This window comes from uncultured Tateyamaria sp., assembly GCF_947503045.1.
GTDB lineage: Bacteria > Pseudomonadota > Alphaproteobacteria > Rhodobacterales > Rhodobacteraceae > Tateyamaria.
Map to the genome: position 1 here is coordinate 1,621,287 of NZ_CANNCF010000001.1, position 57,544 is coordinate 1,678,830.

Below are 57,544 nucleotides of genomic sequence, written 5' to 3' on the forward strand. Positions count from 1 at the left end.
AGATAGCCGGGCTCGGGGGCGATGATCCGCTGCAACGGCTCTGTGATGATGGCGGCAATGTCCTTGTGTTCATTCAGCAATGCCTCGACGGCGGCGAGGTCGTTGAAGGGTGCAATCAGCATCTGATCCGCGACGCCCTGCGGGATGCCCGCACTGTCGGGCACAGCTTGGGGGAAATTGACGCGCGCGCTGGGGGCGAGGCTCATTTGCGCCTCGGCGCTCATGCCATGATAGCCACCTTCGAATTTCACGACCTTGTCGCGCCCGGTATAGGCGCGCGCAAGGCGGATGGCATACATATCCGCCTCGCCACCCGAGGCGACAAAGCGCACCTGCTCGCAGCAGGGCACGGCGTCCACAATCGCTTCGGCCAGTTCGATCCCTTTGGTATTATTGGCAAAAAACGTCATGCCTTTGGGCAGTTGTTGCAGCACGGCCTCCATGACTTCCGGGTGGCCATGGCCCAGCAGCATCGGGCCCGACCCGATCAGGTAGTCGACATATTCCTGCCCGTCCTCATCCCAGACACGGCTGCCTACGCCGCGCGCAATCACGATGCCCGGGTCGAAATTGCCAAAGCCGCCCGCTGGCAAAACCGCGCGCGCGCGCTCGATCCATTCAGCTTGGGATGTCAGCTTTTGCATGTGTCACTCCAGTTCAAGGATGGGTGCGCCGAGGCAGTCGAGGTCGGGCGTGACACCCAGCCCCGGGCCCTCTGGTGGGGCAATGCGGCCGTTGGTGCGGGTCGGACAGTCAGGCGCGATCCGCGGGCTCACATAGGACGAAAGATCGCAGGTGTTCAGCAGCGACCCTTGCGGTGTAGACGCGGCGAAATGCAGCGCCGCCGCCGTCACGATATCGGATCCCCAGGTGCATTCGGCACAAATCTCGGCCCCCAGATGCACGCTCAGATCGCGGGCGCGGCGCATCGCGGACAACCCGCCGAATTTAGACAGTTTCAGCGCAACCGCATCCAGAACACCTAACTCGGCAGCGCGCAAAAGCGTCGCGAGATCATGGGCCGCTTCGTCAATCTTCATCGGCAGACCGGTTGCCTTGCGGACGGCGGCGCAATCATCGAGCGTTTTGCAAGGCTGTTCCAGCATGATGTCGAAATCACCAACCGCCCGCCCGGTCCGGGTTGCGTGCAGCTTGGATGCGCCACAATTCCAGTCGCCATAGACCAAAGGCCCCGCACCAACTGCCTCGCGCACTTTGATCAGCCGTTCGACATCGGCCTGCCAGTCCGTATCCACCCCGAGTTTGACCTGAAACTGGCGGATGCCAGTGGCGTGGGCGTCCGTCGCAATCCGCGCCATTTCGTCCGGTGCGATGCAGGTGATGGAGTGATAAAGCGGCATGTCGCGCCATGTGCGCCCGCCGAGCAATTGGTAAAGCGGCAGGTCGGTGACCTTTCCATAAAGATCCCACAGCGCCATATCGATCAGGGCTTTTACATGGTTGTGGCCCGGCAGCGCCCCGTCCAGCTTGCGCATGGGGGCGTCAATGCCGGTCGGGGTGATGCCCAGAATTTCCGGGGCCAATTCGACGATGGCGCTGGGGATTCCGTCTGCAAAGGCAGGCAGGTAGTGCGGGATCGGGCAAACCTCGCCCCAGCCCCGCAACCCGGTGTCGGTTTGCAGACGCAGCACGTGGGTTTTGACGCGGTCGCACGCCTTGCCCTCGGCCATGTAGTAGGTCTGGTGACTGGTCAGTTCGAGCGACCAGAGGGTGATGCCCGTGACCTTCATGCGTAGACTGCCACCGGTGGACCAAGCGCGTCTTCGTCAGGGTGCACACCAAGGCCCGGCGCTTCGGGCAGGTGCAAATGTCCGTGCACATTGCGCGGTCCGCGCCCGTCTGCAATGTCGACGGTGATCATGTCCTGACAGGCCCAGACCGCGTGGCAGTGGGCGTCGGGAATGGTGGCGGCCAGATGCAGCGCCTCGGTGTCGGCCAGAACCGAACCGCCCGTGGCCATCACGAACATGTCGATGCCGTGGGCCAATGCGACGTCGCGCATGCGGGCGGCCTTGGTCAACCCGCCCACACGATTGAGCTTGATGCCGAACACTTCGGCGATGCCGTCGCGCGCGATGCGGGTGGCATCCTGCAAGGTAACGAGGCTTTCGTCCACTGACACAGGGGCCGCGTGCTTGCCACAGATGGCAGCGATGTCGTCGAGCGTTTCGCAGGGCTGTTCGAACATCACGTCCAAATCCTGGGTGGCGGACATCACGCGCAGGGCCTGCTGGCGGCTCCAGCCGCGATTGACGTCGTAAAGGATGATCTCGCCGTCGCGGCGCATGGCCTCGACATCGCGAATGCGGGCGATGTCGCGGGCCACATCGCCGCCGATCTTGACCGAATGGGCGACATAGCCGCGCTGTCGGTAGCGCTCGATTACCGTGCGGGTTTCTTCAACGGTCTTTGCCCCAACCGATGAGGCGATGGGGCGCGGAGTGCGTGATCCACCGCCCATGAGGTCGGCAATGGGCAGGTTGGCGGCCTGACCGGCAATGTCCCAGCAGGCCATGTCGATCGGGCTTTTGGCGTAATGATGGCCGGGCAGGGCCTGATCCATGGCCCGCTCCACCTCCAGCACGCGGCGCGGATCAAGCCCGATGACAAAGGGCGCCATCGTTTGAATCCCGGCGCGAATGCCGGGACCATGGGCTGGCACATAAGTATGCCCCCACGGCGTACCTTCGCCCCACCCGGTGAGGCCCGTATCCGTTTCTACCCTGACCAGCGTTGCATCCAGCACGTCGAATTTGAGCCGCCCGCCAGAGAGCCAATAGGGATGCTCAAGCGGCAGATCGACCTGATAGACCTGAATGCGGGTGATTTTCATGGCACGACTACGATGTTTCCTGTGTGTTTCTTGGCGATGAATTCGGCCTGGGCCTCATGCAACTGTTCCAGGGGGTAGGTGGCGGCCAGTGCCGGCTTGATTTCGTCGTCTTCGATATAGCGGATCAGGTTGGGCATGACCTCAGGTGTGATGACGGTCGAGCCGGTGAAGGTCAGATCGCGCAAATAGAACGTGCGCAAATCCAGCTCGACCATGGGCCCGGCGATGGCACCCGAGCAGGTATAGCGCCCACCCCGTTCAAGGATGTCGATCAGGGTGGGCCAGTAGGGGCCACCGACGATATCGGCCACAACAGTGATCTTGTCCGCCCCCAACGCGGCGCGGAGATCTGTGGGCGCGCGCGGCAGGATCACGTCCGGGCCAAGTCGCGCAACATCCGCGTGTTTGGCTTCTGATGCCATGGCGATCACGCGCGCGCCGCGCCGCTTGGCCAGTTGCACCAGTGCACCACCTACGCCGCCCGACGCGCCGGGGACCAGTACAGTGTCCCGGTCAGTCAGGTTTGCACGGGTCAGCATGCCTTCGGCTGTGGAATAAGAGCAGGAAAACGTTGCCAGTTCCGCGTCGCTGAGGCTGGATCGAATGGCCAGCGCATTGCGGGCAGGGGTTGTGCAATATTCGGCAAAGCCGCCGTCACGCTCTGATCCAAAATAACCTGTCTTGTTCATGTTTTGCAGGTCATCTGCATCGCGTAACCACGCATCGGTGATCACCCGCTCGCCGATCCGGGCGGGGTCAACATCTGCGCCAACCGCAACAATCTCGCCGCAGACATCTGCGCCCTGAATGCGGGGGAACTGGATGGGTGATCCGCCCCAGGCCGGATCATCTTCGCCGACCGTTTCAAAGGCACTGCCGGTTGTCGCCTCGGTCACCGTCTTGGAATACCAACCCGACCGGGTGTTCACATCCGTATTGTTCAGCCCGCAGGCCCCGACACGAATCAAAACCTCTTGGGGCGCAGGGGCAGGGCAGGGCCAGTCCCTGTGCAGCACCATCTGATCAATATCGCCGTGACCCATCGTCACCATCGCCTTCATTGTCTTGGGAATGGTCATGTCGCGTCCGCCTTTGGTTTGTGGTTGTCGGGGTCGTAGGCCGGTTCGCTCAATACACGGGCCGGGCGCGCGGCGCCATGGATCACCACGTCCAGCGCACACCCCGGTGCCGCGGCGCCGGGTTGAACATATGCAAAGGCCAGGACCTTGCCCACGGTCGACCCAAACACGACCGAGGCCGTGGAGCCGACAACGCGCCCGTCGCGCATCACCGCCTCACCACCATGGCCATCCGTGTGCCCGTCCGCCTCGATTTCGAGATAGGCGCAGACCCAACGAAGGTCGGAGTTCAGAGTTTTGTCGCGGCCCAGATAGGCCTTGTCCGAGCGGGCAAAGCGCAACACATCCGCCTCGGCCAATGTGACCTCGTTGGTCAATTCGCCCGCGCCCTTGAACCCTTTTTCCATGCGCATCACGTTCATCGCAAAGGACCCGTAATCCGCAATCCCGTGGGGTTCGCCCGCGGCCCAAAGAGCGGCATAAACATCGCGGCAGGCCGCGTTCGGGATGTGCAATTCCCAACCCAACTCGCCCGCATAGGACATGCGCAGTGCCCAGACCTTGTGGCCCGCCACCGTGATGTGTTGGCCCGAGAGCCAGCGGAAGCCTGCATTGCTGAGATCCGCCTCCGTACAGGCGGCCAGCACTGCGCGCGCCCTTGGGCCGTTTAGCGACAGGGCCGACCAGTCCGTGGACAGCGCGGTGAATGTCACGTCTGCCGCGCCCTGATGCTGGGTCAGATGGTCGAGCAGGCGTAGTTCGAAAAACGCAGCGCAAACCAGATAAAACCGGTCGTCCCCCATCCGCAGGATCGTGGTCTCCAACTCGATCCGGCCCGCGCGGTTCAGCATATGGGTCAGCGTGATCGAGCCGACCTTTTGCGGCATCCGGTTGGCCGTCAGGCGATCCAGAAGCGCATAAGCATCCGGGCCCTCGACCAGCACCTTGGTAAAGGCCGTCACATCCATGAGACCAACACGCTCGCGCACTGCTTTGACCTCTGCTGTGACCACATCATCCACCGGCGTTCGATGAAAGGAATAGTGATCCTGCTGCGGAATGTCCCTGGCGAAAAAGCGTGGGCGTTCAAAGCCATAGACCTCTTCGTGCACCGCCCCCTTGACCTGCAGCAGATCGTGCAGAGGGGACGGTTTCACCGGGCGCCCGGCCAGTCGGTTGAAATGCGGAAACGGGATTTCGTGGCGCAGGCAGTAATCCTCGCGCGCCTTGACCACTTGCCAGTCCCTGGTGGCGTAGCTGCCAAAGCGGCGCGGATCATAGTCGCGCATCGAAATGTCGCCCGCGCCGTGCACCATCCAGCGCGCCAGTTCCCGCGTCAGCCCCGGGCCCCAACCGATGCCGATCTGCGTGCCGCAGCAGCACCAGTAATTGCGCACCCCCGGCGCCGGGCCGATCAGCGGGTTGCCGTCGGGCGGGTGGCTGATGGCGCCGTGCACCTCGCGCTGAATCCCGAGATCGGCAAAGATCGGCATGCGGTTCAGGCTTTCCTCAAGCCAGGGCATGACGCGATCGTAATCGGCATCAAACAACCAGTTTTCGTACTCCCACGGGCAATGGTCGTGCCAGACGGAGTTCGGGTTCTCCTTTTCATAGATCCCGATCAGCCCGCGCTGTTGCTCCATTCGGATATAGCCCGACACTTTGCGATCATCGCGGATGACGGGCAATTCGCGGTCGAGGGTGGCAAATTCGGGCACCGGTTCGGTCACGAAATAATGGTGGGTCATCGAGGTCATCGGCAACTGCAGGCCCGACCATTCGCCCATCTGGCGGGCATAGGTGCCACCCGCGTTGACCACGTGTTCGCAGGTGATCGTGCCCTGTTCGGTTTCGACCTGCCACTCGCCTGTGTGCAATTGGGTTATGTTCGTGGCCCGGCACTGGCGGATGATGCGCACGCCCCTTAGTCGCGCGCCAGCGGCCATCGCCATGGTGACGTTGGTGGGGTCCACATGGCCGTCATCAGGCGTGTGCAGCGCGCCCAGAACCCCATCGAGGTTGTAAAAGGGGTGCAGTTTGGCGACCTCCTTTGGCCCAACCAGTTCGATGTTGAACCCCAGCGCGCGACCCACCGACAGCGTATGGCGCAGCCAGTCCATTTCGTCCTGCGTATAGGCCAGCCGGAACGACCCGCAGCCATGCCATGTGACCGCCTGACCGGTCTCGGCCTCAAGCCCGCCGGAATAGAGTCCGATGTTGTAATCCACGCATTTGCCCAACCCATAGCTTGAGGTCGAATGGGTGATCTGCCCCGCCGCGTGCCATGTGCTGCCCGAGGTCAGTTCCGCCTTTTCCAAAAGCACCGTGTCGCTGCCCCAGCCTTCGTGGCCCAGATGGTAGGCCAGACCCACGCCCATGACACCGCCGCCCACAATGACGACGCGCGCGGTGCTGGGGAAATCAGGGGTCACGGGGGGTGTCCTTGTGCGAGTCGTCTTTTCTCTCGACAGGCTAAGCGGACAGAAGTACCATCGTCAATCATGAATGGGACAAACGTATCAAATGCGATTCTGGAGCGGCTGGCAGACGAGTTGTCCGCGTTGACGCCCGAGGCGCGCAAGGCCGCCACATATGTGCTGGAAAACCCACGTGATGTGGGGGTGTCGACCGTGCGCGAGATCGCGCAAGCCGCCAAGGTCAAACCCAACACCGTCGTGCGCATGGCCCGGCAAGTGGGGTTCGAAGGCTACGAGGATTTCCGCGCCCCGTTCCGTGATGCCATCCGGCGCGGGGCGGCGGACTTTCCGGATCGCGCGCGCTGGCTGCAGGACATCTCCAAATCCGGTGATCTGGGGGGGCTCTATGCGGATATGGTGCGCGATGTGATGGCCAATATCGAAGAGACCTTTGCAGGTATCTCGACCGACGATCTGAAGGCCGCAGCTACGGCGATCTGGGGCGCGCGGCGTGTGTTCACGCTGGGGGTCGGGGTCAACAACTCGGTCGCGCGAAATTTCACTTATCTCGCATCGACCGGAATGACTGAATTTCAGGCCATCCCGCGCCCCGGCTCGACCCCGGTGGACGATCTGGCCTGGGCGGATCTGCGCGACGTGCTGATTGCGATCACCTGCAAACCCTATCGCAGCGAAGTGGTCGAGGCCGTCGCAATCGCGCGCGAACAGGGCATGACCATCATCGCCCTGTCCGACAGCCCGGCCAGCCCGATCATCCGTGCTGCTGACCACCGCTTTGTCGTCTCGGTCGACACGCCACAGTTCTTTCCCTCTTCGGTCAGCATCATCGCGCTGCTGGAAACCATCCTGTCCTTTGTCGTGGCCGTCGCCAGCGATGAAATCGTGGAGCGGGTCGAGACATTTCACAAACGCCGCCACCAGCTCGGCCTGTACTATGCGGAGAACAAATGAGCGGACCGATCCGATCGATGGCGGCGCGCTACTACACCGACCCCGAGGTGTTTCGGATTGAATGCGCGGGCCTCTTGGCGCGCACCTGGCAATTTGGCTGCCATGTCTCTGATGTCGCTGAACCGGGCGACTACGCGACCTTCGAAGTCGCAGGCGAAAGCCTGTTTGCGATCCGCGGGCGGGATGACCAGATCCGCGTGTTCTACAATGTCTGCCAGCACCGTGCCCACCAACTGGTCAGCGGAACGGGCACGACCCGTGTTGTCGTGTGCCCCTATCACGCCTGGACTTACGAGTTGACCGGCCAGTTGCGCGGCGGACCGAACGTCAAGGCGGTCGAAGGGTTTGACCCCAAAACCGTGTGCCTGACGCAGGTGCGCGCCGAAGAGTTCCTTGGCTTTGTCTTTGTGAACCTTGATCCCGACGCTGCCCCGATGGAGGACTGGTTCCCGAACGCGCGCGCCGAACTCGAGGCATGGGTGCCCCATTGGTCGACCCTCAAGCCGTTGGAATGGGTGGAAATTCCGGAAAACTGCAATTGGAAAGTGTCGGTCGAGAATTACTCGGAATGCTATCATTGCGCGCTGAATCATCTGACATTTGCCAATGGCGTGGTCAAGCCCGAGACCTATGACATCCAGCCCCAAGGCATGTGCCTGCGCCACACGACCGAATGTCAGCCGCCCGAACAGATGAGCTATGACATCGAGTCCGGATTCGCGCATGCGGCGGACTATTCGAGCTGGTTTCTGTGGCCGATGTTCTCGTTTCAGGTCTATCCCGGCAATGTGCTGAACACCTATCACTGGCGGGCCACAGATGCCGATCACGTCACGGTCTGGCGCGGCTGGTATTCGGTGGACAGGGCCGAGGATGCCAAGATACGCCAACTCGCCCGGCAAGACCGCGAAACCACGGTCGAAGAAGACATCCATCTGGTGGAATCCGTTCAGCGCGGCCTTGGATCGCGCGGCTACAGGCCCGGTCCGCTGGTGATCGACCCGCAGGGTGGCGTCAATTCCGAACATCCGGTGATGCATTTGCAGCGCTGGATGCGCGATGCCATAGATGGCTGACCCCGCCACTGCGCATCCCGGCGGGCAGTGCCATCACAGCGAAAGGACACATCATGAGCGCATTCGACGAAGACCTGTTTCTGAAAGGGTTGGAACAGCGCAAGGCCACGCTGGGCGCGGAGTATGTGGAAAAGAACCTTGCTGCCGCCGATGATTTCACCCGCCCGTTTCAGGCGGCGATGACCGCATGGTGCTGGGGCTTTGGCTGGGGGGATGACGTGATTGACGCCAAGACGCGATCGATGATGAACCTGTCGATGATCGGGGCGCTCGGCAAGATGAGCGAGTGGGAAATCCACTGCCGCGGCGCAATCAAGAACGGGGTGAGCCAGGACGAATTGCGCGCAATCATCCACGTGATTGGCATCTATTGCGGCGTGCCTCAAGCGCTCGAATGCTTTCGCGTGGCACGCAAGGTGCTTGAAGAAGCCTGAAGAAAACGCGAGGGCGCACGCGCGAAACCTGTCATCGGCAGCACATGCATGACGGGTGCAGGTGTTTGGCATTCAACCCAAAGATTGTTATACCTCCATCATTTAAGATGGAGATTTGAGTGTTGAAACAATCTGTAAGCCCGTGGAAATTTGTACTTGGCACCCTGCTTGCCGTCCCACTGCTTGGCAGCGCCGGCTTTGCCCAAAGCGATCTGGACTCTCTCACCCCGGCGATTGTCGGGGGACGCGAGGATGGCAGTTCGCCGGTCGATAATGCGACCGTTTACATCCACCTTGCCGCCACCCCTGGCACATCCAGAACGACCGGACGGTGCACTGGCACCCTGATCGCGCCGGATGTCGTGCTGACGGCCGGGCACTGCTTTGACAGAACCAATATCATCACGCGCCCGGCCGGGGCGAATGTCTTTCCTTCGCCCGTAGCCACCGATTGGGAGAACCCGCAAAAATGGTACCCCACATATAACCGGCTGCCCGACGGGGTTCCGGTCTATTTCGGTCATGACTCGTCCAATTGGCGCGCGGTCAGGAACGCGCGCTACTATTCCAAACCGGGATATGCGGACATGCTGGTGCTGAAACTGGATTCGCCTGTCCCTCGGGATATCGCGGTCCCGGCCAAGCCGTTGCTGGACACAACGGGGCGCTCGATCGACTGGTCACAGCAGAGCTTTCGCATGGCCGGGTGGGGGTCCATCATTCCGGTGCCGATCTTCAATCCGGCGCAGGGCGGCAACCCGGTGCAGGCGGTGAATCCGCGCTTTCGGCTGACACTGGATGGTTCGAACGGCACGATCCGGGAATCGAGGCCGTGGCCCTCCAATTGCAGCGCGCGGCCAAGGGCCTGCGGGTGCTTCGCCAACAAGATGTGTGTGACCACCAGTTCGGGTCGCCGATCCGTCTCGCAAGGGGACAGCGGTGGGCCGCTGTACTGGACGGACCCGGAAAGCGGCCAGCTTTATGTGATCGGGGATCTGCAGAACTCGGGCGAGACCTATGTGGTCACCTTCGGCAAGGGCGGAACGGACTTTTCGGGCCTGTTTGCGCCGCGGCTGGGCGAGTGGCTGGAATACAAGCTGGATCGGCGCACCGATGCGCAATGGTTTGACCAGACCGGAGCAGGGCGGAACGAGGCTGGCGATCGCATGGGCTCTGCCTTTGCGGTGGGCAATTACTTTGAAACCGGCGGGGATTTTGACAGCCTTGATGTCGCTGTCGGCGCACCGGGCGAGGATTATCTCGGCTCGGGTCCAAATGCCGGTGTCGTCTTTCTCTATTCGCGCGACGCGGGCGATTTGCGTCCCAAAGGCTTCCTTGAGCAGTCCGGTGCCGGTCGAAACGAGGCCGGGGACCGGTTTGGCGCAGCACTCGCAACGGCGAACATACCGGGCGCGGACAAGGATGATCTGCTTGTCGGCGCACCGGGCGAGGATTTCCGCAGCTCGGGGCCCGACGGCGGCGTGGTGTTCGTGTTCCCGGGCACAGGCACCGAATTTGGCACCCCGCAACTGCTGACGCAGGAACCGACCGAGACCACGCAGCGCGGCGACGCATTCGGATCGGCCATTGCCACGGGCGATTTCAACCGCGATGGCCGCACAGATGTGGCTGTGGGCGCACCGGGAGATTCCGCCTCGGGTCGGGTGAGCGAAAGCGGCTCAGTCTATGTGTTCCGGGGCAATGCGGCCGGTGTCGATGTGCCGCGCGTGCTGGGCCATGGCGCCGGATCCGTATCGTCGGGCGATCAATACGGCTATGCGCTGGCCACGGGTGATTTCAACGGTGACGGCTTTGATGATCTGGCGGTCGGTGCGCCCCGGCGCGGCCTGTCGGGCGGTGCGAAATCGGGCGTGGTGGTGATCTATCATGGCGGTGCCTCGGGGCTGATCCCGGTCGCAACGCTGGGCCAGAACCCGGCAGGCAGCAACGAGGTCGGTGACCAGTTCGGCTATGCGCTTGCGGTTGGGGATTTCGATGCCAATGGCGTCGATGATCTGGCCGTGGGCGCACCGGGCGAGGACGTCAACGGATCAGGCCCGAATGCGGGTGTAGTCTTTGTCTTTCCGGGTGTTGCGGGCACAGGGCTGAGCACTCCGGAGCTTGTCACGCAAGCACCCATCGGCAGAAACGAAAGCGGCGATCGCTTTGGTGCGGCCCTGACATCCGGCGACATCAACGGCGACGGCTTTGACGATGTGATCATTGGCACCCCGGGCGAGGATTTCCGCGGCTCGGGGCCGAATGCGGGGGTGTTTTACACCGCCCTTGGCTCGCAATTCGGCATCATCGACGCGCCGCTGCACTATGACCAAAGCCCCGGGCGCAACGAGGCACAGGATGCATTCGGAACTGCGCTGATCTCGGGACATGATGCGGGCGTGCACTCGGCCTTTGTGCTTGTCGGATCACCCGGCGAGAATGTCGAAGGATCAGGTCCGGGGGCTGGCGTGGCCTATTACGTGCCCTGAGGCCGGGCAGGGTGGTCCACGCCCCCTGCGCCGCCAAGTCCAATGCGGCAGATGTTCAATGTACTTATGAAGACCGATATGCAACTTTATCGTGCGGATGGCGGTTTTTGTGTCCGCAAGGATATTTCATTTCAAGGGGGTTTTTATGGTTACAGTGAGCGCAATGATGGTCGCCGCTCTGACGGCGGGCGCGACGGCAATCGGCAAGGAATTCGCCTCGGCAAGCGTGAAAGACGGCTACGCAAAACTCAAGGCATTGCTGGCAAAACGCAGCGCCGCCCTTGGCGTGCTGATCGACACGGTCGAAGAGGATCCCGCCTCGGAACCCGAACAGGCCGTGCTGGCCAAGCAACTGGACCGCGCTGATCTGTCCGAAGACGGCGAAGTGCTGGAAGCTCTGCAATCGCTCGCCAAAGCCGTCGAGGATCTGCGCGACAGCGCGGCAGGCGCAGGCGCGGTGATTGACTTTGATACGGTGTCCATCGCCGGGTCGGTGGACCTCAAGGATATCTCGGCCCAAGGCGGCGTGTTTCGCGCCAAAAGCGCAGAGATCGGCGGAGATTTCCGCGCAGAAGGCATCACGCAAAAGAAGTGAGGCCGACGCTCGGGGTCCGGCTGCCCCTGTCGTCGACATAGGTGCATTCACCGGCCGGGACATCGTGGTCCAGTTTGGGCTGTCCTCGACGCCGTCGCAATATCGCAGGCTTATCCAGCGCTTTGTGAAATCCTATCTCGGGGATGCGGACAAACCCGTCCCCTTTGGCGGACGTCAAACCCAGCTTGCCCAGATGAACGCGTGGTTTGCCGATCCCGCTGCCCCGCCCAACCTGCTGATTACGGCCGATGCCGGGCGTGGCAAGACCGCGCTGCTCGTGCGCTGGCTCGAACAGCTCGACACCGAAGTTCACAAGATATTCCTGCCCATCAGCATCCGGTACGAGACAAACCGCCCGGCGTTTTTCTATCAGGCGCTGGCCGCGCGCCTCGCCGACATTGCGGGCGAGACCCTGACCACCTCGGCCACCGATGCAGGCGCGCATTACCGCGAACGGGTGATCGAATATTGCGACCTCCTCGAAAGCCGGAATGTGAAATGCCTGCTGGTCATTGACGGGCTGGATGAGGCCAATGGCTGGTCCTTCAGCGAAAGCGTGCTGGGTGATATCAGCACCGAAACCATGCGCATCGTTGCCGCCGCCCGGCTGATGGTGGGGGATGCAGATGCACAGGGCTGGTTGCGGCGTCTGGGCTGGTCGCATCGCGGGGCCGGGGCCGCCAGTATCCTGATCCCGCCGCTCGACAGTGACGAGATTGCCGACGTTCTGCGCCGCACGACGCCGCGCTTTGAAACCCTGTCCACCAATCCGGAGGTTCTGTCCACACTCAAGCGGCTGACCGTGGGTGACCCGCTGCTGCTGACCTACTATGTCGAGGATCTGGATGACCTCAACGTCACCGACCCGGCCCGCGTTCTGGAACATCTGCGCGGCAAAAGCGAAGGGTTCGGCGCGTTCTTTGACGACTGGTTGCTCAAGCAGGGCGGACTTGTGTCCGAACACGGCACCGCCATCGAGGATCAGGCGATAAAGAAAATCCTCGCCATTCTGGCCAGCGCCCTAGGCCCACTCTTGATGCGCGATCTCGAGGCGCTGGTGGCGCGCGCCTTTGGCAATGACACGCTGATTTCGCGCGACACGTTGCAGCCGCTGAATCGCTTTATCATCGGTGACGGCCACCAGAACGGGTTTGCGCTGTGCCATCCAAAGCTGCGGGATTTCCTGCGGCAGGACTATTTCGGTGGCTCGAACATCGTCACATCGGCGGATCAGGCCTTTCTTGATTGGGGGCACGATACCATCGCGGCGGTGCGCGATGATGGGCACGACCCGGACGACGCATCGCGCTATCTGCGCCGCCACTTTGCCCAGCACCTGAACGAGGCGGACGTGGGGCTCGAGCGGTATTTCGATCTGATCGACCTTGGCTGGCGCAAGGCATGGGAGGCGGATCAGGAAGGCGACGGGTTGCGCGGGTTCAAGAATGACGCCGAGGCGGCCTTTGACGCGTTTCAGGCGGCCTATCTCGCAGGGGAGGGGCATAAGGATCTGGCGCTGGTCGGCATGATCAGCGCGGCACTTACGGTCAGTGTGGTCAATTCCCTCAGCGACAACATCCCCGACGACCTCATCGCCGAAGCGCTCAAGCACAAATGCATCGCGCTGGGACAGGCGCTGATGTTTGCGCAACGTTCGGACAAGATGCGCACGATGACGTCGATGGGCATGCTGCTCGACACCGTGCCCGAAGAGCGGCGGACCTATATTTTTGACAGCGCGCTCGAGACGCTGCGCGCTGCCACCAAAGAGGGCGAGGTGCAGCACGGCGTTGCCTCGGTCGCGCCTTTTGCCGATGAGGACCAACAGATGGACCTGCTTGATCTCGCCACGGCGCTCAAAAACGAGTGGCGGCTGGCGGGCAGCATTCGCGGACTTGCGCCTTACGCAGTGCCGCAAAGCATACGTATCATGATCGATGAAATCAGCGGTATCCGTGATGCCTGGCCGCGGGCCAGCGCGCTTTTGGCGCTGTCCGCGTCGGTCACGGCCCCTGACGATATCGAGGCCATCGTAGAGGGCTTGCGCAGGATGTCCGATGCAGAAATACGCACAAAAATCGCGACAAACCTGGCCGAGCGATCAACGGGTGATCTGCGGGACGCCCTGATCGATGACGCCGTGCATTGGTCTGCCAGCATCTCCAAAGTCGATGTGTTTGCCGAAGTCTTTGGCAAAATCGTCGAAATGCGCCCCGAGGCGCTGGACGACGCTGTTCTGGCCCGCCTCACATTCCCGGATGGCGGCGACGCGGATGGCTACCGCAACATGTTTCGCTGTCTGGGCAAGTACTTTGATGACGATTTTCTGCACGCATCGCTCGTGCGCCTTCTGGCGCCCTCCCAAGCGTGGATCGAAGAGTTTGACGACACCGACAGCATGACCGACGTCACCTTTTGGATCGTCGGCACAGGTGACCTGCTTGCAAACACCGCAGGATCAGTGCGCGAGGCGGACAATCCGATCTGGCCGCGGGTGGCCGAGATGTTGCCAACCTGCCTCGATGGCATTGTTGCGCAATTCCCACCGGACTTTGACGACGGCCTGACCGACGCAGTGCAGGAGGCCTTGCACCGCATCCAAAGCCAGTTCCCGCGATATGCGTGGTCCGAGCACGGCACTGAGATGGACGTCGCGCCGGATGCATCCGCATCGGGCGCAGTGGCTCAAACATCTGTCCCACCAACAGGGCACCACACTGGCGCAGCATACAGCACCGGGATGTTGGTACCCTCGCCCCGCCATGCGACGTCGAGCGAGGAATTGCAGGCGCTGATGCAGGGCGACACAACGCCCGGCATGGCCCCGCACTCTATCGATCGCTGTTTGCAACTGCTGCCCGACGTGCCAAACGATCTGGCCATCAAGGCCATCGATGCGGCCTTTGTCGCAGCACTTGCGCCGACAGACAGCGGCGACATTGTCGTGTGTTGCCGGGATCTTGCCGCGTCCTTGTCGCCAGACAGCATCGCGCGTTGCTTGCAACTTGCCCTCGCAACCAGCGATGAATACGACAAAGGTCAGGCGCTTGGGGCGCTGGTTCCATATCTGAGCGAGGAACAGCGCCGGCAGGTTCGGGACGCGGCGGAGGGTATGCAGGACTTTGGCAGCCGCATGTTCCTGCAGTGCCTGTTGGCGCAACGCGACCCCGCAGACCAACAGCGCGCCTTGCATATCGAATTCATGGACCAGATCGCGGACCGCTACGACCGGTTGGGCATCGAAAACGGGGCTGATCTGACAACGCTCAAGCGGTTCATGGCGCCGGACGTGTTGCAGATCGCGCAATCGAGGTTCGACCAGAAAGACGATGAGCATCAGAACCGCTCCCGAACAACGCGCGCCAATGCCGATCCGCAGAATCTGAAACAGCTGTTTGAGAGGATGAAACGCGGCCACATGTCGGGGCGGGAACTGGAGGACTACCGCGCGTTGCTGGATGATCCAAACAGTGCTGCACATGGCGAGTTGTTGGAGGCTGTGCGGGCCTGTCCCCAACCCCTGTTGGTCGCCAAATGGCTTGTGGTGATCGCAGGATGGCTGGAGGGCGCGCAGAGGAACGCGCTGATCTACGAGACGCTTAAAATGCTGGAAACAGTACGAAACAGCTCCGATGCCCGCCACTCAAAAGTGTTTTTCACGGTCTCCATCGTCGAGCGGATAGCCATCTATCTCAGCCGCGACCAATTGCTTGAGACCTTTGATGCCACCAGTGCGTATATCAAGGATGATATCAGGTTGCTCGAAGTGTTCCTGCCCCATCTGGCCATGCAGTTGGAGGGGTTCGATTTCGGAGACGGGGACAGCTGGCGGGGGGATCGTCGCGTCATTGCGATGCTGTTCGGGCCTGTTGATCTCGCGCGCAAACTGGCCGATTCCGATGATCCGGTCACAGACCTTCTGTGGAGGGAAACAGCGATCTTTCGTCACCGCCCCAAACTGTTCTCTGAAGCCAAAGGGTTGGAGCTGATCCGGCTGTTCGTGCCCTATCTGCGCGAAGAGTTTATGGGCACGATCTGGAACTACGTGCGCTTCATGCCAACAGCCACACTGCGTGCCGACGCCGCCATCGAAGTGGCGCTCGCCCGATCAGAGCCGCTGCGCCAATCTGCGCTGCACCTCGCGCTCGAAACCTTGCAGGAATGTCCGCCGTCCGAATGGCAAGGGCTGGTGGAACGGATTGCGCCACTGATCGGTGTGACAGAGGCGGAACAGGCCCTGCGCATTGCCAAATCGCTGCCGGACCCCGAAGCCCGCGAGGCGGCCCTTGTCAGCATCTGGGATGTGATGCCGCAGCACCTGCGCCCGCAGGCACTTGTCGCGCGGTTGTTGGCGGTGTCGTTGTTGCCGCGGCGCGTCAGCTTCCCGATTTGCACGCGTCTGGCGGGCGAGTTGGGAGATCTGGGTTGTCCCGAAGCGACACCGGACCTTGCCGAGCGCATAACGGCCGTTCTTGCGTGGTGGCGTCAGTGAAGGCGGTTTGGGTTTGTGCGTAGGGTCCGGTGGTCTGCATGTTCACCGGGAGCATCTGAGCAATTTGTTTACATTAATAAAACGTCGTAATACTATGAATGACTTTGAAAAATAGTCATTCTTTGCAAATTCCGTGCCAGCGTCATCGCAGCTCAGTCTATGGCTGAGCCGATCAATTCGGCGCCGACTTTGGTCTGACGAAATCCGGCGGTCTGGGTGCCGCGACACTACAACTCGACCACATACTTGAAGTGGCGAACGCACTGGTCGTTCAAAGGCCTAAGCAGCCTTGCGACCAACTAGCAATCAAAACGGAAAATTTGGCGGACCCTAGAGGATTCGAACCTCTGGCCTCTGCCTTCGGAGGGCAGCGCTCTATCCAGCTGAGCTAAGGGTCCATCACGGGTCGTATAGCCAGCGGCTGGTTGCACCGCAATTGCTAAAACGCTGAAAACGGGGGCAGGGGGTGATCAGCCGCCCCAACTGCGGACGACACCGCAATCCATATGCACAAAGTTCGAGCCGGAGTATTTCCCGACGCCGCCACCGCGACAGGCTTGGGCTGCGCGTGCCATCTGGCTGACGGAACGTGTGGACAGGCGCAGATCGGCGGCCTGACCTTTCATGTGCAGCGAATTCTTGGCCACGCCCCGGCTGCGCGAGCGCAGCATGGCGTTGGTCTGTGGGCTGCGATAGCCCGACAGCAGCATATAGGGTTCGTTCACATCGAGCAGGTTATGGGCGGCCGCCATGATGTCCACATTGCGCAGATCCATCGCCATGGACTGGTTCGTCCGCCAGTCGCGCATGAAGTGGTTCACTTCCTTCACCGCGTCCTTGATGTAGTCGCCTTCGATCCAGTAGATCATGTCGATCCGCTCACCGGTGCGGCCCGAATACATGCGCAACCGGCGGATATCGCCGGAGCCGCGCAAGAAGCCTGCTGCCTTGGAGAATGTTGGTGCTGCCGTGATGGTCGTGGCTGCGAATGCGCCAAGCAAAGCCCGGCGGGATATACCCGAAGAGTTTGAATTTGTCATTTCACTGCGCCGTCCCGTTTGCCTGTAACCCATGATGTTACACGGGTCCTTGTCATCCTGTCCCCAGATGCACCCTGCTTATGACATAGCTCGATTCGTTTACCAAGCTCTGAATCCGGTTTCAAATAGGTCGCAAGTCAATTTGGCAGAACTTTGCGCAAAATTAGATAGATGCGGCGCTGAGGCCTCGGACCGATGCAATGGCGCATCATGACGTGTTAGATTGGGCTTGCGATGTGAATGTGATTGGACACCCGCGCGGGCCTTTTGGAATATATCGCAACTCGATTTTTTGCGTTTTGAGGTGAGATATGACTGCTGCCATTTCCCGTCATTGGTTTTTCGTTCTGAGCATGGCCCTGGGCCTGTTGCTGTCGGGCCTGCCCCAGACCGCATCAGCGCAAGTGACTGCGTTCAAACAGGCTGTGGCCGAAGCGGCAGCCCGCGACGCCGATATCGCAGCGTTCTACAAGGCCTACGGTTACAACAGCCTCTGGACAGGCCGCACGGGCCGCGAGCGTCAACGCCGCTCGGCGCTGTTTTCTGCGCTGTCATCCGCAGGCAATCACGGCCTTCCCGCCGCGCGCTATGACGCCGCCGGCCTGCAGGCCAAGATGAAGGCGGCCAAGACCGAACGCGACCGGGGTCTGGTCGAAGTCGAGATCAGCCGCACCTTCCTGCAATTCTCGCGCGATCTGCAGACCGGCGTGTTGGTGCCCTCCCGCGTGAACCGTGCCATCGTGCGTCAGGTGCCCTACCGAGACCGCACTTCGTATCTTGTGAATTTCTCGAAATCCTCGCCCAACGGGTTCTTCAAGGCGCTGCCGCCCAAGACCACCGAATACAACGCCCTGATGAAGGAAAAGCTGCGGATGGAGCGGTTGCTGGCCAAGGGTGGCTGGGGCGCGAAAGTGCCGGCCAAGACGCTCAAACCCGGCCAGTCCGGTGCCCCTGTTGTGGCCATGCGCAACCGCCTGAATGCGATGGGCTTCCTCAAGCGGACCAATACGCAGACCTATGACGCAAGCATCCAATCGGCTGTGCAGCAGTTCCAGCTGGCCCACGGCCTTGCCGCTGACGGTGTGGTCGGTGAAAGTACCATGTCCGAGATCAACAAGGGCGTGCAGGACCGCCTGCAATCCATCATCGTCGCGATGGAGCGCGAGCGTTGGGTAAACCAGGAACGCGGCAAGCGCCACGTGCTGGTCAACCTCCCGGACTTCACCGCCAAGATCGTGGACAACGGCAAGGTGACCTTTTCGACCCGCTCGGTTGTGGGTGCCAACAAGGAAGACCGCCCCACCGTCGAATTTTCGGACGTGATGGAATTCATGGTGGTGAATCCCAGCTGGTACGTACCTCGTTCCATCGTGGTGGGTGAATACCTGCCCGCACTCAAGCGCAACTCCAACGCGGTGCGCCATATAGAGATCACGGACAACAAGGGCCGCAAGGTGAATCGCGGCGCCGTCAATTTCTCGCAATACACGGAAAAGACGTTCCCCTTCGCGATGCGCCAGCCGCCCAGCGAGGGCAACGCGTTGGGTCTGGTCAAGTTCATGTTCCCCAACCCCTACAATATCTACCTGCACGACACGCCCGCCAAAAACCTGTTCGGCCGCGAAGTGCGCGCCTACAGCCATGGATGCGTGCGTCTGGCCGACCCGTTTGATTTTGCCTATGCGCTGCTGGCCAAGCAGGAATCCAACCCTGAAAGCTATTTCAAATCGGTGCTCGCCACGGGCCGCGAAACCCGCGTCGATCTGAAAAGCCCGGTGCCGGTGCACATCATCTACCGCACCGCTTTCACCACGCCCAAGGGCCACACCCAGTACCGCCGCGACATCTATGGCCGCGACGCACAAATCTGGCGCGCCCTGTCCAAGGCAGGGGTAGCCCTGCGCGCCGTTCAGGGATAAAGCCTGTCCCTGACAGCTGTGCGGCCAGGGGACATTCATGCGCTATTCCGTTGCAGAGATTGCCGCCGCCCTCGGGGCGGAGGCGGTCGGAGACACGGCCCTCGTAATTTCCGGTCTGGCGGAACCTGCCGCGGCGGGCGCTGATGATCTGGCCATGGCCAGCACCGTCAAATATGCCGAAAGCCTGTCCAAGGGCGCGGCACAGGCCGCGATGCTGTGGGCGGATGCCGACTGGCAAGCCCTGGGCCTCAAGGCCGCGATCCTGCCTCAACGGCCGCGCTACGCGATGTCGCATCTGACCACGATGATGGATCCGGGTCAGGGCTTTGGCGCAGGCATTCACCCCAGTGCGGTGATCGACCCGACAGCACAAATCGGAACGGGTGTCAGCATCGGCCCCGGCAGCGTCATTGGCCCCGAGGCCCATATCGGCGCGGGATCGGTCATCGGGCCAATGTGTTTTGTCGGCTGGAAGGCCAGTCTGGGCGCGCAGGCCCTGCTGCGCGAACAGGTCAGCATCGGGGCGCATATCCAGATCGGTGACCGCTTTATCGCACAGCCCGGCGCCCGCATCGGTGGCGACGGATTTTCCTTTGTCACGCCCGAAAAAAGCGGCGTCGAGGCGGCGCGCGAAACCCTGGGTGAGCAGGGCGAGGCGCAGGGTCAAAGCTGGTCGCGGATTGCAAGCCTTGGCGGCGTGCTGATCGGGGACGATGTCGAGGTCGGGGCCAATGCCACCATCGACAACGGCACCATCCGCGCCACGCGGATCGGCGACCGCACCAAGATCGACAGCCTTGTGCAGATCGGCCACAACGCCACTCTGGGCCATGACGTGCTGGTCTGCGCGCAGGCGGGTGTGGCGGGGTCCTCGGTGATCGGCAATTTCGCCGTGCTGGGCGGGCAGGTCGGCATTGCCGACAACCTGACAGTCGGCGACCGGGTGGTTGTGGGGGCGGCCAGCGTCGTGTTGTCCTCGGTGCCTGCGGGCCGGGTGATGCTGGGCTATCCGGCCACCGAAATGAAAACCCAGATCAACAGCTATAAGGCGCTGCGTCGCCTGCCGCGCTATGTCGCCGACATCGCTGCCCTGAAGAAAGCAGTTTTCAAGCCGGGTTCCAGTGACTAAATCAACGCCACGTTGCGCGAAAAAGGTGAGACCATGAGCGTTCAGGACAAGGTCATCGAAATCATCGCCGAACAGGCTGTGCTGGAGCCCGGCGATGTCACGCTGGACAGCACGCTTGAAGATCTGGGCATCGACTCGCTCGGCCTTGTCGAAAGCATCTTTGCCATCGAGGAAGAGTTCGACATCTCCATCCCCTTTAATGCCAATGATCCCTCCGAGAGCGACTTTGACATCTCCAGCGTGGCCTCGATCATCAAGGGGATCGAGACGCTGATCGCGGATCAAAAGGGCTGATGCACCGGGTTGTCATCACCGGGGCGGGCACGGTCAACGCATTGGGCCATGATGTGCAGGACACGCTTGCGGCCATGCGCGAAGGCCATTGCGGCATCGGCGCGCTCGACTTTCAGGACGTCGAACGCCTGTCGATCCAGATCGGCGGGCAGGTGCGCGGCTTCGAGGCCGAAGGGCGCTACAACCGCCAGCAGATGAGCCTTTATGACCGGTTCACCCAATTCACCCTCGCCGCCGCTAAAGAGGCGATCGCGCAATCGGGCATCAGCTTTTCCGGCGATCTGGCCGCGAAATCAGGCGTGGTGCTGGGTACTGCCGGGGGTGGGGTCAGCACCTGGGATGCGAACTACCGCTCGGTCTATGAAGAGGGCAAGAACCGGGTCCATCCCTTTGTCGTGCCCAAACTGATGAACAATGCCGCGGCGTCTCATGTGAGCATGGAGCACAACCTCAAGGGCCCGTCCTTTACCGTCTCGACGGCCTGCGCGTCTTCCAATCACGCGATGGCGCAGGCCTTTACCATGGTGCGCTCGGGCCTTGCGCCGGTGATGATCACGGGCGGGTCGGAATCAATGCTGTGCTTTGGCGGGGTCAAGGCGTGGGAAGGGCTGCGGGTAATGTCCAAGGATGCGTGCCGCCCGTTCTCGGCCAACCGCAACGGCATGGTGCAGGGCGAGGGGGCAGGGCTCTTTGTGTTCGAGGATTACGAACACGCGCGCAAACGTGGTGCGGATATCCTTTGCGAAGTGGTTGGGTTTGCCATGTCCTCGGATGCCAGCGACATCGTGATGCCGTCCAAAAACGGTGCCGCGCGGGCCATGGCGGGCGCACTGGCGGATGCAAAAGTGAACCGTGATCAGGTCGGCTATATCAACGCCCATGGCACGGGGACTGCGGCCAATGACAAGACGGAATGCGCCGCCGTAGCGGACGTGTTCGGCCCGCATGCGGACAAGCTGATGATTTCCTCGACCAAGTCGATGCACGGCCACCTGATCGGGGGCACCGGCGCGGTTGAGCTGCTGGCTTGCATCATGGCCCTGCGCGACGGCGTGATTGCACCCACCATCGGTTACGAAGAACCCGATCCCGAATGCGCGCTGGACGTGGTGCCAAACGAGGCGCGCGAGGCCAAGGTCGATGTGGTGCTGTCCAACGCCTTTGCCTTTGGCGGCATGAACGCGGTGCTGGCCTTGCGGGGGGTCTGAGGGCAAAAGAAAACCGCCCCGGAGTTCGGGGCGGTTCTGAAAAATCAGCCTGGGCCAATTTGGATCAGTTGGCGTTGACAGTCGTCTTTTCGTAGCTCGCGGAAAAGCCCAACAGGGACATGGTCAGCTCGACCTTCTGATCAGGCGCGAGTGCCGGCACGATGGTCAGCTTGGCAGAGTTGCCAGCGCGGAATGCCGCAACCTCTTCGGCCACAAGACCAACCCGCGAAAAGCAGCCGATCGTGTTGCAGAACGAATAGGGATAGCGGCGCGCCGCGTTGCCGTCGACCTGCATGGTCAACTGCTGGGGCAGCGAGGTTTCAAGTGGGACGACAATTGTCGCACCGGCCACCGCGCGCCCACCTTCGGGCAGACGGAAGATCGAGATTTCAGCCACAGGCGTGCCTTCGCTGTCCGCCATCAACTGGTACATCTGGCAGGGCTCTTCGACGCCGTCTTCGGTCTTGATGCAGCGCAGGTCCCAGTCGCCGTTCTTTTCCCTGGTATAGGTCTGGCCGACCTGAGGGGCACTGGCATCTTCGCCAAGGCTCAGCTGGTCCTCGATGCTGGGGACAGGCGTTTCAGTTTCTGTTTCGGTGTTTTCGGTCTCTGTTGTCTGCGCCAGAAGGGCGGCAGGGACGAGCAGGGCCGTGGTCAATGCAATCAAAAAGGTGCGCATGTTCATTCCGGTTCAGTTGCGTATCAAGCCGTGTGCTAGCACGCCCGCGCGGCGCTGTCAGGGGCAAAGCGCAAAGATTTGATGTCCCCGCAGCGCCACCTTGCCGCAGCATGTGCCCAAACACAAAAAAGGAGGCGACAAGGCCTCCTTTTCCGGTCGTTTTTTTACTCCCCGTCGGACTGGCCGACTTATTAAGGCGGACGTTACGAAAGGCGTGGGCTTGGGTCAACAGCTATTGTGTGACGCCGCCACCTGACAGGGGCTTGCACGAAAAAAAAGGCCGCGCACAAGGCGCGGCCAGTCTGACAGGGAGGAAGTGTTCCGCGCCAGGAGGACTAGAGGCGGGAACAAAAACACTATGGCACCCAAGTGTTAACTTTGTATGGTCCCCCCGGTAGAGCCCATGGACAAAAGGTTAACAACATGACCGGACAACTCTTTCTCGGCGGCGGTGGCCCGGATTATTCCGAGCATCAGCAGATGGCCCTTGGCTATGCCAACCGCCATGGGCTGATTGCGGGGGCCACAGGCACCGGCAAGACGGTGACGCTGCAAATCCTGGCCGAGGGCTTTTCCAATGCGGGCGTTCCGGTGTTTTTATCGGACGTCAAAGGTGATCTGTCGGGCCTCGCCAAATCCGGCACGCCGGATCACAAGTTGCACGGCCCCTTTATGTCGCGCGCCGAAAAGATCGGCTTTGCTGACTATACCTATCATGCCTGCCCGGTGACGTTCTGGGATCTCTTTGCCGATCAGGGCCACCCGGTGCGCACCACGGTGTCCGAAATGGGCCCGCTGCTGCTGGCCCGCCTGCTTGAGTTGAGCGAGGCCCAGGAGGGCATCCTGAACATCGCCTTCCGCCTCGCGGATGAGGAAGGCATGCCGCTGCTCGACCTCAAGGACCTGCAGGCGTTGCTGGTCTGGATCGGCGAGAACGCCAAGGAGCTGTCCTTGCGCTATGGCAACGTCTCGACCGCTTCGATCGGAGCGATCCAGCGCCGCCTTCTGGTGCTGGAGAATCAGGGCGGTGCGGGGCTGTTCGGGGAACCTGCACTGGATCTCGCCGACCTCATGCGCACCGACGCAGATGGCAAGGGCCGGATCAACATCCTGGCTGCCGACAAACTGATGAACTCGCCCGGCCTTTATGCCACCTTCCTGCTGTGGCTGCTGTCCGAACTGTTCGAGGAACTGCCGGAGGTGGGCGATCCGGAAAAACCCAAGCTCGTCTTTTTCTTTGACGAGGCACACCTGCTCTTTGACGACGCGCCCAAGGCGCTGGTGGACAAGGTCGAGCAGGTCGCGCGCCTCATCCGCTCCAAGGGGGTGGGGGTCTATTTCATCACCCAGAACCCGTCCGACGTGCCCGAGGACATCCTGGGCCAGCTTGGCAACCGCATCCAGCACGCCTTGCGCGCCTTTACGGCCAAGGACCGCAAGCAGTTGAAACTGGCGGCCGAGACCTACCGCGAGAACCCGCGTTTCTCGACCGAGGAGGCGATCCGCGAGGTGGGTGTGGGCGAGGCGGTGACCTCGATGCTGCTGAAAAAGGGGATACCGGGCATTGTCGAGCGCACGCTGATCCGCCCACCCTCGTCGCAGCTGGGGCCGATCACCAAGGCGGAGCGGGCCGCATTTCTGGCGGCCAGCGATATGGCCGGGAAATATGATCAGACACTCGATCGGGTCTCGGCCTTTGAGATGCTGAAATCCCGCGCTGAAAAGGCTGCCGCAGAGGCCGCCGCGGCAGAGGAAAAGGCCGAGGAAGAGACCCCTTCCTTACGTGAATTCAACGCGGCCCGGCGCTATTCTGGCAAGGGGGTGAGCCGCTCGACCTCGCGGCCCAAACGGATCAATCCGACCTTTGGCGAGGCGATGACCAAGATGGTGGTCAAGGAGCTGACCGGCGTGACCGGCAGGCGGATGGTGCGCGGTATTCTGGGCGGGCTGTTCAAGGGGCGGTGAGAAAGGTGTCCCACGCTGGGACAGAGATCGGCCCATGACTTTTCAATGGGTTACAGCGGCGCTTTAACCCTTTGTTCAGAAATGCACCTCGCCATCAGGCCCGGATACCCGTGAATTTTGGGGAGGACGGGTATCCCTGCGCGCGAACCCGGTTCGAACCGCGTGGGGCAGGAAAGGTTTAACTTTTCAACGCTTTGCAGCTACACTTTTGCCGGGAACCTTTTCGAGGGTCGGCGGGATGCGCAAACAGACATTGACCAAAGTGGCGGCGCTGTTGGCGATGAGCCTTGCCTTTCTGGTCGTCTTGCACCTTTCGCGGTTGATCTATTCCAGCGCGCCGCCGGACGTCGACGACGCCTATGTGATCGAAACTGATAGCGCGTCGCCGGACAATGCCGAGGCAGAAGTGGACTTTATGCAAGAACTGGCATCTGCCGATCCGCTGCAAGGCGCGGGGGTCTTCGGTAAATGTGCCGCCTGTCATGGGCTTGAGCCGGGGGTGCACGGTGTTGGTCCGTCGCTTTATAATGTGGTCGGGCGCGATGTGGCGGGAGTGGCGGGTTATCCGTACTCCGACGCGCTGCGCGCGCTGGGTGGACGCTGGACCGAGGAGGCGCTGAACAGCTATCTTGAATTCCCGAGCGCATATGCCCCTGGCACCACGATGGGGTTTCCGGGACTGAGGAAGGTGTCGGACCGCGCGGACCTGATCGTCTTTCTGGCGCTGGTGCCGGAACCGACGGCTGCGCCTGACCCTGCTGGCCCCGACGATGGTCCGGATGTTCCGCCAGATATGACTGATCCAAAAGACTTGCTCGCAGCATTGAAATTAGAAAGGCGCAGTATCCTTGACCGGGCCTATCCACTTGTGGACCCAGACGAGTGGCCGGAAGAGTTGAGGAAGGAATTTGAAGACCTTCTGGCTCGGGAATACAATTTGCAACCCCAACCCACGCAACCGCAACCCCAACCCACTCAACCTGATCCTCCGCCACCGCCGCAGGATACGGTCGCCAGGCTGATGCAGGACCAGCTCAAGGCGGCGGACCTTGCCTTTAACCGTCCGGAGACGATGCGGCTGGGGCAGGCGACCTCTGTTGAACTGGTGGTCTCGCCCCGCACAGCAAAACGCACGCCGCTGCCTGAGGAGGGTGCCAGTGTAGAGGAACAGGCCGAAAGCCTTGGGTTGTCGGCGGACCTGTCTGGCGCCACGCAGGTGGTCGAGGACGTGGATTATGCCATGCAGATGGAGGCGACGATCCTGGGCCTTGGGTTCAACATCGACCCGCCGGGACCGCAGCGCCAGACCGTGTTGCCGGATCGGCCCGCCAAGTGGGTCTGGACCATCGAACCCAAGACTGCCGGCGGTGATCAGGTGTTTACGGTCGAGGTGGATGCCATCGTGCAGCGCGACAGCAAGGATCTGCCCCCCGTGCGCATCCGCACCTTTACCGAGCGCATCACCGTGGACGTCACGCCCTGGCAGCGGGTGTTGCAAAGCGCCAAGGAACTGACGGCGGTGAACGCAGCCATCGTCGGCGTGGGCGGCACGCTGATTGCCGTGCTGGGATGGGTGTGGACACGGCTGCGCAAGAAGAAGCCCAAAGAACCCGCAAAGCCGCAGGAATTCGTTGTCACCCACAAGATCGCCGACGGCGACTGAGGCGCGTCTACTTTTCCGGGATCAACCCGCGTGGGCTGAACCGCAGGACCAGCAGCAGCACCAGTCCCATGGTCAAAAGCCGCATATGGGCCGCGGAATCCAGCAGGTGGTCGCGCAGCCAGTAGCCTTCGCTCATACCTGCGGTGATCAGGTTCATCAGACCCAAGCCCATGGGTTCAACCATCACCCAGAGCCACCAGATCAGAAATCCACCCAGAACCGAGCCGAGATTGCTGCCCGAGCCGCCCACGATCACCATCACCCAGACAAGGAAGGTGAACCGCAAGGGTTGGTAGGTGCCGGGGGTCAATTGACCATCGAGCGTCGTCATCATCGCACCGGCAATGCCGCAAATGGCAGAGCCGAGCACAAAGACCTGCAAGTGGCGCGCGGTGACGTCCTTGCCCATGGCTTCGGCCGCGACCTCATTGTCGCGGATGGCGCGCATCATGCGCCCCCATGGGGAATGCAGCGCCCGTTGGGCCAGCAGGAACAGGCCGATCAGCACGGCGGCAAAGAGGCCCGCATAGATCAGTTTGACCCACAGGGTCGAGGCGGTGACCGGATCAAGGCCCAGCCCCGCGACCCGTTCGACAAAGGCCGGATCGTTCTGCAGGTCGATCTCGTACGGGGCAGGGCGGGGCAGGCCCACCACGTTCTTGACGCCGCGCGCCAACCAGTCTTCGTTCTTGAGAACGGCGATGATGATTTCGGCAATGCCAAGGGTGGCAATGGCCAGATAGTCGGAGCGCAGGCCCAGGGCCGTCTTGCCGATGATCCACGCCGCCCCTGCGGCCAGCAGCCCGCCCACGGGCCAGGCCAGCAGGACCGGCAGACCCAGACCGCCCAGGTAGCCCGCATTGGCGGGGTTCACCGCCTCAACCGCGGCCACGCCGCCGTCAAACACGGCGCGGTAGACGAAAAAGCCGATGACCAGAATGGCGATCATGCCGATGTTGCGGACCTGTCCCTTGGGCAACGCGCCGTAAGCCAGAATGGCCCCCACGATGGTCGCCGCCCCAAGGATCAGCGACAGGATCACGCGCACGCCGCCTGCGGCCCAGGCCTCGCCCACAGGGTCCATCGAGATCAGCACCGTGGCCAGCCCGCCTAGGGCGACAAAGCCCATGATGCCCACATTGAACAGCCCGGCAAAGCCCCATTGCAGGTTCACCCCAAGGGCCATGATCGCGCTGATCAGGCCAAAGTTCAGCACGAACAGGGCCGCGTTCCAGCTTTGGATAAAGCCCGTCGCGATGATCAGAAAGGCGACCATGCCGAAATAGGCGATATTGCGTGTTGTGTCGCTCATACCGATTTCCCCGCAAACAGGCCCGTGGGCCGGAACAACAGCACAATCAGCAGGATCACGAAGCTGACGGCGAATTTATAGTCGGTGGACAAAAGCTGTGCGAGCCCGTCGGGCGCGAGGCTGTCTGGCAGGGCGTAATTGGCCACTTTCTTCCAGGCATAGGTGATCATGACCTCGGAAAAGGCGATGGTGAACCCGCCTGCGATTGCGCCGATGGGCGAGCCAAGCCCGCCGACGATGGCGGCGGCAAAGATCGGCAGCAGCAGCTGGAAATAGACAAAGGGCTTGAAGGATTTGTCGAGCCCGTAAAGCACCCCTGCGATGGTCGCCAGCGCCGCCACGATCAGCCATGTGACCATCACCACCCGCTCGGGGTTGATGCCGGAGAGTAGGGCGAGATCCTCGTTATCCGAATAGGCCCGCATGGATTTGCCCGTCCGCGTGCGGTTGAGGAAGTAGAACAGCGCAGCCACCACGATGATCGCCGTGACCACCGTGATCCCTTGGGTGGTTTTGATCGCCAGCCCCTCATCCAGTCCCGTCATCGCCTTGAAGGTGCGCACCGAGACGATGAACCGCTCGCCATCTGCAAAGCGCTGGTCATTGGGCCCGATGATGAAGCGCACGAGCCCGTTCATGATGAACATCACCCCGAGGCTCACGATGACGAAGATCACCGGTTTGGCCTTTTGCGCGCGGTAGAATTTGTACACCGCCCGGTCGGTGAACAGCATCAGCCCCGCACAGATCGCGATGCCGAAGGGCAGGGCGAGTAGGGCGGTGGGCAGGGGCCCGGCGCTGATGCCTGCGGTCTGAAACCCCCATGTGATCAGGATCGTGGCCATGGTGCCAAAGGCCATCGTGTCGCCATGGGCGAAGTTGGAAAAGCGCAGGATGCCGTAGATCAGCGTGACCCCAAGCGCGCCCAGGGCGAGTTGGCTGCCATAGGCGATGGCCGGGATCAGCACGAAGTTCGAGAGCGCCACGACGGCGTTAAGGAGGTCCATTAGTCTAAGCCTTCATTCGTTGATCGCATTCTGCTGCATGCGATCTTGGTCTTTTCCAAGGTGAATCCGCGATCAATACTGCTGGTGCCATACACATCAAATCCCACTGCGTCCGCCATTTCGAAGTTCGGGATAATGAATTTGCCAAACCCGCCTTCTAATCCATTTTCGAAGTGACGATGTGCATCCTCAATGGTTCGAAAGTAACCTAGTTTTCGTCGGTCGCGCCCGTCTTCCGTGCTGCTCAGCTCATAGGCGCGGTCACCGACCTTGAAAATCGTAATCATGGCCTCTCCCAGACTCACCCGAACGCAATAGCCCTCTGCATCACATGCGCCGTAGATCGAACACCGTGCCGGAAATCCCGACTGATCAAATGCTGCATGGGCAACTGCGGCGAACGCCAGACCAAACAATGCAGTGATTGTCGCGAAACGCATCCTCACCGCCCCAAGAACTTCTTGCGCGGTTTGGGGTCAGCACTTCCTTGCCTGCGCCCACAACCTCCGGCATTTGGCTGGCCTTTTGTGCGGTCAATCAGGATCGGGGTGCGATGAATGAGGCGCACGCCAAGCGCGCAATAGGCGATGGCCAGAAGCAGGAAGAAACTGCACAGTGGCAGAAAGGCGTTGAGGAGGTCCATTAGTCAGCTAGCTCACAATTCAGCCTAATTTCAACGGGGTTTGCATCCGGGTCTGAACCTCCATGAAACCATGTCATCGAAACGACATCGAGCCATGACTCACCAAGCTGTCGTATGACCAAGTTATTGGGCAGATCATTTGCGACGCCGTTTAGTGGACCATCAGGTGTTTTGGAGCCAGTGTAAGCAACGACGGTTGGAGCGCCAGATGTTAGAAAGATGAATACTGGGCAATACGACGAACAAACGTGAGAGAATGTCAGAATAACTTTGTCGTCTCGTTTTATGGTTTGAAGCGTGCCATCATCAGCCAATACGTTGACATCACGTGCAAATAGGCAGGAGTAAATGGGATCATATCTCGCAACCGCAGAGGAAGGCAGACCCATCGATAGGGTAAATAAGCTCACTACACTGGCACAGTAGCTGGAAAGGGATTTTTGTAGCATAACTACCCCCCCAAAAAGCTCTTGCGCACGTCCGGGTCCGCCAACAGCTCCTTGCCCGTTCCCGTAAACGCATTGCGCCCCTGCACCAGCACAAACCCCTTGTCGGCAATCTCCAGCGCCTGACGCGCGTTTTGTTCAACCATCAGGATCGGGATGCCAGTGCGCGCGACCTCGATGATGCGATCAAACAGCTCGTCCATGACGATGGGCGACACGCCCGCGGTCGGTTCGTCCAGCATCAGCACTTTGGGTTGGGTCATCAGCGCGCGGCCCACGGCGACCTGTTGGCGCTGCCCGCCGGACAATTCGCCTGCAGCCTGATTGCGCTTTTCCTTCAGGATCGGGAACAGATCATAGACCTGCGCCATCGTGCCGGAAAAATCGTCCAGCCGGATAAAGGCGCCCATCTCGAGGTTTTCCTCGACCGTCATCGAAGTAAAGATATTCGAGGTCTGCGGCACAAAACCCATGCCCTTGGCCACCCGGTCTTGTGGGGAGAGGTCGGTGATGTCCTCGCCATCCAGCCGCACCGAGCCCTGGCGGACGTCCAGCATCCCGAACACGGCTTTCATTGCCGTGGACTTGCCCGCACCGTTGGGCCCGACAATCACGGCAATTTCGCCCGGGTTCACCGCAATGGTGCAGTCATGCAGAATGTCCGGGCCAGCGCCATAGCCGCCGGTCATTGTATCGCCGATCAAAAAGGCATCAGCGGTGTTCATCGCGGCCTTGGTGCCGGGGGATGCCGCAAGCGTGCCCGCGCCCTTGGGATTGGCGATGGAGGCATCCTTGTTGCCGCGTGTGTCCTGATAGGGGTTGGTCATTGCGCCGTCCCCTGCTTCTCTGATTTGAAAAAATCCTGGGGAGCGCGAGGGGCAAAGCCCCTCGCATCGGTCGGATTGGCGCAGCCAATTCGAAACAAAATCATGCGCCCACCTTGTCTTTGTTTTTCAACCCTGTGCCCAGATAGGCCTCGATTACCGCCTCGTTGGCCTTGATCTCGGCCAATGTGCCCTCGGCCAACACGTGGCCCTCGGCCATGCAGATGACCGGGTCGCAAATTTTGCCAATGAAATCCATGTCATGCTCGATCACCACAAAAGTATAGTTGCGTTCCTGGTTCAGGCGCAGGATCGCGTCGCCGATGGTGTTCAGAAGGGTGCGGTTCACGCCCGCGCCGACCTCGTCCAGAAACACGATCTTGGCATCCACCATCATGGTGCGGCCCAGTTCCAGCAGTTTTTTCTGCCCGCCCGAGACCTGACCCGCCTTGTGATCGGCCAGATGTTCGACCGTGAGGAATTCGAGCACCTCATCGGCCTTGGCGGCCAGTGCGCGTTCCTCATCCGCGATGCGTTTGCGGCCAAACCACGTGTTCCACAGCGTCTCGCCTGATTGCGCGCCGGGCACCATCATCAGGTTCTCGCGGCAGGTCATCGACGAAAACTCGTGCGCGATCTGGAAGGTGCGCAGCAGGCCCTTGTGAAACAGCGTGTGCGGCGGCAGGCCGGTGATGTCTTCACCGTCCATGGTGACGCGCCCCGACGTTGGTGGAAGAACGCCCGCGATCACATTGAAAAGAGTGGTCTTTCCCGCGCCATTGGGGCCAATCAGACCAGTGATCGAACCGGGCGTGATGCTGAGGCTTGCGCCATCCACTGCGTGAAAGCCGCCAAAATGTTTGTAAAGGTCGTCAACGACGATCATATGGGTCCCCGCGTCACTTTAAGAGTGATCTTCAAGATATTGAAACAGCCCGAGGATTGCGCCCCGGGCTGTCTGGTCAAACCAGGTTTGACTTAGCGGTACTTGGCCGTTGTGATCTCGCCGCCTTCGATGACGATCTGGCGGTAGTTGCCCGCAGATTCACCGGGTCCGATCAGCTCGACGGCTGTGGCGCCGACATAGTCGATGTCGCCGCCGTCCTTGATGATCTGCAGCGCCTTACCCAGCTGACCGGGGAAGATCTGCTCGCCCGGTGCGTTGGCAACATTCATGACGTGGTCTTTGTAGTCATTGGAATCCTTCGAACCCGCGGCCTGCATGGCCAGCATGATCAGGGCCGCGGCGTCGTAGGATTCCGGCGTGAAGGGCGATGTGGCGTCAAAGGCGCCGGCCACCATGTCGGTGAACATCGCGGCCCCTTCGGAGTTGGTGCCGGGGTGCTGGCCGGTGGATCCTTCGATTTCGTCACCGAAGTTTTCCTGCAGCTTGGCGCCGATCATCCCGTCGGGGAAGTGGAACGTGTCAAAGGCACCGGAATCAAGGGCGGCGCGCACGATGCCCGATCCACCCTGATCGACATAGCCCGCAACGACGAGGCGGTCACCACCGGCCGAGGCCAGTGCGCCGACTTCAGCCGAATAGTCGGCCTTGCCGTCTTCGTGGGCGGCGTTGATGGTGACTGTGCCACCTGCCGCTTCAAAGGCGGCCTGGAAGCTGTCGGCCAGACCCTTGCCGTAGTCGTTGTTGGTGTAGGTGACGGCCACTTCCTTGATGCCTTCTTCCATCAGCACCTGGGTCATCACGACGCCCTGACGCGCGTCAGACGGGGCTGTGCGGAAGAACAACCCGTTGTCTTCATTGTCATTGTGGCTGAGGCCCGGGGATGTGGCCGAGGGGGATATCATCACCACGCCGTTGGCCACGGCCACGTTGTTCAGGATCGCGCCGGTCACACCCGAGCAGTCCGCGCCCATGATGCCGTCGACCTTGTCAGCCGTGACCAGACGCTCGGCGGCGGCTGTTGCAGCGCCCGCATCAACGCATGTGGAATCCGCGCGCACGGATGAGACGGTGGCGCCATCCAGCAGCAGGCCGCTTTCGGTGACTTCTGCCATCGCCAGTTCAGCGCCGTCTGCCATCGAGGGCGTCAGCGATTCAATGGGGCCGGTAAAGCCGAGGATAATGCCAAGTTTGACTTCTTTTGCATGACCGTCCGCATAGGCAGTGCCAGCCATAAGTGCCGTGGCCGCTGTGGCCATCATCAGTTTTTTCATCTTCTTCTCCCTGATTGGAACTTTTGTTCTCGGGCGGAACGTTACGTGGGGTGTTTGAAAAAGAAAAGTGTCTTACTGCGGGGCTTTGCAGCCAATTGGCCTGTAAATCAGTGAAAAACAGCACATATGGACCGGGGTGACGTAACGCGAACCGGTTTGGAGACTGTGGCCGATGAAAAACGCTATGATTCTGACACTGGCCGTTCTGGCCGGTCCTGCCCTTGGAATGGATGCCGAACGTGGGGCGGTGACGGTCACTCCGGTCGCCGCGGGCCTCAATGAGCCCTGGGCCGTGGCACCCCTGCCGGATGGATCCTTGCTGGTGACGGAACGCGATGGGACCCTGCAGCTGATCCGCAACGGGAAGGCCACACTGGTGCGTGGCACGCCGCGTGTCGTGGCGCGCGGGCAGGGCGGGTTGCTCGACATTACACTGGCGCGCGATTTTGCCACCAGCCGCACGTTGTTTCTGACCTATTCCAAACCGCAGGGTCGTGGGTCGGGCACCGCGCTGGCCGCTGCCGAGTTGAGCGCGGATGGCAGTCGCCTTGTTGGTCTGCGCGACCTCTTTGAAAGCGCGCCGGGTGGCAATACGGGCCGCCATTTCGGCAGCCGCGTGGTCGAGGCGCGTGATGGCACGTTGTTTGTGACCATCGGTGATCGCGGCGACCGCCCCTCGGCGCAGGATCGCACCCTGCATAACGGCTCCATTGTGCGGGTGAACCGCGATGGCAGCGTGCCTGCCGACAACCCCTTTGTAGGGCAAGACGGGGTGCTGCCTGAAATCTGGTCCTACGGGCACCGCAACCCGCAAGGGGCGGGGCTGGACGGGCGCGGCACGCTCTGGACGGCCGAACACGGCGCGCGCGGCGGGGACGAGGTGAACCGCATCGAGAAGGGCGCAAATTTTGGCTGGCCGGTGATTTCCTACGGCGTGCACTATTCCGGCGGCAAGATCGGCGAAGGCCAGAGCAAGCCGGGGATGGAGCAACCGGCCTTTTACTGGGACCCGTCCATCGCGCCCTCGGGGCTGATGGTCTATCAGGGCAATATGTTTCCCGAATGGAAAGGGGATATGTTCGTCGGCTCGCTCAAGTTCAGTTATATCTCGCGGCTGGAGGTCTCGGGCGATAGCGTGCGCGAAGTCGAGCAGCTGGAAAGTGACGAAACCCTGCGCGTGCGCGACATTGTCGAGGACGCTGATGGCAGCATCCTCTTTGTCTCTGTCGGCGCGGGTGCGGTCTATCGGATGACCCGTTGACAACAAAGGGACACCGATTTTTCGTCTCAGGGGCGTGCCGCCCTCAGGTCGGATCGACGACGCCCATCGCGATCAGGCGCAGCGCCGTCATCGAGGGGATAAAGAAATACTCGCCCCCCCGGCATTCCACGAACGTCTTGAGTTTGCTCATGATGTAGGGCGGTTTGCCGGTCTTGGGATCGGACGGAATGGTAAAGCGGGTGTGGGTGCGGTGCTCGCCCAGCATCGGGCAGGTGTTGTTGCCCTGATGAAAGTCGAGCCCGTATTGCACCCATTGCTGCTGCACGAATTCGAACTGGCGAAAGAGGCTGGTGCCGACAATCATCATCGCCACCCCCTGTTCGGTGTCGTCCGTATTCTTGGTCGGGTCCGAGGCGCCATAGGGCAGGCCGCGCCGCAGCACGCGCCGCCGCTTGTTCAGGGCATGGGTGGCGTCGGGGTTCTTGTGTGGGTTGCCGTTCTCATCCACGCCGGGCGTGTTGAGCGGGTCGAGATAGTCGCGCGTGTTCATGCGCCGGATATGAGCGCCGCCGGGTACGTTGAAACCGGGCATGTCATCGGCAAAGCGAAAGTCGGAGGCAGCGGGTGAGCGCAGGTATTTCGCCTGATTTTCCAGTGCCTTGATGGGATCGGGGTCGTCAAAGCCATGCTGCGCGCGGAACGCCTGCCAGTCGGCATAGGTGGGCACAACCGCCAGCGGCACACCGTCTGACCAGCGTCCGCACATCTTGGCACGCAACACCTCGGCGGCCTCGTCCTCGGGGATGTCCATGACGGCGGCGAAGGACTTTGCCTCTTCGGCGAGCACCTCGTCGAAGCGGCCCACATATTCGTGCAGTTTGCGAAAGGCCATGAAAGTGCCGTTTTGCGAGAATTCCGGGGGCATGGCGGCAGGGGGCAGTTCCTGGCTTTCATCCGGGTGGCCAAGGATGAATTCACCGGTCTGGATCGGCACCCATTTGCCATCCACGCGCTTGCCGCGCCCGATCACGGCGGTTTTCATGTCCGATGGGCGGTATTGCCCGTCAAAGACCGGATCGCCGATGCCGTCGGCAAAGCCGAAATGTTCCTTGGGGGTGGGCAGATGGGTTTTCCCGTGGGTGTCGAACACGGCGTTGGCGGATTGAAAATCCGCCTTGCCGTCCTGCCCGATGCCTGACAGCAGCCGCACGCCGCCGTTCGAGGCCTTGCACAGATCGCGCAGCCACTGGGTGCGTTCCACCAGCGCGTCGACCGGTTCGGCGGTGCCGGGGGCCTTGAGTTGCGCATTGAGCGAGACCCAGATGTGGACGTCATTTTCGCCCCCCGCGCCGGGCACGCGGTTGTTGCGCCAGATCGGATCCCAATGGGCGTCCCAGTTTGGATCATCCTCGGCCACCTTTGTGGTGTCGCGATCGCCCAGCACAAAAGCGCGGCTTTTCATACCTTCGGCGAATTCGTCCGGCATCCCCTTGAGGGTGCGCGCGGGCACGTCAAGTTGCCACAAGCCAAAGAAGGTAAAGCCGATATTGGTGGTGCATTCCGGCTTTTCCGCCTCTTCGGGCCAGCGCGCGGCGGTTGTCACCTGCGCACGCACCGCATCCACGAATTTGCGCCCTTCGGCGGGCGAGACGATGTTGAAAAAGAAATAACGCGCGAAAGGGAAGGAAAAGCGGCCATAGGCGCGCACCACGTTGCCCTGAATGTCGTGAAGATTGAGTGTGCGGGTCATCGGGGAAACCTTTTGCTCACGGGGCACCTATGACACCGGGGCCTTGTGTCGGGCCGCTGCGGTCGCCGGGTTTGTGCTGATCGACAAAGGCGCCAAAGGCCTTGTGCAGGTCCGCGTCGCTGGCCCCTTGGGTGTCGACCACGAAATCCGAGAACCTGCGCTGCATATAAAGCGCCTTGAGAACCGACGGCAGGTCGTCATATTCCCCCGGCGGCAGCGGTTTTTCTCCGTTGCTGATTGCGTAGCGCACAGCCCCATAAAGGGCCCCGCCGGTGACAATCGCCCCGAGGATCAGCGCAAGCAACGTGTTCATGCCGATCACCGGCATTTCGCCCACACCCATGACCCGCAGGAGCAGCGCCAGCAGGGTAAAGACCAGCGGTATGCCAACCCCGATCAGCAACCCCTTGACCGGCAGGCGGTTGAAGGTCGGCATCTTGAGGTAATAGTCGTGGAACGGCATCGTCGTTTCCACATGGCAGCGTTCGAGATAAGCGGCGAAATCATCACCCGTTTCGACCCCGTCAAAGCCCACGCAGTTCACATAGACGTCGCGCAGCTCGTCCTCCATCGTGTCCCACAGCTTGCGGGCATAAGAGGCGCGCACGCGCTTTTGCGCCTCGGGGGTCAGCTCGGTCGGCAGCGGCGCGCCGTCCTGTTCGACCGCGTCGATATCGGCGCAGAACACAAGGTAGGAGGTGTTGAGCCTGTCGACCTCTTGAATCGTGGCCGGGTCGTCGCCGGTGACCGAGGCCGCCAGAGCGTTCTTGCCCACGCGCCCATTGTAGACCACGTCGTTGAGCACAAACATCCGCGCCAGATGGGTGCGCGTGTTGCGTGCAAAGGGGCTGTTCACGCCGATCTTTTCGGTGGCGGGTGATTGCAGGGCGGTGGGCAGTTTGGCCAGTGCGATGCGCACGTCCTGGGTGAAGGAGGTGTGTTTGTGCCCGCCCGACCCGCTGTCGCGGATGGGGGCAAAGGTGGTCAGAAAGATGTGGCCGCTGTCGAAATCAGGCATGTGCGTGTTCCTTCACTCGGCCTTGCCGGCGATATAGGCGCCGCGGTTGAGGTCGGCGCGCTCGGTACTCAGGCTTGCCACCGGGCCAAAGCCCACATCGCCGAACCCCGATTGCACCCGGGCGAGGGCGGCACGGTAGGTCTTGGCGAACTCTGCGGGGCTTTGTGTGCGATGCGCCTCTTGCAGCTCAAGCAGCGCATCGTAGGTGGCAAGCGACGTCTTGATGTCGCGCTGTGCAGCCCCCGGAGTGGCGTTGTAATAGTAATCCGTGCTGATCTGGTTGTGGGTGATGTAGTCCTTGAACGGGGTCACCGGGATCGACAGCGGGTATTTCGTGGCCGAGAACCAGAACAGGTTCAGACCGTTGGGGATGCCGTCGGAAAAGGCGTCGATATACTGATCCCACGTGCCGTTGAAATTTGAGCAGAACAGCATGTAGTCATTGTCGATGCGCTGCTTGCCCTGACCCAGATCCGGCCAGTCCTCGGGTTTGATGATGACCCAGCGCGCAAAGTGGATCAGCGACAGACCCAACAGACCTGCCAGCCGCTCGGGCATTCCGCGCGCCGCCATAAAGAGCAATCGGTTGATCCACGTGATCCGGGGGTTGCTTGGCGTCACCACATTCATGGCATAGGCCTTGCCCGCAATATTCGTCATGCCTCACCTCGGCGCAAAAACTTGAACTCAATAGGGATCAAATACCACGACTGGTTGAATTTGTTAACGATTAAGGTGGGGTAGGGTGCAATTCTTCTGACCCGGCGCGCGGCACTGCGCGAAACGGCACACCAAATCAGCGCCTTGGCGCGCGGCCTTACGATGGTGTGGACATAGATGGAAACAGGTTGCTCAGCAGGCTGATCAGGAACGCGGTGCTGATCCCGAAGGTCAGCAATCCGGTGACGGCGGCAAAGGTTGCAAAGATGCGCAGGCTCTCGCCCAGGATCAGGTCGCCGTAGCCCAGCGTGGTGTAGGTCACCATCGCGAAATAGAAGCTTTCGGCAAATGTGGTCAGCGCCGCGCTCAGCAGAAACACAAAGGCCCAGGTCCAGACCTGCACCGTGTGGGCCAGCAGAATGATCAGCACACCAAGGCTCAGCACCAGCCCACGGCGCATGTTGCGGCGCATGTGTTCGATCCGCTGGGCCAAGCGTTTCATCAGCGGAATGCTGCCCGCGACAATGGCCACATGAAGCAGCGCACACGCCGTCAGCAGGGCACTGCCAAACAGGATTTGCAATGACGTCGACATAATTCGTCCCCATCCGTTGACTCGCGGATTGCGAGCATCAAAGCTGTCTTGGATCATATGAGAGGAAGTGCTGAGCAATGGAAATAGTTCAACGGCTTTTGCACTGCGTTGCAGTCTCGATTCTTTGCGCAGGCGGGGCGCAGGCCCAGGACGGGGTGCGGCCCGCCAAGGTGGCGCTGGTCGAGGAAACCGAAAGCACGATCCGGCGCAGCTATCCGGCCATTGTGCTGCCTTCGGTCGAGGTTGATCTGTCGTTCCGGGTCAGTGGCCGGGTGATCGAATTGCCGATCCGTGGCGCGATGGATGTGGCCGAGGGGGATTTGATCGCTCAAGTGGACCCACGCGATTTCGAACAGCAGGTCGCGCAACTGGAAAGCACGCGCGATCAGGCCCTTGCCCAACTGTCCGCCCTGCGCAGTGGTGCCCGCGCCGAAGAGATCGTGGCCCTTGAAGCGGCCGTTGAGTCCGCCCAAGCGCAGGTCGATCAGGCCCGTGAACAGGCCGAACGGACCCGCGAACTGGTCGAGCGCGGCGTTGTCGCCGCCGCCCGTCAGGAACAGGATGATGCCACCCTGCGCGTGGCCGAGGCCAATCTGAGTGCGCAGGAAGAACAACTGGTCATCGGCCAATCCGGCGGGCGCGCCGAAGATATCGAAGCCGCCGAAGCGTCCCTGCGCGGACTTGAGGCGCAATTGCAGGCGGCCCGCGATGCCCTTGCTGACGCGACGCTGACCGCCCCTTTTGGCGGCGTAATCGCCCGGCGCAACATCGACAATTTCACCAACGTGCAGGCAGGCCAAAGTATTGCGCTGCTCCAGAACCTGTCGAGCGTCCATCTCGCCTTTGACGTGCCGGGCCCGGATGTGGTCTCGATGTCGGCCAATGGTCAGGAGAACATTGAAACGCGTGTGATATTTGATGCGATCCCGGGCGAAGTGTTTGAGGCCGAAGTGGTTGAGTTTTCGGTGCAGGCCGATGCGGCCACCCAAACCTATCGCGGGCGCGTCAGCGTGGTTCCGCCGCAAGGCTCGGCGATCCTGCCGGGCATGGTGGGGCGTGTCATCGCCTCGGCGCCCGGCAATGCCGCACAGTTGCGCATTCCGCTGACCTCTGTTGCGGCGGGCGCGGATGGATCGCCTTTTGTCTGGCAGGTCGATGACGTTGGTGATGTGGCCCGGCGCACCGTCAGCCTTGGCGAGGCGATGGGCGGGGATGTGATCGTCACCGACGGTCTGGCCAAGGGCGACCGCATCGTGGCCGCCGGTGTCAGCCAGATTTTGGATGGCATGCGCATCCGCCCCATCACCAAAGTCGGGGAATAAGGGATGGATCTGGCCAGATTTGCCATCGAAAAGCGCCTGATCTCTGCGATCTCGACGCTGCTGATCCTTGTTGCGGGCTATTTCGCCTATACCGCGCTGCCGCGGTTCGAGGACCCTGAATTCATCATCCGGCAGGCGCAGATCATCACGCCGTACCCCGGTGCCAGCGCCGAAGAGGTGGCCGCCGAAGTCACCGATGTGATCGAAAACGCGCTGCAGCAATTGCAGGGTGTGGACGAGGTCCGCTCGACCTCATCCCCCGGTGTGAGCACGGTGAACGTGGAGTTCACCATCCAGTCGACGCCGGATTATCCCGACCTCTACCAGCGCTTTGCCCAGATGCGCGCCAAGATCGACGATTCTCAAGGCGCACTGCCGCCGGGCGCGCTGGCCAGCCAGGTCTATGACGATTTTGGTGACGTCTATGCAATGTATTTCGCGGTGGTGGGCGAAGGGTTCACCCTGAGTGAATTATACCAATACGCCAAGGACTTGCAGCGCGATCTTGTCACGGTTGACGGCGTGTCCAAGGTGGTTCTGAACGGTGTGCAGGACGAGGTGATCTATGTCGAATACGCCTCGGCCCGGCTGATCGAACTGGGGCTGTCGCCGACGCAAATTTCGCAAATCCTCGAAGGGCAGAACCTTGTGCGCCCCGCAGGATCGGTTCAGGCGGGGCAGACCCGGCTGGTGGTGCGCCCCGAAAGTGCCGTGTCCTCGACGCAAGCCATAAGTGATCTGCTGATCACCAACGAGCAGACCGGCGCGTCCTTCCGGCTGGGCGATATCGCCCATATCTCGCGCGGGCTGGTCGATCCGGCCAGCGAGTTGCTGTACCGCGACGGGCAGCCTGCGGTGGGCATTGGTGTGTCCAACACGCTGGGCGGCAACGTCGTGAACATGGGCGAGGCGGTCAAGGCGCGGATGGATGCCCTTATCGACCAGCGCCCCATCGGCATCGACGTTCTGGCGATCTCGGATCAGGCGGTCACGGTCAAGGCGTCGGTTGATGACTTTGTGCTCAACGTCGCGCTGGCGCTGGCCATTGTGGTGGGCACATTGCTGATCTTCATGGGGTTGCGGTCGGGCTTGCTGATGGGGGGCATCCTGCTGGTGACCGTGGCAGGCACGCTCTTTGGGATGTACGCCTACGGCCTTGATATGCAGCGGATCTCGCTGGGCGCGCTGATCATCGCGCTGGGGATGCTGGTGGACAATGCCATCGTCGTGGTCGAGGGCACGCTGGTGCGCGTCCAAAAGGGCGAAGACCCGGCATCGGCAGCCGTCTCGGTGGTGAACCAGACCAAATGGCCGCTGCTGGGCGGTACAATCGTGGGCATCCTTGCCTTTTCCCCCATCGGGTTTTCGCCAGACAACACGGGTGAATACGCGGGCAGCCTGTTCTGGACCATCGCCATTTCGCTGCTGTTTTCGTGGCTGGTGGCGATCTGGCTGACCCCCTATTTCTGCACCGTTCTGATGAAGCCGGGCACCTCCGAGGAAAAGCCCGAAGGCCCAATTCTGGGTGGCTACCGCGCCTTGCTCAAACGCGCGATTGCCGCGCGCTATGTGACCATAGTGGTGGTTGTGGCGCTGTTTGCCTCGGCCATTGCGATGTTCGGCAACGTGCCCGCCGGCTTTTTCCCGACCTCGTCGCGCGAACAGTTCGTGATCGACTATTTCCTGCCCGAAGGCTCGGACATCTCGCAGACTGAGGCCGACATCCTCGAAATCGACGCCTATGTGCGCACGCTCGATGGGGTCACGGGGACAAATACGGCGGTGGGCAGCGGGCATTTGCGGTTCATGCTGATTTACGAATCCGAGGACCGGAATGCGGCCTACGGGCAGATCCTCGTGGATGTCGAGGACTTTAGGCTCATCGACGATCTGCGCGCCCATCTTCAGGGCTGGATCAACGATGCCTATCCGGCGGCCAACACCAAGGTCTGGAAATTTGTTCTGGGCCCCGGTGGCGGTTCCAAGATCGAGACGCGGTTTTTCGGGCCTGACCCGGTTGAATTGCGCCGCCTTGCGGGTGAGGCCAAGGCGGTCCTGCATGAGGCGGGCGCGGTTGCGGTCAAGGATGACTGGCGCGAGCAGGTGCAGGTGATCCGCCCGGTGATCAACACCGAAAACGCGCGCCGTCTGGGTCTGACGCAGGGCGACATCTCGGGCGCGCTGTTCACGCATCTCAAGGGCACGACCCTTGGTGTCTACCGCGAGGCGGATGATCTGCTGGACGTGGTCATGCGCCCGGTCGAATCCGAACGCACCGACGTGGCGACGTTGCGCGATGTGCAGGTGTTCAGCCAGATCGCGGGCGGTTATATCCCGATCAGTCAGGTTGTGGACCGGTTCGACATCGTGTTCGAGGCCGGAAACCTGCTTAAGGTGGACCGGCAGCTGGCCATCACCGCGCAGGGCGACAATGCCCCCGGCGTCGTATCGGGCGATCTGTTTGATGCCGTGCGCGGCCCGATTGAGGCGATTGAACTGCCGCCTGGTTACACGCTGGAATGGAAGGGCGAATTCGGCAACTCGCAAGAGGCCAATGCCGGGCTGGCCGCGACCATGCCCCTTGGCTTTGGGGCGATGATCCTTGTGGTGATCTTCTTGTTCAACGCGTTGCGCCAGCCGTTGATCATCTGGCTGACCGTGCCTTTGGCGCTGATCGGGGTGATCTGGGGGCTGGCCAGCACGCAGACCCCGCTGGAGTTCATGGCGATCCTTGGCGTGTTGTCCCTGACCGGCTTGCTGATCAAGGCAGCCATCGTGCTGATCGACGAGACCGACAGCCAGATCGCCGCCGGTGTGCCGCGCATGGACGCGATTGTCGATGCCGCCGTCAGTCGGGTCAGGCCGGTGGTTCTGGGCGTGCTGACGACCGTATTGGGCGTTGTGCCGCTGTTGTGGGATCCATTCTTTGCCTCACTGGCGGTGGTGATCATCTGCGGGCTCAGCTTTGCCACGGTGCTGACGCTGATCGTGGTGCCGGCGCTTTACGCGATCTTTTTCCGCGTGGGCGGGAACGAGGTGGCGGGCACCTAAGTGCGCGGTCCAATGGGCCCGTTCTTATGTCGGCGATAGCGCTAAGGAGATAGTGGCGGACCCAAAGGGGCCAACTTCGAACTCTTTTGATGGCGAAATGGGGTTGCGTCCAGATGATTTGACCGAGCTATTGCACTGCATTGCAAGAGTGCGAAGAAATTCTGTCCACAAATGAGTTCGATCCCAAGGAGTTCGGGGTATGAAACAGATTGCACAACTTACAGCGACATTTGGAAACCACGGCAACCAACCAAGACCTCAAAACGCGAAGCCAAGCCGCCGGAAAAAGACGCGACATGCTCCAATTTCCCTACGAATGAACGATGGAGAGCTTATTGCACTAAGAAAAGCCGCCTCCGGTGAATTTTTCAACCCGCGCAACACATATGCGGCTTGAACGTCAAATGGATTGAAACTCAATGGATTTGGGAGCCGAAGTGCGATGGCCTGCGCTTGCCTTTGAACACGTTTTTCCAGTCCACATCGAGCTTTGAAGATGTTCACCACATTTCCTGGCCGACACACCGCTGGTCGGCCAGGTCGGTATTTCTTGTTCCCGGCGCCCAGCCGTTAACCGATTACCGGACTCTTACTCCAGTTCACAACATCGCCGGGCGCAGGTCCGTTGATTATTGTCCCGCTCAACAAAAGAAGTTGCGGCAGTGTCCCTCAAGCTTGATTTGGGTCAGTGTCCAGCGATCCGTGGATCGCGAATTGGTCCAGTCCGGTATCGCGCGATTCAATGATGCGGAAACTCTCTTTTACGCCCGCATCCGTTAACTCACGCGCCACCGTCAGCAGGGTGTTTGGCTCTTGATCGTCGCAAAGCTCCACCATGTGACGCAATTCGTCCTCGGCGACCTGTGTGGCCGCATCGATAGAGGGCGCGCCGTACATTTCAACGAAATGGGACGCGAGCGCGGTCTTGAGCGCCTCGAACTCCGCCGGTTCGATCTGGGTTACCGCCACAAAGGTCACCCTGCCAAAGGTTTCCACCCCCAGCCATCCGTTGGCGAACGCCTGACGTGCTTTGCCGGTCAGGTCTGCCTCGGACCAGTTGGAAAACTCAAAGCCACCGGCGATGCACCACTCCCCTGTCCGGGCCGGAGAATGAAAGACGTTGCGGTCGCTGTCATCAAAGTGGATCGCGCGGGCGAGCATCATGTCAATGTATCTCCAGCAGAGTTGTCAGCGGGATGAGGTGTGTGGTGGTGGTGTCACGCAGCAACATGCCAAAGCGTTCGTCTACCCCTAGAAAAGTGCCACTATGACCTGCCATGGTTGTGTCCTCACCTATGCCTTGTGCCAATCCGCGCCATTCCTTGTGCAGGGGAGGCGGCCCCTGTTCCAGCCATGTGTTGATCCCGACCAATGTGTGCTTGACCCAACTCTCCAGCAAGGCGTCCGCCTGCACGTCGGCGCAGCCTTCGGAATAGAGCGCCGTCTCTTCAGGCGTGTCACCCGGATCGTCACTCTTTGGCCAAAGTGACAGGGTCAGGCCGACAACCAGCCAGGCAGGTTGTGCCTTGGGGTCGGTATCTGATGCCGCAACCTGTAATCGGCCGCAGGACGCGCCGTTGATGCGCAAACCACCGTCCCATTCGAGATGCACGGCGACTTCTGGTGGGGCCAAGGCACCCAGGGCATTTTGGAAACCGACGCCACAGAGGGGCAGCATCGTCATCGCGTCTTCCAAGTCCACTTCTGGCGCAAAGACAATCGCGGCGCGCAGGGTGTCCGCACCAAGATTGTAGACCACCAACCCGGCATCGCATCCGCGCACTGCTTCGACACAGGCCTTGTCGAAGGGGTCAGCCTGCCCCTCAACAGCAAGGCCTTTGAACAGCGGAGGGAAGCTGGGTAGGCTCATGCCTTGCCGGCCTCTATCAGGGCTTTCGCGACCGCTCTGAAGCCCTGCGCCTGAGCACTGTCGGGTTTTGACACCACGATAGGTGCCCCGCCATCGGCAGCCAAGCGAATGTCCAGATGCAGCGGGATTTCTGCCAGCAGGGGGACGCCCAGTTTTGCCGCTTCGGCGGCGACACCGCCGTGGCCGAAAACGTGTTCCTCATGGCCGCAGTTGGAGCAGATATGCGTGCTCATGTTCTCAATCATGCCGAGGATCGGCGTGCCCATCTGGTTGAACATGTCGATGCCCTTGCGCGCATCCAGCAGCGCCACGTCCTGCGGCGTGGAAACGATGACAGCCCCGTCCAGCTGTGCCTTTTGCGCCAGTGTCATCTGCACGTCACCGGTTCCGGGCGGCAGGTCCACGATCAACACGTCGAGGGCCCCCCATTGGACCTGCGTCAGCATCTGCTGCAACGCGCCCATCAGCATCGGGCCTCGCCAGACGACGGCCTGGTCGTCGTTGGTCATCAAGCCAATGGACATCATCGTCACGCCAAAGTTGCGCAGCGGCAGGATCAACTTGCCGTCCGGGCTTTGCGGTCTGCCGGACACGCCCAGCATGCGCGGTTGGGATGGGCCATAGACATCGGCATCCAGCATCCCCACGCGCCGCCCTTCCGCCGCCAGGGCACAGGCTAGATTTGCGGCAACGGTTGATTTCCCAACGCCGCCCTTGCCGGAGGCCACGGCGATGATCCGGTCAATGCCGGGGATCTTTTCCGGACCCTTTGGTTCTGACTTGCGGTTGGGCTTGAGGTCCGGAGGTGGTGCATTTTGGCTGTGGGCCGTCATCACGATGGCCACAGAGTCAGCGCCAAGAGCCTTGAGCTTTTCTTCGGCCTCCACCTTGGCGGGCATGAGGGCGTCAGGGCTGTCGACCTCCATGACAAAGCGCACCGCATTGTCCTCGACGTTCAGCGCGCGGACCAATCCGGCCTCAACCAGATCAACGCCAGAGGGGGCTTTGATGTTCTTCAGGCAGGCAAGTACGTCTTCACGAGAGAGCGCCACTTACGCGCCTTCGATCTGGCCGGTCACCGTATGTTCCAGATCAATGCCATCGACTGTCAGCACGACCTTGGCTTCAAAGCTTTTGCCGGATGTGTCGCCCGCGTTGCGCATCGCTTCCTCAATCGCCTGCTGGGACGTAACGCCCACCTGTTTGAGAAATTTGCGCATCGACATGTTGAAATCGCCACTCATGGCAGCACTCCTTGGGCGTTAGGAAAAGTTGACGCATCGACCCTAGCGCCTTTAGGCTGACTTGCAACCTGATGCACGGAATGGAGCAGATGGAATGCTGAAATGTGTGAGTCTTGTCGCCGGTCTGATGGCCTTTCCGGTTCTTGCGCAGGACAAGGCATTCAGCTTGCAGGTGCCACAGGCGCTGGTTGACACGGGCTTTCCCAAGCACCTGCTGCCACGTTTCTCGCTCAAGTCCGGTGTTCGCATCACGGTGACCCAAGACCCAGCAGATGCCGCATTCGGCGCCGAAGGAACGCCGGTGTTTCGACAAGGTGACACCGTCTGGCATCTTGCCAGGACAGAAGGGCCTTACACGGATGCTTTTCAGGAATGGCTCCTGTCGGATGTGGGCAAACGCACGATTGAGGCTTTTGCGCCCGATGGGGAGGCGATGTTCATCGCCGATGTCAGCGTGAGGGAAACGGTTCAAGAGGTCGACCTGACCGGTGATCTGGAGTTGGGCGAACAGATAAGCCTGCAAAGCTGTGGGCGGTGCCACGTGATCAATGAAAAAAACCGCATGAATGCGATCGGCTCCACCCCATCCTTTGGTCTGCTGCGAACTTTTGACGACTGGCAGTACAGGTTTGAGAGCTTCTACGTGCTCAAACCCCATGCTGCGTTCACCCAGGTTGACGGGATAACCGAACCCTTTTCCGCAAGCCTTCCATCACCCATCGCGCCGGTTGAGGTATCTGTCGATGATATCGAAGCGATCACTGCATATGTCGGTTCCATTGCGCCCGCAGATCTTGGCGCACCCATCCAAAGTCAGTGATCCTTGCGCTTTGACAGGTAATCCTCGGTCGTGCGCACGCGTGGGCGCTCGCCGCCCTGAAACGGGTTGTCAGTTGAGTGGTATTGCGCTTGTATGCGGCAGTTTTCACACATCTGTATCATCTTCGCGGCCTGCGAAGTTTGGAACATTGCATGATTTCCTGCGAGTTTCTCGGTGATCTTTTCAACCGTGGACTTCGACCCAAAAAGTGATCCGCATTCGATGCAGGCAAATGGTTCCTCTTCGTAAAGGACATGCTGGGCGAACGCCGTGTCCGTCAGGTTCATCTGAGGGGCCAGCGTGATTGCGCTCTCAGGGCAGATGTTGCTGCAGAGTCCGCATTGCAGACAGGCGTCTTCCTGAAAACGAAGCTGTGGTAAATCCGGATTGTCGCCCAATGCGCCGGACGGACAGAGCGATACACAGGACAGGCAGAGCGTACAGGCCTCCGTATCCACGACCACTGCGCCATAGGGAGCATTGTCGGGCAGTGGCAGTATCTGAGCATCCGGTTGAAGGGCTTTTGCTGCGAGACGCGTGATCTGGCGACGGCTGCCCAGCGGCAGGATCGGATCGCTCAAGACCGGCGGAGGCGGCGTCTCATACAATTGATCGCACAGGGCGTCCGGGTCTGCGGGATGCAACAGCCGAACCGCGTTTTCATTCCCTGCCAACGCTGCGGTCAGCGTCTGCTGTCCCTCAATCACCGCAAGCTCGGATGTGGGCGAAATCAGGATATCAACACGGCCAAACCCGCAGGCAAGTGCCGCCATCATTTCCGCGTGGCCGAACCCGGACAGGGCGTCCACCTCCAGCGGAATCACATGCGCGGGCAGCCCCCGACCGAACCGCGCCGCAAGGGAGATCATTTCCAAACCATGATCCGCATCATGAACCAGCAGACTTGCGTTCTTGCCGCCCGCATTTCTATAGGTCGAGGCAAGCACATCAAGCCGTTTGAACACGGTATCCACGGGCGGCGCGTCATAGGCAATCGCGCCGGACGGACAGACTGCGGAACACGACCCGCAACCAGCACAAATCATGGGATCGATGGCCACGTGATCACCCGCAGAGGTGATAGCGCCCGTTGGGCAGACGTTCAGGCAGTTTGAACAGGCGGGCTTCTCTGCCCGGCTGTGGGCACACAGGCTGGTTTCCAGCCGCACATAGAGCGGTTTTTCAAAGGTGCCGATCATTTGTGAAGCGGATAATACTGCACGTGCGACAGAAGGCGGATGAGACGGATCTGCCCGCAGATAGCCTTCACGCTTTTCGGGTGCGGGGAACAACGGCGTGCCCCCGGTCAGATCAAGGATGATGTCGCAGTTCGATGCTGCGTTCTTCAGGGGTGCCCCAAGTTCGAACGCGCCGCGCCCGCCTGGTTTCACTTCCTGCAATTCGGTGAACTTTACGCTGAATCCGCCAAGCGCGCCTGAGGCACTGCGCGTGGAACCTACAACGCAATCAAAGCGGCGGTCCGGTGGAACAAGGCTCGCGTCTTCGAGCAGGACAGTTACCGCCAGCACATCGCAAAGCTCAGACGCTGCGCGCAGCGCGGCCTCTCCGCCGATCACAAGACAGGTCCCTTCCGAGACCACGTCGACGGACTTGCCAATCGCCAGCGGCAGCACGGCTTCTGCGGCCAGAGCTGCCATTTTGGGGAGCGCGTCACCTTCGCCCCAGCCGGCACGATCCCGCAGATCAACAAAACCAGGTGTCTCAACGTCCAACTCGGCGGCCAGATCTTGGAACCGGGCGCGCTCCTGCTGGCAGGCGATGATGACATTTCCGTGCGTGATTTCCTTGGCGGCCTCTTCGACCTGATCCATACACAGGCTTGTATAGACCTTGGAACAGGCAAGCCCGCACCCATCAGATATCTTCTCTGCATCGATATTTTGGCTGCCAAGGCAGTCACATAGGACGAGCTTTTTTGCCATTCCAAATTCCTTTCAGCAAGCAACACGTCCGTTCAGCACGCGTCAGGCTAGCCGTGATTCTGAGGTGGCGTAAACCTTATTTTTTGGCAGCAACCCGACCCCGCCCAATGCTGCGCTTGCAAACTTGACCCTTAAAACGTTGAGCAATCCCAATGCAAAAAGTTTCCGCGTCGCAGCGACGGTGGTCGGTATGCAATGGGATGCAAGAAAAGGCTTTGAAATTGTCCCAAGGTCATACAGACTTTGGCAAAGCCACCGCCTCGATCAGGAGAGACCCCATCCAGGATGCCGAAAAATCTGTTTCGATCCCTTTGGGGGTTGTCATACGCAGGACACCGGGCGTGACCCGCTGGGACCGGCATGTCTGGAAGGCGTCCGCAGTCTTGCCCGGCGCTGCGGATGCAGGCTGGAAAGAGCTGCGCCGTGAAGGTGAATCGGTCGAGTTTCATGCCGCCACAGTTCCGCTTGAGCTTTTTCGTACGGATACGGAAGCCTACTTACACGGGCTCTCTGCCAAGGTGCCAGCGATATACGTCGTCATGCGAGAGAGCGAAGGGGATGAACCGTTCGATATCGTCCTCGCAACAGCGTCTCCCTACGAGGCGCAGGATTACGCGGACACCGGAGAGGAATTGGTCGAAAAGGTGCCCATGCCCGAAGGGCTCGTTGCCTGGATCAGGGCGTTCACGGACAAACACCATGAGGACGAGGTGTTTATCAAACGTCGCCGCGACAAGAAACGTGTCGACCTCAAGGAAGATGGCATCGGAGACCCGCGTATCCGCCAGACAGCGGACGTCTATCGCGCACCGTCGCGCAAGGAGCGGGTGCATTGAACACTGAGCATTCCTTTTGGGGCCGCCGCAAGGCAGGCGTCACCGCTGAAGCGGAAGCCGAGAAGGCGGCCGTCGACGCGCGCGCCTTGGCCGAGGAGTGTTCTGCCCTTGAACAAAAGAGCGACGCGGAGATCCTGGTCGAACTGAACTTGCCGGACCCAGATGCCTTGCAGATGGGCGATGATTTCACGGCCTTTATGTCCAAGACCGTTCCAGATCGCATTCGCCGCCGCGCGCTGCGGACCCTGTGGCGCAGCAATCCGGTACTCGCCAACGTGGATATGCTGGTTGATTACGGAGAGGATTTCACTGACAGCGCCACTGTCGTGGAGAACCTTCAGACCGCGTATCAGGTCGGCAAGGGCATGCTGAAACATGTCGAGGAAATGGCACGGCAGGCCGAAGAGGCTCAGAAGCCGTCAGAGCCGGAAGAGATCGAAGAACATCCCGGCGAAGACGAGGAAGTGCTCCTGGCTGCTGTGGAAGAAGAAGAGCCGGTGCAGACGGATGAGGTCGCTGAAGTGGTTGAGGACATCGACACTTATGACAGTCCGAAGCCGCGCCGCATGACATTTCGAAGTGAGGAAACAGCGTGAACGCTGCCGAAGACATCGCCGTCGCATCTGAGGATCGCTTGCGGGCCGATCTTTACAACTTTCTGGGCCTCATGCTCTCGGGCCCGCCAGATCAGTTGCTGCTGAACCAATGTGCTGGTCTTTCGGGTGACGATAGCCCGATGGGTCAGGCGATCGCGGGTTTGTCGCGGGTCGCCAAGGCCAGCAAGCCCGTTAAGGTGGAAAGCGAGTTCAACGCGTTGTTCGTCGGTCTGGGCCGGGGAGAGTTGTTACCCTATGCCAGCTACTATCTCACCGGGTTTCTCAATGAAAAGCCGCTGGCGACGCTCCGTTCCGACATGGCTGCCCGGGCAATGACCCGTGCGCCCAACGTCTATGAACCCGAAGACAACATCGCGTCCTTGATGGAGATGATGGCGGGCATGATCGTGGGCCGCTTTGGTCCGGCGGCGACGCTGGATGATCAAAAGACATTCTTCAACAAGCATATCGCGCCTTGGGCGGCGCTGTTCTTTGCCGATCTGGAGGCGGCGAAGAACTCGATCCTCTACGCCTCACTGGGCGCAGTGGGGCGCGAATTTATGGATATCGAACGCGAAGCGTTTCGGATGAGCGCGTAAGGGCGCGCAAAACACGGCGGGGATGCCCGCCACAATGAGGAGGGAGACATCCCATGACCAAGGAAAACGAGGCGACCAATCGCCGCGACTTTCTGAAACTGGCAGGTACGTCCGCGCCGGTTGCCGCCGTGGCGCTTGCCGCTGGCGCGAACACGGCCGAGGCTCAGCCGGTCGATCCGACATCGGAAAAGATGCAGGACACCGCGCATACCCGCGCCTATCTCGACAGCGCCCGGTTCTGAAACCCGGACGCTTCTAACTAAACGTCCTGACGACTGGTTGCGTGACGCCCGACTGTCAGGATCAAGGGAGGAAGACACATGCTGAAGAAAAAAACCAACGGGGTTGCGCGACGCCCCCAGCGGACCGGCATACTATCAGACATCGCAGACAAATCCGTAGACCGCCGCGCGTTCCTGCGCGGATCGGGGCTGGCCATTGGTGGCCTTGCCGCGATTTCCGCCACGGGCGGGACGGTGACCCAAGCGAATGCGGCGGCGACGGCAACTGGCAAGGTTGATCTTGTCAAATCCGTCTGCACCCACTGCTCGGTCGGTTGTACCGTTGTGGCAGAGGTCAGCAATGGCGTCTGGACAGGTCAGGAACCCGGCTGGGACAGCCCATTCAACCTTGGTGCCCACTGCGCCAAAGGGGCCGCCGTACGCGAGCACGCCCATGGAGAACGCCGCCTCAAGTACCCGATGAAGAAAGAGGGTGGTGAGTGGAAGCGCATCTCATGGGAGCAGGCCATCGACGAAATTGGCGATGGCATGATGAACATCCGCGAGGAAAGCGGACCGGATTCAGTCTACTGGCTGGGCTCGGCCAAGCATAACAATGAACAGGCCTACCTGTTCCGCAAGTTCGCCGCCTATTGGGGCACGAATAACGTGGATCACCAGGCGCGTATCTGTCACTCCACCACGGTTGCCGGTGTTGCAAACACCTGGGGCTATGGTGCGATGACCAACAGCTACAACGACATCCACAATTCCAAGGCGATCTTCATCATCGGCGGCAACCCCGCCGAGGCGCATCCCGTGTCCCTGCTGCACCTGTTGCGCGCGAAAGAGCAGAACAACGCGCCGGTGATCGTCTGTGACCCACGTTTCACACGCACGGCGGCCCATGCGGATGAATATGTCCGCTTCCGTCCCGGTACGGACGTGGCGCTGGTCTGGGGTATCCTCTGGCACATCTTCGAGAACGGCTGGGAGGACAAAGAGTTCATCCGCACCCGTGTCTGGGGCATGGACCAGATCAAGGAAGAAGTCGCCCGCTGGACACCAGACGAGGTGGAGCGCGTGACCGGCGCGCCCGGTTCTCAGCTCAAGCGCGTTGCGCGGACCATGGCGAACAACCGTCCCGGCACCGTGATTTGGTGTATGGGTGGTACGCAGCACACCAACGGCAACAACAATACGCGTGCGTACTGTGTACTGCAGCTGGCCCTTGGCAATATGGGCACTTCGGGTGGCGGGACGAACATCTTCCGCGGCCACGACAACGTGCAGGGTGCAACAGACCTTGGTGTTCTGTCTCACACGCTGCCCGGCTACTATGGCCTGTCCGCAGGCGCATGGGAGCATTGGGCACGTGTCTGGGAAGAGGACGCCGATTGGCTGAAAGGCCAGTTCGCGATGACCAAGGATGCGGATGGCAAGGATAAGTCCCTGCAGAACCTCACCGGTATCCCCGTCAGCCGCTGGATCGATGGCGTGCTCGAAGACCCTGAGAACATGGACAACCCCAACAAGGTGCGTGCCATGGTGCTTTGGGGACATGCGCCGAACTCTCAGACCCGGATGAAGGAAATGAAGACCGCGATGGAGCAGCTCGATATGCTCGTGGTGGTCGATCCCTATCCAACTGTTTCTGCCGTTCTGCATGACCGGACGGATGGCGTTTACCTGCTGCCCGCCTGTACGCAGTTTGAGACGCGCGGCTCTGTCACCGCCTCAAACCGCAGCTTCCAGTGGCGCGACAAGGTGGTCGATCCGTTGTTCGAAAGCTTGCCGGACGAGGTCATCATGGCCAAGTTCGTCAACAAGTTCGGCTGGGGCGACAGGTTCTTCCGCAACATCGAGATGGAAGACGCGGAAACCCCGAACGTGGAAAGCATCACCCGCGAGTTCAACAAGGGCATGTGGACCATTGGCTATACCGGACAGGACCCGGACCGCATCAAGATGCACATGGCCAACCAGCACACGTTTGACCGCACCACACTGCAAGCGGTGGGCGGCCCAGCGGATGGCGACTATTACGGTCTTCCATGGCCAAGCTGGGGCACCGCCGAGATGAACCATCCCGGCACCCCCAACCTCTATGACATGTCCAAACGTGTCTCGGAGGGTGGCCTGACTTTCCGCGCCCGTTTCGGTGTGGAACGCGATGGTGACAATCTGCTGGCCGAAGGTGTCTACAGCCTGGATTCTGATATTCAGGACGGATATCCCGAGTTCACCATGCAGATGTTGATGGACCTTGGTTGGGACAGCGAGCTGACAGCAGAAGAACGCGCTGTCATCGACGGTATCGCGGGCCCGAAAACCAACTGGAAAACCGACCTTTCGGGCGGCATCCAGCGGGTGGCCATCGCGCATGAATGTGCGCCCTTTGGCAACGCCAAGGCGCGCGCGGTTGTCTGGACGTTCCCGGACCCTGTGCCGGTTCACCGCGAGCCACTTTATACCAACCGCCGCGATCTTGTGGCCGACTACCCGACATACGAGGATCGCAAGTTCTATCGCTTGCCGACCATGTATGCCTCGATCCAGAAGCAGGACTTCTCGAAGGATTATCCAATGATCCTGACGTCCGGGCGCCTGGTGGAATACGAGGGCGGTGGCGATGAAAGCCGCTCCAACCCCTGGCTGGCTGAACTTCAGCAGGACATGTTTGTCGAAATCAACACGCGCGATGCCAACAATCTTGGTGTACGTGACGGCGAACAGGTCTGGGTAGAAGGGGCCGAAGGGGCCAAGGTCAAGGTTATGGCCATGGTGACTGAACGGGTTGGTGAGGGCGTTGCCTTCATGCCGTTCCACTTTGGAGGGCACTTGGAAGGTGTGGACCTGAGGGACAAATATCCGGACGGTGCGGACCCCTATGTGCTGGGTGAAAGTAGCAATACCGCACAGACCTATGGCTACGATTCAGTGACCCAGATGCAAGAGACCAAAGCCACTCTCTGCAAAATCTGGTCAGCGTAAGGAGGACTACCAATGGCAAGAGCAAAGTTTCTCGTCGACGCCGAACGCTGCATTGAATGCAACGCTTGCGTCACTGCCTGTAAGAACGAACATGAAGTGCCCTGGGGCATCAACCGCCGCAAGGTGGTGACCATCAACGATGGCTCACCGGGCGAACGGTCGATCTCGGTCGCCTGTATGCATTGTTCCGATGCGCCTTGTATGGCGGTCTGCCCCGTGGACTGCTTTTACCAGAACGAGGAAGGGGTGGTGCTCCACTCCAAGGACCTCTGCATCGGCTGCGGCTACTGCTTTTATGCGTGCCCCTTCGGCGCGCCGCAGTTCCCGCAGGCTGGCAACTTCGGATCACGTGGCAAGATGGACAAATGTACCTTCTGCGCCGGCGGCCCCGAGGAAACACACTCCACCGCCGAGTTCGCCAAATACGGCCGCAACCGGATCGCGGAAGGCAAGCTGCCGATCTGCGCCGAGATGTGCGCGACCAAGGCGCTTCTGGCGGGTGACGGCGACGTCGTGTCGGGTATCTACCGTGAACGCGTGGTTGCACGTGGTTTCGGTTCCGGTGCCTGGGGCTGGGGATCGGCCTACGGTCAGCGCGACGGCTAAAGCGCCCTGACAAAAGCCAAGATCAGGGCGGCCCCGAACCGGGTCGCCCTTTTTTGCTCACTCAAGAGGACCGAGCCCATGTTTCGCATGCTGATGGCCCTGATGCTGTCCCTGTCTTTCGTCACCATTGCACAGGCCCAAGAAGATGCACCCGCGCCGGATCGCTCCGCGACGGGCGGGGCACAGACATTGGAGGACATCCTGGCGCGGCAGCGGGGGGAGGAGGTCGACAACAGCTTTCGACGCAGCAACATAGGCGATCCGGATGGTGCCGCCGGTCTTGCCAATCAGCTTGGCACACTAGGCGGTGCGTCTGATCCGGACCTCTGGCGCGCGCTACGATTTGGGGAGGCGAAGATCACCGCCTCGAACGATGGCCCCGCAGCAACAACCTTGATCCAGGACGGCGGTATGCGCTGGCTCCTGTTCCGAGAGGGGCCTCTGGCGACCTACGGTGGTTACCTGCTTGGCGGTACGATCGTGCTGCTGGTACTCTTTTTTCTGATCCGGGGCCGTATCCGCATTGATGGAGAAAGAACAGGCCGCAAAATCGAACGGTTCAAAGCGATTGAACGGTTCGGACATTGGCTCTTGGCGGGATCGTTTATCCTCCTTGGTATCACTGGCCTTGTCTCCTTGTTCGGGCGCAAGGTGCTGATCCCGGCTTTCGGGCACGAGGCGTTCGCAACCGTAGCCTTGTTGTCAAAGTGGGTTCACAACAACGTATCCTGGGCCTTCATGGTCGCGCTGATCATGATCTTTGTCATGTGGGTCATCCACAACCTTCCGGACCGCACGGACATCAACTGGTTGCTCAAAGGCGGCGGGATATTCTCCAAGGGCCATCCGCCGGCAAAGAAATTCAATGCCGGTCAAAAGCTGATATTCTGGTCGGTGATCGTGCTGGGGACCTCTATCTCCGTTTCAGGCTTGGCGCTTCTCTTCCCGTTCGAGATCAACCTGTTTGCGCCAACTTTCGCGAAGCTCAACAATCTTGGCATTTCTGCAGCACTTGGATTGGGTGAGCTGCCCACTGCTCTCGCGCCCCATGAAGAGATGCAGCTATCGCAGCTTTGGCATGCGATTGTCAGCTTTGCTTTGATGGCCATTATCCTTGCGCACATCTACATCGGCTCGGTCGGGATGGAAGGCGCATATGATGCCATGGGCACGGGACAGGTCGAAGAGCAATGGGCGCGCGAGCATCATTCGCTCTGGGTCGATGAGGTTAAGGCGAAAGAAACAGACACCCCTCAGGGTGCAACCCCTGCCGAGTAGATGCGTCAGGCTCTGGCCATAGCTATCCTGTTGGCCAGCCCGCTGGCAGCACAGGAATTCTTTACGCTCAGGGGCCATGGCGGGCCGATCATGGATCTCGCCGTGTCCCCGGACGGTCAGATTGCCAGCGCCAGTTTCGACAATTCCGTCGGTCTATGGGATGGCACGACCCCGCGCTGGCTGGAAGGTCATCGTGCGGCCGTCAATGCGGTCACCTTCGGCGCGGCGGGCCGGCCGATTTCGGGCGGTGATGACTATGCTATCTGGTTTTGGCCCGGGGCAGACGGGGGTCTGCGGATCGGTCAGCATCAGGCCAAAGTAACGGATATTGCCTGGTCAGAGACAGCCGGGATTGTCGCCACAGCCAGTTGGGACCACAGCATCGGGCTTTGGCCGCTGGAGAGTGAAGCGGGATACGCCCCAAATCCATCACCGGACGCAGGACAGTTCCTGAAAGGGCATCGACAGGGCGTGAACGACGTGGCCTTCAGCCTGGATGGCGCGCGGCTCTATTCCGCCTCTGTCGATGGCACTATCCGGCTCTGGGATGTGGCGGCGAGCGCCTATCAGCGCACGTTGGTAAAGCACGGCTTCGGCATCAACACGTTGATCGTGGACGAGACTGCAGGCTGGATCGCCTATGGTGGGCAGGATGGCGGGACCCGGATCGTTGATCGCGCAACCGGCGCGCAGATCGCAGATTTCACCCTCGACCGCCGCCCGATTTTGTCGATGGCCTATCATCCGGACACCCGCCAACTCGCCGTTGGAGACGGGCAGGGCTATATCATGGTAATCGACACTGGGGTGCTAAAGATCACGCGCGATTTTCGCGCAACGCGGCAGGGCCCGATCTGGGCGCTGGCGTTTTCGCCCGACGGACAGAACATCCACGCGGGCGGGATCGAGGACATCATCTATTCCTGGCCCGTCGCGACGATGGATGAGCATGGCCCGATGCAGGGCGGCACCCGCAGTTTCCTTGAGAAACCCGAAACGCTGCCCAACGGGGAGCGGCAGTTCAAACGCAAGTGTTCCATCTGTCATACGCTGACGGAGGATAGCGCACGCAAGGCCGGTCCCAGTCTGTACGGCGTATTCGGGCGCAAGGCAGGTGTGGTGCGGGATTATGCCTATTCTGACACGCTGAAAGGGTCCAAAATTGTCTGGTCAGCAGAGACGATCAATGCTTTGTTTGACCTTGGCCCCGATCATTACATTCCGGGGACCAAGATGCCGATGCAGCGCATAGCCAAGCAAGGCGACCGGAACGATCTGATCGACTTCTTGCGCAGCGCCACAGCGGAAACGGAGGACTGAGATGAAAGCCATGCTCACAGCGTTTGCAGCCACTGCAGTGATCGCAATCGGCGCGGATTTCATTCTTGGGCAAGCGGGCTTCTCAAGCCAGGAGCAGGCGACAGGCGCGGCTGTCCGCCTAGACGACTGATTTGCCAAGTTAGAGGTCTGACAACCACGACATGAATGAGATCTGGGCCGGCATACAGGCAGCATTCCGGCTGATCGTCACGCTTGATCCGGATCTCGTGCAGATCACGCTCAGGTCCCTGCAAGTCAGCCTGTCCGCGCTCGTTATCGCCTCAGCTATTGCCTTGCCTTTGGGAACATGGCTCGCGATCAGGCGCTTTCGGTTTCGCCGCCTGACCATCGCTACGCTGAATGCGCTGATGGGGCTGCCGCCAGTGGTTGTTGGGTTGATCGTATACCTGCTCCTGTCCCGCTCGGGGCCATTTGGGGTGCTGGGGCTGTTGTTTACGCCCACTGCGATGATCATCGCGCAGGTGATCATCATCACCCCGCTCATCGCGTCGATCACGCATCAGGCGATGCGCGAGCTTTGGGCGGAATACCACGATCTTCTGATCTCACTGAACACCACCAAGCGCCAGCGCATCTGGACCTTGATCCGGGACGGCAGGCGCACATTGCTAACTGCTGCCCTGGCGGGTTTCGGGCGCGCAATCGGTGAGGTCGGCGCGATCATGATTGTGGGTGGCAACATCGACAACGCCACGCGTGTTTTGACCACGGCCATTGCGTTGGAAACAGGCAAGGGAGACTTCACGCTCGCCCTCGGACTGGGATTTGTCCTGATCGCGCTTGCCTTGCTGGTGAATTTCGCAATTCACGCCCTGTCGCGCACAGAGCGGGAGGGCCGGTGGTGAAGCATCCCATGTCGGTCG

General features: G+C 60.9%; 51 protein-coding genes and 1 tRNA gene (2 of these 52 only partly in view). 28 read left to right on the forward strand and 24 right to left on the reverse strand.

Annotation, left to right across the window (positions count from 1 at the left end; all coding sequences use genetic code 11):
- The 5 genes in view from Q1A89_RS08160 to Q1A89_RS08180 are tightly spaced (at most 3 nt apart) and all read right to left on the reverse strand, a layout consistent with a single transcriptional unit that may run on beyond the window.
- Window positions 1-644, reverse strand: the 5' portion of a protein-coding gene (locus tag Q1A89_RS08160; protein ID WP_299725850.1) for an aminotransferase class III-fold pyridoxal phosphate-dependent enzyme. 628 nt of this gene lie to the left of the window's left edge; the window shows 644 of its 1,272 coding nt (coding positions 1-644); its start codon is at window positions 642-644; its stop codon lies beyond the left edge, outside the window.
- A gap of 3 nt (window positions 645-647) precedes the next feature.
- Window positions 648-1,751, reverse strand: coding sequence for a mandelate racemase/muconate lactonizing enzyme family protein (locus Q1A89_RS08165; protein ID WP_299725852.1), 1,104 nt, complete (start codon window positions 1,749-1,751; stop codon window positions 648-650).
- On the reverse strand, window positions 1,748-2,854 hold the full coding sequence (locus tag Q1A89_RS08170; protein ID WP_299725855.1) for an enolase C-terminal domain-like protein: 1,107 nt from the start codon (window positions 2,852-2,854) through the stop codon (window positions 1,748-1,750). Before Q1A89_RS08170 ends, Q1A89_RS08165 begins: the two co-directional genes overlap by 4 nt.
- The gene (locus Q1A89_RS08175) at window positions 2,851-3,933 is read right to left on the reverse strand and encodes an alcohol dehydrogenase family protein (RefSeq protein ID WP_299725858.1); all 1,083 of its coding nucleotides are present in this window, start codon (window positions 3,931-3,933) and stop codon (window positions 2,851-2,853) included. The genes Q1A89_RS08170 and Q1A89_RS08175 overlap by 4 nt, the downstream gene beginning before the upstream one ends.
- Window positions 3,930-6,365 carry an FAD-dependent oxidoreductase gene (locus Q1A89_RS08180; RefSeq protein ID WP_299725861.1) on the reverse strand — a complete coding sequence of 812 codons (2,436 nt, stop codon included), beginning with the start codon at window positions 6,363-6,365 and terminating at the stop codon, window positions 3,930-3,932. Before Q1A89_RS08180 ends, Q1A89_RS08175 begins: the two co-directional genes overlap by 4 nt.
- Before the next feature lie 69 nt (window positions 6,366-6,434).
- Between Q1A89_RS08180 and Q1A89_RS08185 the strand changes: the two genes are divergently transcribed.
- The 6 genes from Q1A89_RS08185 to Q1A89_RS08210 all read left to right on the forward strand — a co-directional run bounded on the left by Q1A89_RS08185 (window position 6,435) and on the right by Q1A89_RS08210 (window position 16,408).
- Window positions 6,435-7,322: a MurR/RpiR family transcriptional regulator gene (locus Q1A89_RS08185; protein WP_299725864.1), complete on the forward strand. Its 888-nt coding sequence runs from the start codon at window positions 6,435-6,437 to the stop codon at window positions 7,320-7,322.
- On the forward strand, window positions 7,319-8,398 hold the full coding sequence (locus tag Q1A89_RS08190; RefSeq protein ID WP_299725867.1) for an aromatic ring-hydroxylating dioxygenase subunit alpha: 1,080 nt from the start codon (window positions 7,319-7,321) through the stop codon (window positions 8,396-8,398). Before Q1A89_RS08185 ends, Q1A89_RS08190 begins: the two co-directional genes overlap by 4 nt.
- A 53-nt stretch (window positions 8,399-8,451) precedes the next feature.
- Window positions 8,452-8,832: a carboxymuconolactone decarboxylase family protein gene (locus tag Q1A89_RS08195; RefSeq protein ID WP_299725870.1), complete on the forward strand. Its 381-nt coding sequence runs from the start codon at window positions 8,452-8,454 to the stop codon at window positions 8,830-8,832.
- A 122-nt stretch (window positions 8,833-8,954) separates the two neighbouring features.
- On the forward strand, window positions 8,955-11,321 hold the full coding sequence (locus Q1A89_RS08200; RefSeq protein WP_299725873.1) for a trypsin-like serine protease: 2,367 nt from the start codon (window positions 8,955-8,957) through the stop codon (window positions 11,319-11,321).
- Between the two features lie 145 nt (window positions 11,322-11,466).
- On the forward strand, window positions 11,467-11,916 hold the full coding sequence (locus Q1A89_RS08205; RefSeq protein ID WP_299725876.1) for a hypothetical protein: 450 nt from the start codon (window positions 11,467-11,469) through the stop codon (window positions 11,914-11,916).
- Between the two features lie 64 nt (window positions 11,917-11,980).
- Window positions 11,981-16,408 (forward strand): hypothetical protein, encoded by a 4,428-nt coding sequence (locus tag Q1A89_RS08210; protein ID WP_299725879.1) that lies wholly within the window; start codon window positions 11,981-11,983, stop codon window positions 16,406-16,408.
- 321 nt (window positions 16,409-16,729) lie between these two features.
- Here Q1A89_RS08210 and Q1A89_RS08215 read toward each other — a convergent pair.
- Window positions 16,730-16,806 (reverse strand) — tRNA-Arg (locus Q1A89_RS08215).
- 72 nt (window positions 16,807-16,878) lie between these two features.
- Window positions 16,879-17,448, reverse strand: a complete 570-nt coding sequence (locus tag Q1A89_RS08220) for a DUF882 domain-containing protein (protein WP_299725881.1) — start codon at window positions 17,446-17,448, stop codon at window positions 16,879-16,881.
- Window positions 17,449-17,801: 353 nt separating this feature from the next.
- Here Q1A89_RS08220 and Q1A89_RS08225 point away from each other — a divergent pair, with 353 nt between their 5' ends.
- From Q1A89_RS08225 to Q1A89_RS08240, 4 genes are read left to right on the forward strand one after another with little or no spacing between them, the layout of a single operon-like run.
- Window positions 17,802-19,367: a L,D-transpeptidase family protein gene (locus tag Q1A89_RS08225; protein WP_299726168.1), complete on the forward strand. Its 1,566-nt coding sequence runs from the start codon at window positions 17,802-17,804 to the stop codon at window positions 19,365-19,367.
- Window positions 19,368-19,404: 37 nt separating this feature from the next.
- Window positions 19,405-20,496: a UDP-3-O-(3-hydroxymyristoyl)glucosamine N-acyltransferase gene (lpxD, locus tag Q1A89_RS08230; RefSeq protein ID WP_299725884.1), complete on the forward strand. Its 1,092-nt coding sequence runs from the start codon at window positions 19,405-19,407 to the stop codon at window positions 20,494-20,496.
- Window positions 20,497-20,529: 33 nt separating this feature from the next.
- Window positions 20,530-20,790 (forward strand): acyl carrier protein, encoded by a 261-nt coding sequence (locus Q1A89_RS08235; protein WP_299725887.1) that lies wholly within the window; start codon window positions 20,530-20,532, stop codon window positions 20,788-20,790.
- Window positions 20,790-21,998: a beta-ketoacyl-[acyl-carrier-protein] synthase family protein gene (locus Q1A89_RS08240; RefSeq protein ID WP_299725890.1), complete on the forward strand. Its 1,209-nt coding sequence runs from the start codon at window positions 20,790-20,792 to the stop codon at window positions 21,996-21,998. Before Q1A89_RS08235 ends, Q1A89_RS08240 begins: the two co-directional genes overlap by 1 nt.
- 64 nt (window positions 21,999-22,062) lie before the next feature.
- Here Q1A89_RS08240 and Q1A89_RS08245 read toward each other — a convergent pair whose 3' ends face one another.
- A complete protein-coding gene (locus tag Q1A89_RS08245) occupies window positions 22,063-22,677 on the reverse strand; it encodes an invasion associated locus B family protein (RefSeq protein ID WP_299725892.1) in 615 nt (204 codons plus the stop codon).
- A gap of 423 nt (window positions 22,678-23,100) precedes the next feature.
- Here Q1A89_RS08245 and Q1A89_RS08250 point away from each other — a divergent pair, with 423 nt between their 5' ends.
- Both Q1A89_RS08250 and Q1A89_RS08255 read left to right on the forward strand, forming a co-directional pair.
- Window positions 23,101-24,642, forward strand: a complete 1,542-nt coding sequence (locus tag Q1A89_RS08250) for a helicase HerA-like domain-containing protein (RefSeq protein WP_299725894.1) — start codon at window positions 23,101-23,103, stop codon at window positions 24,640-24,642.
- A 238-nt stretch (window positions 24,643-24,880) separates the two neighbouring features.
- Window positions 24,881-26,305 (forward strand): cytochrome c family protein, encoded by a 1,425-nt coding sequence (locus Q1A89_RS08255; protein ID WP_299725896.1) that lies wholly within the window; start codon window positions 24,881-24,883, stop codon window positions 26,303-26,305.
- A 7-nt stretch (window positions 26,306-26,312) separates the two neighbouring features.
- On the opposite strand, the gene Q1A89_RS08260 is transcribed toward Q1A89_RS08255, so the two are convergent.
- The 7 genes from Q1A89_RS08260 to Q1A89_RS08290 form a co-directional block, all read right to left on the reverse strand.
- Window positions 26,313-27,617: a branched-chain amino acid ABC transporter permease gene (locus tag Q1A89_RS08260; protein WP_299725898.1), complete on the reverse strand. Its 1,305-nt coding sequence runs from the start codon at window positions 27,615-27,617 to the stop codon at window positions 26,313-26,315.
- Window positions 27,614-28,624, reverse strand: a complete 1,011-nt coding sequence (locus Q1A89_RS08265) for a branched-chain amino acid ABC transporter permease (protein ID WP_299725900.1) — start codon at window positions 28,622-28,624, stop codon at window positions 27,614-27,616. Before Q1A89_RS08265 ends, Q1A89_RS08260 begins: the two co-directional genes overlap by 4 nt.
- On the reverse strand, window positions 28,624-29,064 hold the full coding sequence (locus Q1A89_RS08270; protein WP_299725903.1) for a hypothetical protein: 441 nt from the start codon (window positions 29,062-29,064) through the stop codon (window positions 28,624-28,626). Before Q1A89_RS08270 ends, Q1A89_RS08265 begins: the two co-directional genes overlap by 1 nt.
- A 2-nt stretch (window positions 29,065-29,066) precedes the next feature.
- Complete coding sequence (locus tag Q1A89_RS08275) at window positions 29,067-29,267, reverse strand: hypothetical protein (RefSeq protein ID WP_299725906.1); 201 nt, start codon at window positions 29,265-29,267, stop codon at window positions 29,067-29,069.
- Between the two features lie 451 nt (window positions 29,268-29,718).
- Window positions 29,719-30,540 (reverse strand): ABC transporter ATP-binding protein, encoded by an 822-nt coding sequence (locus tag Q1A89_RS08280; RefSeq protein ID WP_299725909.1) that lies wholly within the window; start codon window positions 30,538-30,540, stop codon window positions 29,719-29,721.
- 100 nt (window positions 30,541-30,640) lie between these two features.
- Window positions 30,641-31,423, reverse strand: a complete 783-nt coding sequence (locus Q1A89_RS08285; protein ID WP_299725911.1) for an ABC transporter ATP-binding protein — start codon at window positions 31,421-31,423, stop codon at window positions 30,641-30,643.
- Window positions 31,424-31,515: 92 nt separating this feature from the next.
- A complete protein-coding gene (locus tag Q1A89_RS08290; RefSeq protein WP_299725914.1) occupies window positions 31,516-32,715 on the reverse strand; it encodes an ABC transporter substrate-binding protein in 1,200 nt (399 codons plus the stop codon).
- 226 nt (window positions 32,716-32,941) lie between these two features.
- Between Q1A89_RS08290 and Q1A89_RS08295 the strand changes: the two genes are divergently transcribed.
- Window positions 32,942-33,976 (forward strand): PQQ-dependent sugar dehydrogenase, encoded by a 1,035-nt coding sequence (locus Q1A89_RS08295; protein ID WP_299726170.1) that lies wholly within the window; start codon window positions 32,942-32,944, stop codon window positions 33,974-33,976.
- A gap of 43 nt (window positions 33,977-34,019) precedes the next feature.
- Here the strand turns inward: Q1A89_RS08295 and Q1A89_RS08300 are convergent, their stop codons facing one another.
- From Q1A89_RS08300 to Q1A89_RS08315, 4 genes are all read right to left on the reverse strand, one after another.
- Window positions 34,020-35,687: a peroxidase gene (locus Q1A89_RS08300; protein ID WP_299725917.1), complete on the reverse strand. Its 1,668-nt coding sequence runs from the start codon at window positions 35,685-35,687 to the stop codon at window positions 34,020-34,022.
- Window positions 35,688-35,703: 16 nt separating this feature from the next.
- Window positions 35,704-36,705, reverse strand: coding sequence for a hypothetical protein (locus Q1A89_RS08305; protein ID WP_299725919.1), 1,002 nt, complete (start codon window positions 36,703-36,705; stop codon window positions 35,704-35,706).
- Window positions 36,706-36,717: 12 nt separating this feature from the next.
- The gene (locus Q1A89_RS08310; protein ID WP_299725922.1) at window positions 36,718-37,365 is read right to left on the reverse strand and encodes a hypothetical protein; all 648 of its coding nucleotides are present in this window, start codon (window positions 37,363-37,365) and stop codon (window positions 36,718-36,720) included.
- 157 nt (window positions 37,366-37,522) lie between these two features.
- Complete coding sequence (locus Q1A89_RS08315; protein ID WP_299725926.1) at window positions 37,523-37,960, reverse strand: potassium channel family protein; 438 nt, start codon at window positions 37,958-37,960, stop codon at window positions 37,523-37,525.
- Between the two features lie 77 nt (window positions 37,961-38,037).
- Between Q1A89_RS08315 and Q1A89_RS08320 the strand changes: the two genes are divergently transcribed.
- The 3 genes from Q1A89_RS08320 (at window position 38,038) to Q1A89_RS08330 (ending at window position 42,730) form a co-directional block, all read left to right on the forward strand.
- On the forward strand, window positions 38,038-39,282 hold the full coding sequence (locus Q1A89_RS08320) for an efflux RND transporter periplasmic adaptor subunit (protein WP_299725928.1): 1,245 nt from the start codon (window positions 38,038-38,040) through the stop codon (window positions 39,280-39,282).
- Between the two features lie 3 nt (window positions 39,283-39,285).
- Window positions 39,286-42,333 (forward strand): efflux RND transporter permease subunit, encoded by a 3,048-nt coding sequence (locus tag Q1A89_RS08325; protein ID WP_299725931.1) that lies wholly within the window; start codon window positions 39,286-39,288, stop codon window positions 42,331-42,333.
- 199 nt (window positions 42,334-42,532) lie between these two features.
- Window positions 42,533-42,730: a hypothetical protein gene (locus Q1A89_RS08330; protein WP_299725934.1), complete on the forward strand. Its 198-nt coding sequence runs from the start codon at window positions 42,533-42,535 to the stop codon at window positions 42,728-42,730.
- Between the two features lie 272 nt (window positions 42,731-43,002).
- Here the strand turns inward: Q1A89_RS08330 and Q1A89_RS08335 are convergent, their stop codons facing one another.
- The 4 genes from Q1A89_RS08335 to Q1A89_RS08350 are packed head-to-tail and all read right to left on the reverse strand — an operon-like array spanning window position 43,003 to window position 45,447.
- A complete protein-coding gene (locus Q1A89_RS08335; protein WP_299725937.1) occupies window positions 43,003-43,497 on the reverse strand; it encodes a DUF6505 family protein in 495 nt (164 codons plus the stop codon).
- Window position 43,498: 1 nt separating this feature from the next.
- Window positions 43,499-44,203, reverse strand: coding sequence for a biotin/lipoate--protein ligase family protein (locus tag Q1A89_RS08340; RefSeq protein WP_299725939.1), 705 nt, complete (start codon window positions 44,201-44,203; stop codon window positions 43,499-43,501).
- Entirely contained in the window at window positions 44,200-45,255 is a 1,056-nt protein-coding gene (locus tag Q1A89_RS08345; RefSeq protein WP_299725942.1) for an Mrp/NBP35 family ATP-binding protein, read from the reverse strand. The genes Q1A89_RS08340 and Q1A89_RS08345 overlap by 4 nt, the downstream gene beginning before the upstream one ends.
- Window positions 45,256-45,447, reverse strand: coding sequence for a DUF6494 family protein (locus Q1A89_RS08350; RefSeq protein ID WP_299725945.1), 192 nt, complete (start codon window positions 45,445-45,447; stop codon window positions 45,256-45,258).
- A 94-nt stretch (window positions 45,448-45,541) separates the two neighbouring features.
- On the opposite strand from Q1A89_RS08350, the gene Q1A89_RS08355 reads away from it, so the two are divergent.
- Window positions 45,542-46,267, forward strand: a complete 726-nt coding sequence (locus tag Q1A89_RS08355) for a hypothetical protein (protein WP_299725948.1) — start codon at window positions 45,542-45,544, stop codon at window positions 46,265-46,267.
- On the opposite strand, the gene Q1A89_RS08360 is transcribed toward Q1A89_RS08355, so the two are convergent.
- Window positions 46,261-48,210 (reverse strand): 4Fe-4S binding protein, encoded by a 1,950-nt coding sequence (locus tag Q1A89_RS08360; RefSeq protein WP_299725951.1) that lies wholly within the window; start codon window positions 48,208-48,210, stop codon window positions 46,261-46,263. The two genes, Q1A89_RS08355 and Q1A89_RS08360, sit on opposite strands and share 7 nt — an antisense overlap.
- Before the next feature lie 305 nt (window positions 48,211-48,515).
- Between Q1A89_RS08360 and Q1A89_RS08365 the strand changes: the two genes are divergently transcribed.
- The 11 genes from Q1A89_RS08365 to Q1A89_RS08415 form a co-directional block, all read left to right on the forward strand.
- Complete coding sequence (locus Q1A89_RS08365) at window positions 48,516-49,046, forward strand: DUF3305 domain-containing protein (RefSeq protein ID WP_299726172.1); 531 nt, start codon at window positions 48,516-48,518, stop codon at window positions 49,044-49,046.
- Window positions 49,043-49,642: a DUF3306 domain-containing protein gene (locus Q1A89_RS08370; protein WP_299725954.1), complete on the forward strand. Its 600-nt coding sequence runs from the start codon at window positions 49,043-49,045 to the stop codon at window positions 49,640-49,642. Before Q1A89_RS08365 ends, Q1A89_RS08370 begins: the two co-directional genes overlap by 4 nt.
- Window positions 49,639-50,241 (forward strand): molecular chaperone TorD family protein, encoded by a 603-nt coding sequence (locus Q1A89_RS08375; RefSeq protein ID WP_299725957.1) that lies wholly within the window; start codon window positions 49,639-49,641, stop codon window positions 50,239-50,241. Before Q1A89_RS08370 ends, Q1A89_RS08375 begins: the two co-directional genes overlap by 4 nt.
- Before the next feature lie 53 nt (window positions 50,242-50,294).
- Window positions 50,295-50,483, forward strand: coding sequence for a twin-arginine translocation signal domain-containing protein (locus Q1A89_RS08380; RefSeq protein WP_299725960.1), 189 nt, complete (start codon window positions 50,295-50,297; stop codon window positions 50,481-50,483).
- 78 nt (window positions 50,484-50,561) lie between these two features.
- Window positions 50,562-53,456 carry a formate dehydrogenase subunit alpha gene (locus Q1A89_RS08385; protein WP_299725963.1) on the forward strand — a complete coding sequence of 965 codons (2,895 nt, stop codon included), beginning with the start codon at window positions 50,562-50,564 and terminating at the stop codon, window positions 53,454-53,456.
- Window positions 53,457-53,468: 12 nt separating this feature from the next.
- The gene (gene fdh3B, locus Q1A89_RS08390) at window positions 53,469-54,062 is read left to right on the forward strand and encodes a formate dehydrogenase FDH3 subunit beta (RefSeq protein ID WP_025053709.1); all 594 of its coding nucleotides are present in this window, start codon (window positions 53,469-53,471) and stop codon (window positions 54,060-54,062) included.
- Between the two features lie 78 nt (window positions 54,063-54,140).
- Entirely contained in the window at window positions 54,141-55,340 is a 1,200-nt protein-coding gene (locus Q1A89_RS08395) for a formate dehydrogenase subunit gamma (RefSeq protein ID WP_299725977.1), read from the forward strand.
- The gene (locus Q1A89_RS08400) at window positions 55,341-56,660 is read left to right on the forward strand and encodes a c-type cytochrome (protein WP_299725980.1); all 1,320 of its coding nucleotides are present in this window, start codon (window positions 55,341-55,343) and stop codon (window positions 56,658-56,660) included.
- Between the two features lies 1 nt (window position 56,661).
- Window positions 56,662-56,790, forward strand: a complete 129-nt coding sequence (locus Q1A89_RS08405) for a hypothetical protein (protein ID WP_299725983.1) — start codon at window positions 56,662-56,664, stop codon at window positions 56,788-56,790.
- Between the two features lie 31 nt (window positions 56,791-56,821).
- Window positions 56,822-57,526, forward strand: a complete 705-nt coding sequence (locus tag Q1A89_RS08410; RefSeq protein ID WP_299725986.1) for an ABC transporter permease — start codon at window positions 56,822-56,824, stop codon at window positions 57,524-57,526.
- A gap of 8 nt (window positions 57,527-57,534) precedes the next feature.
- Window positions 57,535-57,544: the 5' portion of an ATP-binding cassette domain-containing protein gene (locus tag Q1A89_RS08415; RefSeq protein WP_299726175.1), read on the forward strand. 692 nt of this gene lie beyond the right edge of the window; only the first 10 of its 702 coding nucleotides appear in the window; its start codon is at window positions 57,535-57,537; its stop codon lies beyond the right edge, outside the window.

Bases quoted from the DNA above. Each gene is read 5' to 3' on its own strand.
- Q1A89_RS08280 (WP_299725909.1), bottom strand. From the start codon at position 30,540: ATGACCAACCCCTATCAGGACACACGCGGCAACAAGGATGCCTCCATC.
- Q1A89_RS08190 (WP_299725867.1), top strand. From the start codon at position 7,319: ATGAGCGGACCGATCCGATCGATGGCGGCGCGCTACTACACCGACCCC.
- Q1A89_RS08275 (WP_299725906.1), bottom strand. From the start codon at position 29,267: ATGGACCTCCTCAACGCCTTTCTGCCACTGTGCAGTTTCTTCCTGCTT.
- Q1A89_RS08255 (WP_299725896.1), top strand. From the start codon at position 24,881: ATGCGCAAACAGACATTGACCAAAGTGGCGGCGCTGTTGGCGATGAGC.
- fdh3B (WP_025053709.1), top strand. From the start codon at position 53,469: ATGGCAAGAGCAAAGTTTCTCGTCGACGCCGAACGCTGCATTGAATGC.
- Q1A89_RS08235 (WP_299725887.1), top strand. From the start codon at position 20,530: ATGAGCGTTCAGGACAAGGTCATCGAAATCATCGCCGAACAGGCTGTG.
- Q1A89_RS08240 (WP_299725890.1), top strand. From the start codon at position 20,790: ATGCACCGGGTTGTCATCACCGGGGCGGGCACGGTCAACGCATTGGGC.
- Q1A89_RS08225 (WP_299726168.1), top strand. From the start codon at position 17,802: ATGGCCCTGGGCCTGTTGCTGTCGGGCCTGCCCCAGACCGCATCAGCG.
- Q1A89_RS08340 (WP_299725939.1), bottom strand. From the start codon at position 44,203: ATGAGCCTACCCAGCTTCCCTCCGCTGTTCAAAGGCCTTGCTGTTGAG.
- Q1A89_RS08410 (WP_299725986.1), top strand. From the start codon at position 56,822: ATGAATGAGATCTGGGCCGGCATACAGGCAGCATTCCGGCTGATCGTC.
- Q1A89_RS08330 (WP_299725934.1), top strand. From the start codon at position 42,533: ATGAAACAGATTGCACAACTTACAGCGACATTTGGAAACCACGGCAAC.
- Q1A89_RS08195 (WP_299725870.1), top strand. From the start codon at position 8,452: ATGAGCGCATTCGACGAAGACCTGTTTCTGAAAGGGTTGGAACAGCGC.
- Q1A89_RS08290 (WP_299725914.1), bottom strand. From the start codon at position 32,715: ATGAAAAAACTGATGATGGCCACAGCGGCCACGGCACTTATGGCTGGC.
- Q1A89_RS08270 (WP_299725903.1), bottom strand. From the start codon at position 29,064: ATGCGTTTCGCGACAATCACTGCATTGTTTGGTCTGGCGTTCGCCGCA.
- Q1A89_RS08310 (WP_299725922.1), bottom strand. From the start codon at position 37,365: ATGACGAATATTGCGGGCAAGGCCTATGCCATGAATGTGGTGACGCCA.
- Q1A89_RS08360 (WP_299725951.1), bottom strand. From the start codon at position 48,210: ATGGCAAAAAAGCTCGTCCTATGTGACTGCCTTGGCAGCCAAAATATC.
- Q1A89_RS08185 (WP_299725864.1), top strand. From the start codon at position 6,435: ATGAATGGGACAAACGTATCAAATGCGATTCTGGAGCGGCTGGCAGAC.
- Q1A89_RS08350 (WP_299725945.1), bottom strand. From the start codon at position 45,447: ATGAGTGGCGATTTCAACATGTCGATGCGCAAATTTCTCAAACAGGTG.
- Q1A89_RS08245 (WP_299725892.1), bottom strand. From the start codon at position 22,677: ATGCGCACCTTTTTGATTGCATTGACCACGGCCCTGCTCGTCCCTGCC.
- Q1A89_RS08355 (WP_299725948.1), top strand. From the start codon at position 45,542: ATGCTGAAATGTGTGAGTCTTGTCGCCGGTCTGATGGCCTTTCCGGTT.
- Q1A89_RS08320 (WP_299725928.1), top strand. From the start codon at position 38,038: ATGGAAATAGTTCAACGGCTTTTGCACTGCGTTGCAGTCTCGATTCTT.
- Q1A89_RS08385 (WP_299725963.1), top strand. From the start codon at position 50,562: ATGCTGAAGAAAAAAACCAACGGGGTTGCGCGACGCCCCCAGCGGACC.
- Q1A89_RS08395 (WP_299725977.1), top strand. From the start codon at position 54,141: ATGTTTCGCATGCTGATGGCCCTGATGCTGTCCCTGTCTTTCGTCACC.
- Q1A89_RS08405 (WP_299725983.1), top strand. From the start codon at position 56,662: ATGAAAGCCATGCTCACAGCGTTTGCAGCCACTGCAGTGATCGCAATC.
- Q1A89_RS08400 (WP_299725980.1), top strand. From the start codon at position 55,341: ATGCGTCAGGCTCTGGCCATAGCTATCCTGTTGGCCAGCCCGCTGGCA.
- Q1A89_RS08175 (WP_299725858.1), bottom strand. From the start codon at position 3,933: ATGACCATTCCCAAGACAATGAAGGCGATGGTGACGATGGGTCACGGC.
- Q1A89_RS08165 (WP_299725852.1), bottom strand. From the start codon at position 1,751: ATGAAGGTCACGGGCATCACCCTCTGGTCGCTCGAACTGACCAGTCAC.
- Q1A89_RS08250 (WP_299725894.1), top strand. From the start codon at position 23,101: ATGACCGGACAACTCTTTCTCGGCGGCGGTGGCCCGGATTATTCCGAG.
- Q1A89_RS08300 (WP_299725917.1), bottom strand. From the start codon at position 35,687: ATGACCCGCACACTCAATCTTCACGACATTCAGGGCAACGTGGTGCGC.
- Q1A89_RS08260 (WP_299725898.1), bottom strand. From the start codon at position 27,617: ATGAGCGACACAACACGCAATATCGCCTATTTCGGCATGGTCGCCTTT.
- Q1A89_RS08325 (WP_299725931.1), top strand. From the start codon at position 39,286: ATGGATCTGGCCAGATTTGCCATCGAAAAGCGCCTGATCTCTGCGATC.
- Q1A89_RS08305 (WP_299725919.1), bottom strand. From the start codon at position 36,705: ATGCCTGATTTCGACAGCGGCCACATCTTTCTGACCACCTTTGCCCCC.
- Q1A89_RS08295 (WP_299726170.1), top strand. From the start codon at position 32,942: ATGGATGCCGAACGTGGGGCGGTGACGGTCACTCCGGTCGCCGCGGGC.
- Q1A89_RS08335 (WP_299725937.1), bottom strand. From the start codon at position 43,497: ATGATGCTCGCCCGCGCGATCCACTTTGATGACAGCGACCGCAACGTC.
- Q1A89_RS08380 (WP_299725960.1), top strand. From the start codon at position 50,295: ATGACCAAGGAAAACGAGGCGACCAATCGCCGCGACTTTCTGAAACTG.
- Q1A89_RS08265 (WP_299725900.1), bottom strand. From the start codon at position 28,624: ATGGACCTCCTTAACGCCGTCGTGGCGCTCTCGAACTTCGTGCTGATC.
- Q1A89_RS08220 (WP_299725881.1), bottom strand. From the start codon at position 17,448: ATGACAAATTCAAACTCTTCGGGTATATCCCGCCGGGCTTTGCTTGGC.
- lpxD (WP_299725884.1), top strand. From the start codon at position 19,405: ATGCGCTATTCCGTTGCAGAGATTGCCGCCGCCCTCGGGGCGGAGGCG.
- Q1A89_RS08170 (WP_299725855.1), bottom strand. From the start codon at position 2,854: ATGAAAATCACCCGCATTCAGGTCTATCAGGTCGATCTGCCGCTTGAG.
- Q1A89_RS08285 (WP_299725911.1), bottom strand. From the start codon at position 31,423: ATGATCGTCGTTGACGACCTTTACAAACATTTTGGCGGCTTTCACGCA.
- Q1A89_RS08315 (WP_299725926.1), bottom strand. From the start codon at position 37,960: ATGTCGACGTCATTGCAAATCCTGTTTGGCAGTGCCCTGCTGACGGCG.
- Q1A89_RS08205 (WP_299725876.1), top strand. From the start codon at position 11,467: ATGGTTACAGTGAGCGCAATGATGGTCGCCGCTCTGACGGCGGGCGCG.